At 62.6% G+C, this 56773-nt stretch carries 51 protein-coding genes and 1 pseudogene (1 of these 52 cut by a window edge); 20 read left to right on the forward strand and 32 right to left on the reverse strand.

The window, feature by feature from the left end; all coding sequences use genetic code 11:
* From JMY28_RS06000 to JMY28_RS06030, 7 genes are all read left to right on the forward strand, one after another.
* Positions 1 to 593 carry the 3' portion of a pyridoxal phosphate-dependent aminotransferase gene (locus JMY28_RS06000; RefSeq protein WP_268960620.1) on the forward strand. The gene continues 568 nt to the left of window position 1, outside the view, so the window shows 593 of its 1161 coding nt (coding positions 569-1161); the start codon falls outside the window, past its left edge; its stop codon occupies positions 591 to 593.
* A gap of 91 nt (positions 594 to 684) precedes the next feature.
* A complete protein-coding gene (locus JMY28_RS06005) occupies positions 685 to 1752 on the forward strand; it encodes a porin (RefSeq protein ID WP_201694966.1) in 1068 nt (355 codons plus the stop codon).
* A 35-nt stretch (positions 1753 to 1787) separates the two neighbouring features.
* Positions 1788 to 2927: an aminotransferase class V-fold PLP-dependent enzyme gene (locus tag JMY28_RS06010; RefSeq protein ID WP_201694967.1), complete on the forward strand. Its 1140-nt coding sequence runs from the start codon at positions 1788 to 1790 to the stop codon at positions 2925 to 2927.
* Positions 2928 to 2964: 37 nt separating this feature from the next.
* Positions 2965 to 4368 carry an amino acid permease gene (locus tag JMY28_RS06015; protein WP_201694968.1) on the forward strand — a complete coding sequence of 468 codons (1404 nt, stop codon included), beginning with the start codon at positions 2965 to 2967 and terminating at the stop codon, positions 4366 to 4368.
* Between the two features lie 135 nt (positions 4369 to 4503).
* Positions 4504 to 6705, forward strand: coding sequence for a thiamine pyrophosphate-dependent enzyme (locus tag JMY28_RS06020; RefSeq protein WP_201694969.1), 2202 nt, complete (start codon positions 4504 to 4506; stop codon positions 6703 to 6705).
* Between the two features lie 17 nt (positions 6706 to 6722).
* Positions 6723 to 8228: an indolepyruvate oxidoreductase subunit beta family protein gene (locus JMY28_RS06025; RefSeq protein ID WP_201694970.1), complete on the forward strand. Its 1506-nt coding sequence runs from the start codon at positions 6723 to 6725 to the stop codon at positions 8226 to 8228.
* A 49-nt stretch (positions 8229 to 8277) separates the two neighbouring features.
* Positions 8278 to 8715 (forward strand): acyl-CoA thioesterase, encoded by a 438-nt coding sequence (locus JMY28_RS06030; protein WP_201694971.1) that lies wholly within the window; start codon positions 8278 to 8280, stop codon positions 8713 to 8715.
* 51 nt (positions 8716 to 8766) lie between these two features.
* Here JMY28_RS06030 and JMY28_RS06035 read toward each other — a convergent pair whose 3' ends face one another.
* Complete coding sequence (locus JMY28_RS06035; RefSeq protein WP_236596720.1) at positions 8767 to 9231, reverse strand: MarR family winged helix-turn-helix transcriptional regulator; 465 nt, start codon at positions 9229 to 9231, stop codon at positions 8767 to 8769.
* A gap of 308 nt (positions 9232 to 9539) precedes the next feature.
* Here JMY28_RS06035 and JMY28_RS06040 point away from each other — a divergent pair, with 308 nt between their 5' ends.
* A complete protein-coding gene (locus tag JMY28_RS06040; protein ID WP_201694973.1) occupies positions 9540 to 10322 on the forward strand; it encodes a cyclase family protein in 783 nt (260 codons plus the stop codon).
* 125 nt (positions 10323 to 10447) lie between these two features.
* Here JMY28_RS06040 and JMY28_RS06045 read toward each other — a convergent pair whose 3' ends face one another.
* The 10 genes from JMY28_RS06045 to atzF all read right to left on the reverse strand — a co-directional run bounded on the left by JMY28_RS06045 (position 10448) and on the right by atzF (position 20483).
* Positions 10448 to 10702 carry a DUF4148 domain-containing protein gene (locus JMY28_RS06045; protein ID WP_201694974.1) on the reverse strand — a complete coding sequence of 85 codons (255 nt, stop codon included), beginning with the start codon at positions 10700 to 10702 and terminating at the stop codon, positions 10448 to 10450.
* 380 nt (positions 10703 to 11082) lie between these two features.
* Positions 11083 to 11820: a GntR family transcriptional regulator gene (locus tag JMY28_RS06050; protein WP_201694975.1), complete on the reverse strand. Its 738-nt coding sequence runs from the start codon at positions 11818 to 11820 to the stop codon at positions 11083 to 11085.
* Between the two features lie 57 nt (positions 11821 to 11877).
* Positions 11878 to 12306 carry an oxalurate catabolism protein HpxZ gene (gene hpxZ / locus JMY28_RS06055; RefSeq protein WP_201695206.1) on the reverse strand — a complete coding sequence of 143 codons (429 nt, stop codon included), beginning with the start codon at positions 12304 to 12306 and terminating at the stop codon, positions 11878 to 11880.
* 2 nt (positions 12307 to 12308) lie between these two features.
* A complete protein-coding gene (locus JMY28_RS06060; protein WP_201694976.1) occupies positions 12309 to 12971 on the reverse strand; it encodes a cysteine hydrolase family protein in 663 nt (220 codons plus the stop codon).
* A gap of 44 nt (positions 12972 to 13015) precedes the next feature.
* Positions 13016 to 14629: an ABC transporter ATP-binding protein gene (locus JMY28_RS06065; RefSeq protein ID WP_201694977.1), complete on the reverse strand. Its 1614-nt coding sequence runs from the start codon at positions 14627 to 14629 to the stop codon at positions 13016 to 13018.
* Positions 14630 to 14631: 2 nt separating this feature from the next.
* The gene (biuH, locus tag JMY28_RS06070) at positions 14632 to 15324 is read right to left on the reverse strand and encodes a biuret amidohydrolase (RefSeq protein WP_201694978.1); all 693 of its coding nucleotides are present in this window, start codon (positions 15322 to 15324) and stop codon (positions 14632 to 14634) included.
* Between the two features lie 72 nt (positions 15325 to 15396).
* Positions 15397 to 16323: an ABC transporter permease gene (locus tag JMY28_RS06075; RefSeq protein ID WP_201694979.1), complete on the reverse strand. Its 927-nt coding sequence runs from the start codon at positions 16321 to 16323 to the stop codon at positions 15397 to 15399.
* Positions 16316 to 17470, reverse strand: coding sequence for an ABC transporter permease (locus JMY28_RS06080; RefSeq protein WP_201694980.1), 1155 nt, complete (start codon positions 17468 to 17470; stop codon positions 16316 to 16318). The genes JMY28_RS06075 and JMY28_RS06080 overlap by 8 nt, the downstream gene beginning before the upstream one ends.
* A gap of 30 nt (positions 17471 to 17500) precedes the next feature.
* Positions 17501 to 18598 (reverse strand): BMP family ABC transporter substrate-binding protein, encoded by a 1098-nt coding sequence (locus tag JMY28_RS06085; RefSeq protein WP_201694981.1) that lies wholly within the window; start codon positions 18596 to 18598, stop codon positions 17501 to 17503.
* 46 nt (positions 18599 to 18644) lie between these two features.
* Positions 18645 to 20483: an allophanate hydrolase gene (gene atzF / locus JMY28_RS06090; RefSeq protein ID WP_201694982.1), complete on the reverse strand. Its 1839-nt coding sequence runs from the start codon at positions 20481 to 20483 to the stop codon at positions 18645 to 18647.
* Positions 20484 to 21125: 642 nt separating this feature from the next.
* Here atzF and JMY28_RS06095 point away from each other — a divergent pair.
* Together JMY28_RS06095 and JMY28_RS06100 are read left to right on the forward strand one after the other, a co-directional pair.
* Positions 21126 to 22421: an MFS transporter gene (locus JMY28_RS06095; RefSeq protein ID WP_201694983.1), complete on the forward strand. Its 1296-nt coding sequence runs from the start codon at positions 21126 to 21128 to the stop codon at positions 22419 to 22421.
* Positions 22422 to 22452: 31 nt separating this feature from the next.
* Complete coding sequence (locus JMY28_RS06100) at positions 22453 to 23286, forward strand: amidohydrolase family protein (protein ID WP_201694984.1); 834 nt, start codon at positions 22453 to 22455, stop codon at positions 23284 to 23286.
* A 35-nt stretch (positions 23287 to 23321) separates the two neighbouring features.
* Here JMY28_RS06100 and JMY28_RS06105 read toward each other — a convergent pair whose 3' ends face one another.
* Positions 23322 to 24515 carry a pyridoxal phosphate-dependent aminotransferase gene (locus JMY28_RS06105; RefSeq protein WP_201694985.1) on the reverse strand — a complete coding sequence of 398 codons (1194 nt, stop codon included), beginning with the start codon at positions 24513 to 24515 and terminating at the stop codon, positions 23322 to 23324.
* Here JMY28_RS06105 and JMY28_RS06110 point away from each other — a divergent pair.
* From JMY28_RS06110 to JMY28_RS06120, 3 genes are read left to right on the forward strand one after another with little or no spacing between them, the layout of a single operon-like run.
* Complete coding sequence (locus JMY28_RS06110; RefSeq protein WP_201694986.1) at positions 24514 to 24684, forward strand: hypothetical protein; 171 nt, start codon at positions 24514 to 24516, stop codon at positions 24682 to 24684. The two genes, JMY28_RS06105 and JMY28_RS06110, sit on opposite strands and share 2 nt — an antisense overlap.
* Before the next feature lie 27 nt (positions 24685 to 24711).
* Positions 24712 to 25194 carry an Lrp/AsnC family transcriptional regulator gene (locus JMY28_RS06115; RefSeq protein ID WP_201694987.1) on the forward strand — a complete coding sequence of 161 codons (483 nt, stop codon included), beginning with the start codon at positions 24712 to 24714 and terminating at the stop codon, positions 25192 to 25194.
* Between the two features lie 20 nt (positions 25195 to 25214).
* A complete protein-coding gene (locus JMY28_RS06120) occupies positions 25215 to 26636 on the forward strand; it encodes a M20 family metallopeptidase (protein WP_201694988.1) in 1422 nt (473 codons plus the stop codon).
* Here the strand turns inward: JMY28_RS06120 and JMY28_RS06125 are convergent.
* The 4 genes from JMY28_RS06125 to JMY28_RS06140 all read right to left on the reverse strand — a co-directional run bounded on the left by JMY28_RS06125 (position 26621) and on the right by JMY28_RS06140 (position 30604).
* Positions 26621 to 27568 (reverse strand): LysR family transcriptional regulator, encoded by a 948-nt coding sequence (locus JMY28_RS06125; RefSeq protein ID WP_201695207.1) that lies wholly within the window; start codon positions 27566 to 27568, stop codon positions 26621 to 26623. The two genes, JMY28_RS06120 and JMY28_RS06125, sit on opposite strands and share 16 nt — an antisense overlap.
* Positions 27569 to 27747: 179 nt before the next feature.
* Positions 27748 to 28884 (reverse strand): branched-chain amino acid ABC transporter substrate-binding protein, encoded by a 1137-nt coding sequence (locus JMY28_RS06130; protein ID WP_201694989.1) that lies wholly within the window; start codon positions 28882 to 28884, stop codon positions 27748 to 27750.
* Positions 28885 to 28987: 103 nt separating this feature from the next.
* Positions 28988 to 29779: a 2-keto-4-pentenoate hydratase gene (locus JMY28_RS06135; RefSeq protein WP_201694990.1), complete on the reverse strand. Its 792-nt coding sequence runs from the start codon at positions 29777 to 29779 to the stop codon at positions 28988 to 28990.
* Between the two features lie 48 nt (positions 29780 to 29827).
* On the reverse strand, positions 29828 to 30604 hold the full coding sequence (locus JMY28_RS06140; RefSeq protein ID WP_201694991.1) for an SDR family oxidoreductase: 777 nt from the start codon (positions 30602 to 30604) through the stop codon (positions 29828 to 29830).
* Between the two features lie 230 nt (positions 30605 to 30834).
* Between JMY28_RS06140 and JMY28_RS06145 the strand changes: the two genes are divergently transcribed.
* Positions 30835 to 31317, forward strand: a complete 483-nt coding sequence (locus tag JMY28_RS06145) for an Lrp/AsnC family transcriptional regulator (RefSeq protein ID WP_201694992.1) — start codon at positions 30835 to 30837, stop codon at positions 31315 to 31317.
* Positions 31318 to 31456: 139 nt separating this feature from the next.
* Here the strand turns inward: JMY28_RS06145 and JMY28_RS06150 are convergent, their stop codons facing one another.
* On the reverse strand, positions 31457 to 32164 hold the full coding sequence (locus JMY28_RS06150) for a dihydrofolate reductase family protein (RefSeq protein ID WP_201694993.1): 708 nt from the start codon (positions 32162 to 32164) through the stop codon (positions 31457 to 31459).
* 342 nt (positions 32165 to 32506) lie between these two features.
* Positions 32507 to 33010 (reverse strand): DinB family protein, encoded by a 504-nt coding sequence (locus JMY28_RS06155; protein ID WP_201694994.1) that lies wholly within the window; start codon positions 33008 to 33010, stop codon positions 32507 to 32509.
* Between the two features lie 123 nt (positions 33011 to 33133).
* On the opposite strand from JMY28_RS06155, the gene JMY28_RS06160 reads away from it, so the two are divergent.
* The 5 genes from JMY28_RS06160 to JMY28_RS06180 all read left to right on the forward strand — a co-directional run bounded on the left by JMY28_RS06160 (position 33134) and on the right by JMY28_RS06180 (position 40703).
* The gene (locus JMY28_RS06160; RefSeq protein ID WP_201694995.1) at positions 33134 to 33760 is read left to right on the forward strand and encodes a TetR/AcrR family transcriptional regulator; all 627 of its coding nucleotides are present in this window, start codon (positions 33134 to 33136) and stop codon (positions 33758 to 33760) included.
* An 881-nt stretch (positions 33761 to 34641) separates the two neighbouring features.
* A complete protein-coding gene (locus tag JMY28_RS06165) occupies positions 34642 to 36774 on the forward strand; it encodes a type I secretion system permease/ATPase (RefSeq protein WP_201694996.1) in 2133 nt (710 codons plus the stop codon).
* Positions 36775 to 36776: 2 nt separating this feature from the next.
* Positions 36777 to 38198 (forward strand): HlyD family type I secretion periplasmic adaptor subunit, encoded by a 1422-nt coding sequence (locus JMY28_RS06170; RefSeq protein ID WP_201694997.1) that lies wholly within the window; start codon positions 36777 to 36779, stop codon positions 38196 to 38198.
* A complete protein-coding gene (locus tag JMY28_RS06175) occupies positions 38188 to 39609 on the forward strand; it encodes a TolC family protein (RefSeq protein ID WP_236596722.1) in 1422 nt (473 codons plus the stop codon). Before JMY28_RS06170 ends, JMY28_RS06175 begins: the two co-directional genes overlap by 11 nt.
* A gap of 143 nt (positions 39610 to 39752) precedes the next feature.
* The gene (locus tag JMY28_RS06180) at positions 39753 to 40703 is read left to right on the forward strand and encodes a hypothetical protein (RefSeq protein ID WP_201694998.1); all 951 of its coding nucleotides are present in this window, start codon (positions 39753 to 39755) and stop codon (positions 40701 to 40703) included.
* A gap of 167 nt (positions 40704 to 40870) precedes the next feature.
* On the opposite strand, the gene JMY28_RS06185 is transcribed toward JMY28_RS06180, so the two are convergent.
* The 13 genes and pseudogenes from JMY28_RS06185 to JMY28_RS06245 all read right to left on the reverse strand — a co-directional run bounded on the left by JMY28_RS06185 (position 40871) and on the right by JMY28_RS06245 (position 54004).
* Positions 40871 to 41800 carry a glycosyltransferase family 4 protein gene (locus tag JMY28_RS06185; protein WP_201694999.1) on the reverse strand — a complete coding sequence of 310 codons (930 nt, stop codon included), beginning with the start codon at positions 41798 to 41800 and terminating at the stop codon, positions 40871 to 40873.
* On the reverse strand, positions 41790 to 42590 hold the full coding sequence (locus tag JMY28_RS06190) for a hypothetical protein (RefSeq protein WP_201695000.1): 801 nt from the start codon (positions 42588 to 42590) through the stop codon (positions 41790 to 41792). Before JMY28_RS06190 ends, JMY28_RS06185 begins: the two co-directional genes overlap by 11 nt.
* 145 nt (positions 42591 to 42735) lie before the next feature.
* A pseudogene (locus JMY28_RS39500) lies at positions 42736 to 42855 on the reverse strand (integrase core domain-containing protein); the annotation flags it as partial.
* A 679-nt stretch (positions 42856 to 43534) separates the two neighbouring features.
* Entirely contained in the window at positions 43535 to 44464 is a 930-nt protein-coding gene (locus JMY28_RS06200) for an HpcH/HpaI aldolase/citrate lyase family protein (protein ID WP_201695001.1), read from the reverse strand.
* Positions 44461 to 45648: a CaiB/BaiF CoA transferase family protein gene (locus JMY28_RS06205; protein ID WP_201695002.1), complete on the reverse strand. Its 1188-nt coding sequence runs from the start codon at positions 45646 to 45648 to the stop codon at positions 44461 to 44463. The genes JMY28_RS06200 and JMY28_RS06205 overlap by 4 nt, the downstream gene beginning before the upstream one ends.
* An 85-nt stretch (positions 45649 to 45733) precedes the next feature.
* Positions 45734 to 47494 (reverse strand): L-lactate permease, encoded by a 1761-nt coding sequence (locus JMY28_RS06210; RefSeq protein WP_201695003.1) that lies wholly within the window; start codon positions 47492 to 47494, stop codon positions 45734 to 45736.
* A 113-nt stretch (positions 47495 to 47607) separates the two neighbouring features.
* Positions 47608 to 48570: a LysR substrate-binding domain-containing protein gene (locus tag JMY28_RS06215; RefSeq protein ID WP_201695004.1), complete on the reverse strand. Its 963-nt coding sequence runs from the start codon at positions 48568 to 48570 to the stop codon at positions 47608 to 47610.
* Positions 48571 to 48710: 140 nt separating this feature from the next.
* A complete protein-coding gene (locus JMY28_RS06220) occupies positions 48711 to 49526 on the reverse strand; it encodes an IclR family transcriptional regulator (protein WP_201695005.1) in 816 nt (271 codons plus the stop codon).
* Positions 49527 to 49580: 54 nt separating this feature from the next.
* Complete coding sequence (locus JMY28_RS06225; protein ID WP_201695006.1) at positions 49581 to 50309, reverse strand: SDR family NAD(P)-dependent oxidoreductase; 729 nt, start codon at positions 50307 to 50309, stop codon at positions 49581 to 49583.
* 27 nt (positions 50310 to 50336) lie between these two features.
* A complete protein-coding gene (locus JMY28_RS06230; protein WP_201695007.1) occupies positions 50337 to 51638 on the reverse strand; it encodes an MFS transporter in 1302 nt (433 codons plus the stop codon).
* Between the two features lie 57 nt (positions 51639 to 51695).
* Complete coding sequence (locus JMY28_RS06235) at positions 51696 to 52433, reverse strand: SDR family NAD(P)-dependent oxidoreductase (protein ID WP_201695008.1); 738 nt, start codon at positions 52431 to 52433, stop codon at positions 51696 to 51698.
* On the reverse strand, positions 52430 to 52951 hold the full coding sequence (locus tag JMY28_RS06240) for a 2,4'-dihydroxyacetophenone dioxygenase family protein (RefSeq protein ID WP_201695009.1): 522 nt from the start codon (positions 52949 to 52951) through the stop codon (positions 52430 to 52432). Before JMY28_RS06240 ends, JMY28_RS06235 begins: the two co-directional genes overlap by 4 nt.
* A 117-nt stretch (positions 52952 to 53068) precedes the next feature.
* On the reverse strand, positions 53069 to 54004 hold the full coding sequence (locus JMY28_RS06245; RefSeq protein ID WP_201695010.1) for a LysR family transcriptional regulator: 936 nt from the start codon (positions 54002 to 54004) through the stop codon (positions 53069 to 53071).
* A 174-nt stretch (positions 54005 to 54178) separates the two neighbouring features.
* Here JMY28_RS06245 and JMY28_RS06250 point away from each other — a divergent pair, with 174 nt between their 5' ends.
* On the forward strand, positions 54179 to 55318 hold the full coding sequence (locus JMY28_RS06250) for an iron-containing alcohol dehydrogenase (RefSeq protein ID WP_201695011.1): 1140 nt from the start codon (positions 54179 to 54181) through the stop codon (positions 55316 to 55318).
* 254 nt (positions 55319 to 55572) lie between these two features.
* On the opposite strand, the gene JMY28_RS06255 is transcribed toward JMY28_RS06250, so the two are convergent.
* A complete protein-coding gene (locus JMY28_RS06255; protein WP_201695012.1) occupies positions 55573 to 56352 on the reverse strand; it encodes an alpha/beta hydrolase family protein in 780 nt (259 codons plus the stop codon).
* Between the last annotated feature and the right edge of the window lie 421 nt (positions 56353 to 56773).

The following is a 56773-nucleotide window of genomic DNA, read 5'->3' on the forward strand; positions in this document are numbered from 1 at the left end:
CGCGTTCGCGAGGAATCGCGATCCTGGCCGACGAGGTGTACCAGCGCATCGTCTATGACCGCCCGTATGCGCCTTCGCTGCTGGAAATCGCGTCTCCGGATGACCCGGTTTTCGTGATCAACAGCTTTTCCAAAGCGTGGCTCATGACCGGCTGGCGCATGGGCTGGCTCGTGTACCCGCGCTCGATGCTCGACACATTCGAGAAACTAATTCAGTTCAACACGAGCGGAGGTCAGGCGTTCCTGCAGGCGGGGGCGGCAGCGGCCCTCAACGAGGGCGAGGCCGTCGTCGAAGCGTTCGTGTCGCGCTGCCGCGGCGGAAGGCAGATCGCACTCGATCGTCTGCACACTTTCGAAGGGCTGCACGTGGTGCCGGCCAGCGCTTCGTTCTATCTCATGTTCAGTATCGACGGAGTCACCGACACGCTCGAGTTTTGTCGGCGCGCGGTGCACGAAGCCGGCGTAGGGCTTGCGCCGGGCATCGCATTCGGCAGGGAGTCGGCGCACCAGATCCGGCTGTGCTACGCGCGCAGCGACGCCAGCCTGATCGAAGCCCTGGACCGACTTGATCCGCTGTTGCGCAACAGGCACTAGACCAGCCCGCGCAACCGGAATTTTGCCGCATTCACGTTCGGCGATCGCCGCCGGGCAGTTTCCCACCCAAAGAAGAGAGAAAGCTCTAATCATGCAACGCAAACTCCACGCCGCGATAGCCACTCTGGGGATCGGATTGACGGGCACGGCCTTCGCGCAAAGCTCCGTTACGCTGTACGGCATCGTCGACCAGAGCATTCGGTTCACGAACAATTCGAATGCGGCGAACGACAACCAGGTGCAGTTGACCAACGGCGCGATTACCAATAGCCGCTGGGGTTTGAAGGGAGAGGAGGACCTGGGTGGTGGAATGAAGGCGGTGTTCCGTCTCGAAAGCGGTTTCGATCCGCAAACCGGCGAACTCAACAGCGGACGGCTGTTCGGCCGCTACGCCTACGTGGGCCTGTCGAGCAAACTTGGCACCTTCACCCTTGGCCGGCAGGGAACGGAGGCGTTCAACTTCTTCGGTGACTTCGATCCGCTGACCGTCGGCAATTACACGGCGAACTCGTGGCCCTTCTTCATGACGGTCGGCCGGATCGACAGCGCCGCGACCTACGCGGGTCAGTTCGGCGGGCTGCATCTTGGCGCGACCTACGGGTTCGGTCAGCAACCGGGCAGCCTCAGCAAGAACTCGTCCTGGAGCGTGCGCGCCTCATACGACCTCGGTCCGGCGAGCTTCGGCGGCACGTATCAGGAAACGCGCGATCTCAGCAACAACATCCAGCGCATGTGGGGTCTCGGCGCGAAGTATGCCGCCGGCCCGGCCACGTTGTTCGCCGGGTACATGGGCGGCCAGGACGGCACGGGATTCGTCGATGAATCGCTCAACGATCCGAGCCGCACCGTTGCCACCGGCTCGTTCTCTGCCAACCAGCGTCGCGACATGACGCTCTATACGGGCGCAACTTATCAGGCCACGCCAGCGCTGGCGCTCACGGGCGCGTTCTACTACGACGACATGCATAACCTCAACGGTTTCGCCGGCAACAACGGCGAGCGGTATACCGGCGTGCTGCTGGCCGAGTATTCGCTGTCGAAGGCCACGCAGGTCTACGGAACCGTCGACTACAACCACGTCTCGGGCGGCGCATATACCGAACTGCCGGGCAAGAACAACCAGACTGGTGTAGCGGTTGGCATCCGCCACATGTTCTGACGCGAATCTCTAGTCACACTGAAAGGAACCCATACATGACTCATCCCGCCGATTCCGATCGCTCAGGGTGGCTGCTTTACCACTCGGTCGGCATGTTTCCGGGGCAGGAGGACGCGGTTCGCGCTGCGCTCGACGCCTTTGCGTCCAGCTGGTGCCGCCCCGACCTCAAACGATGGGACTACGGTCTCGAAGCTCGCCGTCAGGTGCTCGATCAATGGGCCACGCTGGTCAACGCTCCGCAACACGCCGTTTTTGCTTCGGAGAACGTCACTGACGCGTTCGCGCGCTTTGTCGGCGCGCTCGGTCGCGGACGTCTGGCTGGCCGTCGCGTGCTGATCGCCGGGGACTGCTTCCCGAGCCTGCACTACATGCTGCGCGGACTCGAGCCCGTGCTCGGCTTCACGCTCGATACGGTCCCGCTCGCGCCGGGCGCCGCCTACGTGACCGACGACGAATTCATCGCCCATTGGCAGGAAGACGTGGCGCTCGCGATCATCACCTGGGTTACGTCGACCTCTTCGAAGCGCGCGGATGTTGCGCGGCTCGCTGCCCACGGCCGCGCGCAGGGCAGCCTGATTGCGGTCGATATCACGCAGGGCGCGGGCATTCTCGATTTCGACGTCACGCAGCCAGCCGTAGATTTTGTCGCCACCACGACGCTCAAATGGCTGTGCGGCGCGCCGGGCACCGGGCTCGCGTATCTCGACCCGAAGCTCATCGACAGCGATATGAAGCCGCTCGTGCAAGGCTGGTTCAGCCAGCCCGATCCCTTCAATTGGGATCTCACGCGCTTCTCACTGGCTCCTGACGCGCGGCGCTTCGACGGCGGCACGCCATCGTTCTTGCCGTTCGTCGCGTCGAGCCCTGGACTCGCGTGGCGACTCTCGCCTGCGGCGGTCGGTATGCGTGAACACAACCTTGCGCTGTCGCGCGGGCTGATTGCGCTCGCCGACGCAAAGGGATACCGCGTGCGCTCGCCGCGCGACGACGCACAGCGCGGTGGCAGCGTGATGGCGGATCTGCCCGCTCACGTCGATCCGCAGGAGCTGGAGGGCGTCCTGGCGAAGCACGGGGTCCTGGTCGATACGCGAGGCAGTACCGTGCGCATGTCACCGGGCATGCTGACCACGCGTGGCGTGCTCGATACTTTGGCGACGTTGCTCCCAGAAGTCTGATCCGCTTGCGAAATGCAAATATCAAGGAAATAACGACATGGAAGAGACAAACATTACCGCGCGCGAAAAGGGCTTGCACAAAGCCTTGACGCAGCGGCAGATCACGATGATCGGCATCGGGGGCGCAATTGGCACGGGCCTGTTCATGGGCAGCGGCATCGCGATCGGTTACGCGGGTCCTGGGGTGCTCATCAGCTACGCGATCGCCGCGCTGATCGCCGTGATCATGGTGTTCAGCCTGGCGGAGATGGCCGTGGCGCACCCGACCGCCGGTTCGTTCGGCACGTACGCGGAGATGTACCTGAGCCGCGGGGTTGGCTTCGTCGTGCGCTACACGTACTGGATCATCGAAGTGGTCGCTGTCGGCGGCGAAGCGATCGCCGTTGGCGTCTATATGGGCCTCTGGTTCCCGGGCATCCCCGTGTGGATGTGGTCCATAGCGTTCGGCATCGCGCTGGTCTATATCAACTGCCGGTCGGTGACCAACTTCGGCTCGTTCGAGTACTGGTTTGCGTTGATCAAGGTGGTGGCGATTCTCGGCTTCATCGTGGTCGGGCTCGCGCACGTGTTTGGTATCGGAACGGGAACGCCCGCAGTTGGCCTGCACAACCTGACCGGCTTGCCGGGTGGCTTCATGCCGCATGGCTTCAGCGGCGTGTGGATGGGCGTGCTGATGGCGATCTTCTCGTTCTACGGCGTGGAGATCGTGGCCGTGACCTCGGGCGAAGCGCAAGATCCGTCGCGCGCCATTCCGCATGCCCTGCGCTCGATGGTGCTGCGCCTCACGCTCTTCTACATCCTCGCGCTCGGCATCATGGTCGCGTACCTTCCGTGGACCGAAGCCGGTGCGAAGGTGGTGCAGCAAAGCCCGTTCGTGAAGCTCTTCGCGCATGCAGGGATTGCGCACGCGGCAGGGCTGATGAACTTCGTGGTGATCACGGCGGCGCTCTCGAGCATGAACACCAACATCTACCTGTCCTCACGCACGTTGTTCTCGCTTGCGCGCGGCGGCTACGCACCGCGTTGGCTCGGCTCGCTGACTGCGAACGGCACGCCGCTCGTCGCCACGCTCATCTCGGGCGCCGGCATTCTGGCAGCGGCAGCGGTGTCTTTCTTCAGCCCGCTCGCGTACAACTATCTGTTCGGTATTGCCTTGTTCGGCGGCATCTTCGTGTGGATCGTGATCCTGGTTACGCATCTGCGCTTCCGTCGTGCATGGCGTGGTCGCAAGCTGCCGGTGCGCATGCCGCTGTTCCCGATCGCCCAGATCACCGGTATTGCATTGCTGAGTGCGATTCTGATCACGATGGGTCTGGATACCGAATTCTGGAACATCTCCTGGATCGTCGGCGTGCCCTGGCTGATCGTGGTTTCCGTCGTGTACCTCGTCTACCGCAAGCGGCTCGCGCAATCGGTGGTCGCTAACACCGCCAGCGCCTGAGCGTCATGAGGGCCGGGTTGTGCAACACGCACAACCCACTGGAAAGGGCCTGTCAACAGGCCCTTCCTCGCAGCGCGCATGCGGTGACATGGCTTCAAAGAACCGTGTCGGTTCGGATCACCCAAAAGGAACACCATGGCCGAGCGGTCATTTGTAGAGGAAGTGAAGAAGCTGCGCCTTCAGGCCGGCGACGTTTTCAGCGGCGAGGGAATTCTCGCCGTGACCAAGGCGCTGCTGGAGTCCGGCGTGGCGTATGTGGCCGGCTATCAGGGCGCGCCGATCTCGCATCTGATGGACGTGCTGGCCGATGCTCAGGATATCCTGAGCGATCACGGTATCCGTTTCGAGAACAGCGCGAGCGAGGCGACAGCCGCCGCGTCGCTGGCTGCTTCGGTGAACTATCCGCTGCGCGGCGCGGTGACGTTCAAGGCGACGGTCGGCACGAATGTCGCGTCGGACGCGCTTGCGAATCTCGCATCGGGCGGCGTGAAGGGCGGCGCGCTCATCATCGTCGGCGAAGACTACGGCGAAGGCTCATCGATCATGCAGGAACGCAGCCACGCATTTGCGATGAAGTCGCAGATCTGGCTGCTCGACCCGCGCCCGAACTTGCCATGCATCGTTCAGGCGGTGAAAGACGGCTTCGATCTGTCCGAGGCGAGCAACACGCCCGTCATGCTGCAACTGCGCATTCGCGCGTGCCATGTGCATGGGCAGTTCGTCGCGTCGGATAACCGCGTCTCGACTTTCTCGATCAAGGACGCACTCGAAAAGCCTGAGCGCGATGTCAACCGCATCGTGCTGCCGCCCGCAAGCTTTCTGCATGAGCAGGAGAAGGTCAAGCATCGCTGGCCGGCAGCCGTGAAGTTCATCGAAGAACGGCAGCTCAACGAATTTTTCTCTGCCGACGCCGCCGACATCGGGATCGCCGTGCAGGGCGGCAGCTACAACACGGTGCTGCGCGCGCTGGAACGTCTGGATCTCGCAGACGTCTATGGCGAATCGAAGATCCCGCTTTATGTCATGAACGTGGCCTATCCGCTCATCGACTCCGAGTGGCAGCGGTTTTGCGCAGGCAAGCGCGCCGTGCTCGTGATCGAAGAAGGGCAGCCGAACTTCGTCGAGCAAAACGCCGGTGCGATTCTTCGCCAGACGGATTGCACGGCGATGCTGCACGGCAAGGACATGTTGCCGCTTGCCGGCGAGTACAACACGGCCACTGTGTTGAAGGGACTGCGAACGTTTTTCGAGCGCTATGGCGTGCTCGCGCCCGAGCCGGCTGCGCCCGCCACGCGCAAGGTGATTCCGCTTGTGGCTGCACCGGCGGATCCGGTGCCTGCTGCGGATGCGCCATTGCCTGCCGCCGAGCAGGTTTCCCCGCTCGACGACAATGTGCACGCACGGCCTCCCGGATTCTGTACCGGTTGCCCGGAGCGGCCGATCTTCACGGCGATGAAGCTGGTCGAGCGCGAACTCGGACCGCGCCATGTGAGCGCCGATATCGGCTGCCATCTGTTTTCGATCCTGCCGCCGTTCAATCTCGGCAGCACGACAATGGGCTACGGTCTCGGTGGCGCGAGCGCCGCGGCACTGAACGTGCCAGGGGGCAAGCGAGCGATCTCGGTGATGGGCGACGGTGGGTTCTGGCACAACGGTTTGACGAGCGGAATCGCAAACTCCGTCTTCAACAAGAGCGACAATCTGACCGTTATCGTCGACAACAGCTATACGTCCGCAACGGGCGGCCAGGACATTCTCTCGTCGACGGCTCTGAATCCGACGCGCAGCACCGGGCACGAGATCGAACGTGCCGTGCGAGGCGTCGGGGTGAAGTGGGTCCGTACGATTCGTCGTACGTACGATCTGAAGTCGATGATGGCGAGCTTGAAAGAAGCGTTGACCACCGGCGAGAAAGGACCGAAGGTGCTGATCGCGCAAAGCGAGTGCATGCTTAACAAGCAGCGCCGTGAAAAGCCGAAGACGCGCGCAGCAATAGCCGCTGGCGAGCGCGTAGTGCGTGAGCGTTTTGGCGTCGACTCCGATACCTGCACGGGCGACCACTCGTGTATCCGCCTTTCGGGCTGTCCGTCGCTTTCGGTCAAGCCCAATCCCGACCCGCTGCGCACCGATCCTGTGGCGACGGTGCTCGATAGCTGCGTGGGCTGCGGGCTGTGTGGGGAAGTGTCCCATGCAGCCGTGCTGTGCCCGTCGTTCTATCGCGCGCAGATCGTCAGCAACCCGACCCGCATGGACCGGCTGCGCCAGCGTATCCGCGAAGGTCTGATCGGCTGGCTGCAGCGACGCGACGCCGCGCGTCGTGCCCGCTTTGCCTTTTGATAAGCAAGAGTTCAATCATGAAAGTCCAACCGATCAAGATCGCCATTCTCGCCATGGGCGGCGAGGGCGGCGGCGTGCTCGCCGACTGGATCGTCGACCTCGGCGAGCACAACGGCTACTACGCGCAGACCACGTCAGTGCCCGGCGTCGCGCAACGCACCGGCGCGACCATCTATTACGTCGAACTGTTCCCACGGGAAATCGCGGAGCGCGCCGGCCGCCAGCCGGTGCTCGCGCTGATGCCACTGCCCGGCGACGTCGACGTCGTGCTCGCCTCCGAACTGATGGAGGCCGGACGCGCGGTGCAGCGAGGTCTCGTAACGCCTGAGCGCACGACGCTCGTAGCTTCCACGCATCGCGTCTATTCGATTGCCGAGAAGACGGCAATGGGCGACGGCCTGGTGGATAGCGACGCGTTGATCGCGCATGCCGGCAAGGCGGCGAAGCGCTTCGTGCGCTTCGATATGGCTCGTGCGGCCGAAGCCTCCGGCAGTGTGATCAGCGCGGTGCTGTTCGGCGCACTGGCTGGCACGGGCGTGCTGCCGTTCAGCCGCGAGCAGTTCGAGGCGACCATCGAGCGTGGCGGCGTTGGCGTGAAGCCAAGCCTGAGCGCGTTCGGCATGGCGTTCGTGAAGGCGAACGATAGCGGACACCCTGCAGGCGAAGCCGAAGAATCCGCGACCGCCGGCATCGAAGCGAAGCCACGCAACGCAGAGGTGGTGGCGCTCGTCGAACGCGTTCGTACCCAGTTCCCCGCCGGGATGCAGCAACTCGCGATGGAGGGCGTGCGCCGCCTGATCGATTATCAGGACCCCGACTATGCAGGCCTCTATCTCGATCGCCTAGCCGACATGCAGCGCGCGCTCAAGCAGCAGGACGTCACACTCTTGCGCGAGACGGCGCGCCATCTGGCGCTGTGGATGTCGTATGAGGACACGATCCGCGTGGCCGACCTCAAGACGCGGGGCTCACGCTTCGAGCGGGTACGCGACGAAGTGCGCGCGAAAGCGGATCAACTTCTGGCGATCAATGAGTTCATGCATCCGCGTCTCGAGGAAATCTGCGAGACGCTGCCTGCCTCGATCGGTCGCTGGCTGATGCGTCCGCACTGGGTGCATCGCCTCGTGCGTCGCGTCACGCGCTCGGGCCGGGTGGTGACCACCAGTTCGCTGCGCGGGTACGTGATGCTTTATGCGGTATCGCGCATGCGGCGCTGGCGGCGCGTCACGCTGCGCTATCAGATGGAAAACGCGCGCATCGAACAGTGGCTGCGGCAGGTGCTCGACACGGCACAGCGCAACCCGGCGCTTGCCGTTGAGGTGGCGCAATGTCAGCGGCTCGTCAAGGGCTACAGCGACACGCACGCACGCGGGTTGGCGAACTATGAAAAGGTGATGGCCGCCGTGGTCCGTGCGGGCGCGTTGCTGGCGCCCGCCACGCTGCGTGAGCTGCGCGAGGCGGCGCTAGCCGACGAGCACGGGAAAAAGCTTCAGGCGGCACTCGCGCGGCACGCGTTGGCCTGAGCGAGGCGCAGACAAATCGGTACAGCGAATCATCATGCAGGCATGCAATATGAGCAACGTTTCATTCAGACGCCGGCACAAGATCCACTTTTCCGAGTGCGATCCTGCTGGCATCGTCTTCTACCCGCAATACTTCGTGCTATTCAACGATCTGATCGAAACATGGATCGACGAGTTGCTGCCTTCGGGGTATCACGGCGTGATCGTGGAGCGCAGGATCGGCTTGCCGACCGTGCATCTGGAAGTCGATTTCAAGGCGGTCAGCCGCATGGGCGACCAGGTGTGGCTCTCGCTCGAAGTCGTGCGGAAGGGGGAGCGTTCGCTTACCCTCGCGTGGCAGTGTGCTGGCGTGGACGGCGACGTCCGGATGGTGGCGACGCAGGTCATCGTGACGACTTCGCTCGACACGCATCGGTCGGTTGTTATTCCGGAGGACCTGCGTGCAGCGATCGAACGCGAAGGTTCCGGCGCGAGGGTGCCTGTTTGACGATTGCAGTGCGGAGAATACCGGGCAGCGGCTGCTGGACCAGTCTGGCGCTCAAACTTCCGTACGATGCAACTCGATCAACAGCCGCAGGGTTGCTCTCAGTTCCTCGGCTCTTTGCTTGCCGAGGGGCGCGAGGACGTGCTCTTCGTGTGCCCTGGCTTGTTCGATCAACGCCGAAACGAGATGCTGCCCTTGCGGCGTGATGCGAACGAGCGTCACGCGCCGGTCGGTCTCGTGGGGCAGGCGTTCGACGTATTCCTGCGCCTCGAGGCGGTCCAGCAACCGCGTGACCGTGGGTTGTTTGGTGACGGAGACTTGCGCCAGGCGGCCAATGCTGATGGGCTTGCCGTCGGAAAGGGTGGACAGAACCCGCCAGTCGGAGATCTCGAACCCGTTGGCCTGCACGATAGCGTGAAATTCGCCGGAGATGAGTTGACTGACCTGTGCGAGCAGCGCTGGCGTGTAGTCCTCAACAAAAGCCCGTGCCGGGGACGCGGTCGAACGTTTGGTATGCACAGCTGAAGTGGCCTGAGATGGAGAGAAGGAATGGCAACCATAGCACGGAAAGTCATCTCGACGAGAGACAGAACGGCTCACGGATGACAGGCGCCAACACATGTGCGATACCCGCAGCGGCCCAGTCGGGTTAAGTACGATTCTGGATCGGATTCGGCGGTCCGGAAAACGTGATGAATGCGCGGGAGTAAGTTTTTTTAGAGTTGGCACTACGATATTTTTGTCAGCAGCATCAGCAATACGCAAGCTACGGCGGCTTTGCCGAAGCCAATGACGGTTGTCCACAAATCACGGAGACGACAGGTAATATGACGACGATTCTCAATCAACTCACTCGCGAACTTACCCTCGGCGGGATTCGTACGGTCGATCTGACGCATACGCTTTCGCCTGATTTTCCCGCCTTGCAGTTGCCGCCTGAATTCGGGCAAGTATGGTCGTTCAAAATGGAACAGATCAGTCGCTACGACGAGAAGGGTCCCGGTTGGTACTGGAACAATTTCTCTTGTGGCGAACACACCGGAACGCACTTTGATGCTCCGGTCCATTGGGTTACCGGCAAGGATCACGCACACAACTCAGTCGATACGATTGACGTGAAGAATTTCATTGCGCCGGCAGTCGTGATTGACGCCAGCACGGAAGTGGCGGCCAATCCCGACTGGCTACTCACGAAGGCATTCCTGGAACAGTGGGAGTCGCGGCACGGCCAGATACCTGCATCCGCATGGGTGTTGTTCCGCACCGATTGGTCCAAACGTACGGATCCTGCGGAGTTCGTCAACTTTCGGGAGGATGGCGCGCATACGCCGGGGCCGACGCAAGAGGCAGTGGAGTGGCTAATTCACGAGCGGAACGTGCACGGCTTTGGCGTTGAAACGATCAACACGGACGCTGGCCAGTCCTATGCCTGGCCGGTCCCATACCCGTGCCATACGCTGATGCACGGCGCCAATCGTTACGGGTTGCAGTGCCTGAATAATCTCGACGAATTGCCGCCAACTGGCGCGATGATTCTGGCCGCACCTTTGAAGATACAGGGCGGCTCCGGGAGTCCACTTCGCGTAATCGCGCTGGTACCCGGCCGTTGAGCGTCTGGGAGAAGAATCTGTGTGGTGGGCGACGCGGCCGGGCAAGGCAGCGTCGCATCACGAAGGACGAGTGTTGCAGGCGAGGGCGCTTGCAGGGTATCGCACGAAGCGTTTATTTGTTCCCGCTACTGCTGACCAGGCGAATTCGCTCGCCGTTCCGCCACGATTCGTCCCGCTTCCTGGGCGTTGGCGGGGTAGTGCTCGAAGTTGATGGGCGGTTTGAATCCTGCGGCGCGCCAGGCGACAAGGTCAGACTGGACGTCCGCGCGAGCCAGGGGTGCCGACTGATATTGCGACGCCAGGGATGTTTGTGCATTCGCGGAAATGACTCCCGCCATGCCAAGCAGAACGCCCAGCACGCACCGGGTTTCGATCTTCATGACGTGTCCTCCGAAAAGGGGCGGCACAGTCACATTCTAGTCGCTACCGGGCGACTCGCCAGGGGTATTGCGCGAGGCGTTTCACCTGACAATTAGTGAGGCGAACGGCAAGCATTGTTGAAGCCTCGTCATGCTGCTGCGTCGCTCGCTTATGAGCACGGGGTGGAAGGATGGGAGCGAACCTGGTCAAGTGGCCGTTTATTGGGCGAAGCCGCCGCCTGAATGTCACGGCAACGCGTTGGACGAAGTTTCCTTTGTGGCCGCATGCGACGAACAACGTCAGGAACAGATGGCAAGCGAGGACAGTGGGCACGATAGTGAATGCCTTGGGGCGCACGGGTCAGTCCCGTAAGCGACATCGTCAGACACGCAGCGCAGAACTAGCCTATGAACGGCAACTTCTCATCGCGCGCAGTCGCGAGCATCGACAGGGTGATCTTTCTCACTTCCAGCTTGCTTTGCGTAATGTGAGCGCGCAGCAGGATGCTCGCTTCGGCAAACTTCCCGCGATCGATGAGGTTGAGCATCGTCGAATGCTCGTCGTAAGTCGCGCTCGTGCGATGCGCCTTGAGAAAATCGAGCCGTCGCACGATACGGATGCGTTCGGTCACCTCGTTGTGCACGCGCAGCATTTCGTCGTTGCCGGCAGCGCTCACGAGGCCGCGATGAAAACCCTCGTCCAGAACGAACATCGCGGCCGGATCGCTTTGGCGCTCGCCTTCCTCGACGCACCACACGGCCCGCAGTTCGTCCATGGCGTTGTGAGGGACCGCGGAGAGCCGCTCGATCGCCGCCAGCTCGAGTACGATACGCAAGTCGTAGAGCTGGTCGAGCCGGTTGAAGTCGATATCGCAAACTTTCCAGCCGCGCCGGAACCCCACCTCGAGATACCCTTCGCGCAGCAGGCGGAACAGCGCGTCGCGCACCGGTGTGCGCGACACGCCGTAATGCTGGGCGATGTCGTTTTCGGAGAAGCGGTCGCCAGGAAACAGGCGAAAGTTGAAGATGTCCTGCTTGATCAGCTGATACACCTGTTCTGCAAGCGGATTCGCGCTATAGACCACCTTCGCGCCAGTTGCTGTGGAGGCCTCCGCGGCCGCTTCGGGCAAGTCGTTCATGAGTCGGGTGTAGAAAACGTCGAAAGTTTTGCGGTGCGGCCGTGTGACGCCGGGCGACTAAGGCCGGTTCGTTATTATCCGCGCCTGGATGGGCTCGATGAGGCTGACGTGCGCCGCCACGATCATCCAGCCGCCGAAAGCATCGTCCGGCTTGAGCAGCCGCGCCCAGGTCTGCATCTGGCGGCCTGTCAATGGCGTGGCGTCGCTCGTGAACTCGGTGCTTACCGTCGCATAGTCCGCGCCGAACGTCGTCACAACGGTGCGATGCAGGCGTCTTGAGCGCGGCACGGCCACACAGGTCTCCCGCCAGCGGCGGATCGCTTCGCCGCCATGCTGGATTTCGGCGATGCCATAGCGCACCGTCTCGGGCGCGTCCCAGAACAGCGCGTTCATCGTCTCGATGTCGTTGTCGACGAGCGCGCGCTCGTAAGCCTCGAAAGCCGCCGCCACCTGCGCGACGACCTCGGCACGGTTCACTTCCAGCATCATCAGTGCGCCTCCAGCAGGGCGTCGAGCGGCGCGGTCCAGCCGATGATACCGCCCTGCGAATGAATCATCGCAATCGTGGCCTCGCGAAACGCGGGGATGTAGCTCGCCGTCGCATCCTCGATCAGCAAGCACTCATAGCCTCGATCGTTGGCTTCGCGCATTGAGGTTTGTACACAGACCTCCGTTGTCACGCCCGCGAACACGAGGTGCGTGATGTCTCGCATCGCCAGCTCCTCGCCAAGGCGCGTGGCGTAGAAAGCGCCTTTGCCGGGTTTGTCGATGACGAGTTCGCCGTCGAGTGGCCTCAGCGAATCGATGATCGCATTGCCGGGTTCGCCGCGAATCAGGATGCGGCCCATCGGCCCTTCGTCGCCGATACGCGCATTCGGCGTGCCGCGCAGAAGTTTGGCGGGTGGGCAATCGGAAAGATCAGGTGCGTGCGATTCACGCGTGTGCACGACCTGCCAGCCCGCTGAACGTGCGTGGGCGAGCAGCCGCGCGACCGTTGGCACGATGCCGGAAAGCAGCGACACGTCGTTGCCGAGCGCCTCGCCAAAGCCACCCGGCTCGATGAAGTCGCGTTGCATGTCGATGATGACGAGTGCCGTGTGACGCGCATCGAATGTGAACGGCGCGGGCTTCGCGCGGACGATGGTTGTCATCGCTGTCCTTCTCCCTTTGTGTTGAGCGTGGTTCGAGTGTCCGCTCAGGCGCTGGCGTGCAGCACGACCGGCTCGGCCGCCTGCGGCTTGCCTTCATCACCGTGACCTGCCATGTGACGCCCGAGCACCACGCGGTCCGCAACGCCTGCCGCCGTCTCATACACGAGGCGGCCTTCGGCCATCACGACGATACGGTCAGCGAGTTCCAGGAGTTCGTCGAGGTCTTCGCTCACGAGCAGGACAGCCGCGCCGGCATCGCGCGCAGCGAGAATACGGGCATGAATATCGGCCACAGAGGCAAAGTCGAGTCCGAAGACCGGATTCGCGACGATCAGGACGTTCACTTCCTGACCGAGTTCGCGTGCGAGTACGGCGCGCTGTACATTGCCGCCGGAAAGCGTGCCGATGGCACGCTCGGGCAGCGGCGGCCGCACGTTGAATTCGGCGATCAACCGTTCGGCGCGTGCGCGCATGGCGCGACGGTCAAGCCACCATCCCCAGCGCCGCAGCGGTGCGCGATCGAAATCGCGAAGTGCCATGTTCTCCGCCACGCTCATCCCCGCGACGCAGGCATTGCGCAGCGGCTCCTCCGGAAGGGCGAACACCCTCAGGCGGGTCATGGCTTCGCGCGTCGCGGCATAGGGCGCGCCCTCTACGCGCATCTCACCCGACTCGACCTTGCGCTGGCCAACGAGCGCTTCGATCAGTTCCTTCTGCCCGTTGCCGGAGACGCCTGCGAGCCCGAGAATTTCTCCCGCCCGGATCGAGATCGAAGCTTCCCGTACGGCGGCGTGCCCGCGGTCGTCAACGACCGAAAGGCACGACAGCGCGAGCCGTACCGGGGCGTCAGGTGAGGGAGTCAGGCGCGCGGGCCGCGCCTCGCCAGCGTCTTCGGCGACACCCTCACGCGCTTCGAGGGTCGCGTCGCTGCCCATCATCCAGGCGGCCAGCTGGTCGCGGTCGGTGTCGGCAACGGCGCAGGTAGCGACGAAGCGCCCCTTGCGAAGCACGGTCACGTTGTCCGCATAAGCCATCACCTCGCGGAACTTGTGCGTGATCATCAATACCGTGAGGTCGCCACGCGAGGCAAGCGTGCGCATCAGGCCGAGCACTTCGTCGGCTTCCTGAGGGGTGAGCACCGACGTCGGCTCATCGAGGATCAGGAAGCGTTGTTCCAGATACAGCTGCTTGAGGATTTCGAGTTTCTGTTTTTCTCCGGCAGCGAGAGACGACACCGGCGCGCCAGGATCGAGGCGAAACGGCATGCGCCGCATGAACGCTTCGAGCGCGGTGCGCTCCGCCGCCCAGTCGCTCCTCCAGGGCAACTTGCCGCGCGCAAGGACCAGGTTCTCTTCGACGGTCAGCCCGGCCGCCAGTGTGAAGTGCTGGTAGACCATGCCGATGCCGAGCGCCTGGGCATCGCGCGGAGACGCAATATGCACTTCGCGCCCGTCGGCCAGGATCGCGCCGTGATCGAGCACGCCATAGCCCACGAGCCCTTTCACGAGCGTGCTCTTGCCCGCGCCGTTTTCCCCCAGCAGGGCGTGGACGGTTCCGGGCGCCACCTTGATCGTGACGTCGTCGAGTGCGCGGAACGCACCGAATGACTTGCTTGCGCCGATCACCTCGACGCCGAGCGCTTGCGTCGCGGTAGCCATGATCAGCGCTCCAGGGCGGCGACGAGCGCCGCCGACCCGGAGACCGTGCCGAACACGCCGCCCTGCATCAGGACCATGTTGAGCGCAGCGTCGTGATTGCCCTTGTCGGTCGCACCGCAGCAGTCTGCGAGGAGGGTGCATTCGAAACCGCGGTCATTCGCCTCGCGCATGGTCGTGTGGACGCACACGTCGGTCGTGATGCCGGTGAGCACGAGGTTGGCAATGCCGCGCGTGTGCAGGATCAGCTCGAGGTCCGTCGCGCAGAACGAGCCCTTGCCGGGCTTGTCGATGATGATTTCGCCGGGCAGCGGCGCCAGCTCGTCGATGATCTCCCAGCCCGGTTCGCCGCGCACGAGAATGCGCCCGCATGGTCCGATGTCGCCGATGCCGACGCCATTCGTGCCCGCCTGGCGGCTGCGCCAGCGCTTGTTGGCGGGCAGGTCGGACAGGTCCGGGCGATGCCCTTCGCGCGTGTGGATGATCGTGAAGCCGAGTTCGCGCATGAGGCCCAATACCCGCTTGATCGGCTCGATCGGGGCGCGGGTGAGCGAGAGGTCGTAGCCCATCTTGTCGACATAACCGCCGTAGCCGCAGAAGTCGGTCTGCATGTCGATGATGACGAGCGCCGTGTTGTCTGGGCGCAGGTCGCCGTTGTAGGGCCAAGGGTAAGGGCGGGCTTCGATGTAGCGAGTCATGGTGATTCTCCGTGCGTGTGCATGAGGCGCGCACGCGATTCTGGATTCGGTCAGTCGTGCGGGTGTCCGCGCCTAGCGCGTGAGGCTCAGTTCGCCCGGTGCGCCCGCCAGCGTGCGGTCCGGGCGGCAGTTGACGATCATGAGCGCGAGCGTCAGCACGTAAGGCGCGGCGTTGAAGAGGTAGTAGCCGCTCGTCACGCCGATTGCCTGGAGGGCGGGCCCGAGCGCGCCGGCGGCGCCGAACAGCAGCGCAGCCCAGAGACAGCGCAGCGGCTGCCAGCGCGCGAAGATCACGAGCGCGACGGCCATGAGGCCCTGTCCGCTCGACAGTCCCTCGTTCCAGCTGCCGGGATAGACGAGCGAGAGATAGGCGCCGCCCACGCCCGCAAAGAGGCCGCCCACCGCCGTAGCGAGGACGCGCACGCGCGTGACCGGGTAGCCCATGGCGCGGGCGCTCTCGGCGTTCTCGCCCACGAGTCGCAGCGTCATGCCCCAGCGCATCGAGCGCAGGCCCCACTGCAGGGCGACGGCAAGCACGACGCCAATCACGAAGAGCAGGTTGATGTGCAGCGCGTTGTGTACCTGCGGCGAGGTAGCCCACGCGCCGAGGTCGATCGAGGGGAGCATCGGCGCCTGCGGCTCGATGAACGGCTTGCCGAGATAGAACGCGAGGCCGGTGCCGAACAGCATGAGCGCGATGCCGAATGCGATGTCGGAAACACGCGGCAGCGAGCAGACGAGACCGTGCAGGCAGCCGAGCACGAGACCGGCCGCCGCCGCCGCGAGCACGCCGATCCACGGCGACCCGGAGAGATACGAGCCCGCGTACCCGCACATGGCGCCGCAGACGAGAATCCCTTCGAGGCCGAGATTCACGCGTCCGCCTTTCTCGGTCAGGCACTCGCCGAGGCTCACGAACAGATAGGGCGTGCTTACGCGGATGGCTCCCGCGAATAGCGAAAGCAGCAGCACCGCAGCGGGAGAGTGAAAGTCAGACATGGTGTGTACGCTCCAGCGAAACGGAAGAGGCGTCGAGCGCGGCGGCCTGCAGCTTCACGCGCCAGGCAGCGAGGCGAGGAGCAAGCGCCTCCCAGGCGAGCAGATTTGCGAAAAGCAGGCCCTGCAGCACGAGCGTGGCGGCGTCGGGCAGGTCGAGGCGGCGTTGCAGCAGACTGCCGCTCGCCTCGATGCCGCCGACCATCAGCGCGCAGACGATCACGGCGAACGGATTCTGGCGCGCCGCGAACGCGACCAGGATGCCTGCGTAGCCGTAGCCCGAAAGCAGCGATGCATTCGCGCTGCCTTGTACGGCCGCCACTTCGAACATCCCGGCAAGTCCTGCCGATGCGCCGCCGAGCGCGCAGGCGGCGAGCGCGAGCCCGCCCACAGGCAGACCCACGAGGCGCGCCGCTCGCACGTTGCCGCCCGTTACGCGCATCGCAAAGCCCAGTGTGCTGTGACGCACGAGCACCCAGGCGGCGAGACACGCGAGCGCGCCCCAGAAAAGCCCCCAGTGCACGTCGAGACCCGGCAGCGAGCCGATGGCGACGGCGTCGGGGATGGGCAGCGTCGACGGCTTGTTGAGGCTCGCGGGATCGCGCAGCGGCCCTTCGACCAGAAACTTGAAAACGGCGATGGCGATATACGACATCAGCAGGCTGCTGATGGTCTCATTGACGCCGCGCCATTGACGCATCGCGCCCACCGCACTGATCCACAGGCCGCCCGCGAGCATGCCGGCGATGGCCATCAAGGGCGTGGCAATGAGCCAGGGCGTCGCGTGCGGCAGGCATTGCGGCACGACGGCCGCTGCGAGCCCGCCGAGCGCGAGCGCACCTTCACCGCCGATCACGATCAGGCCGACCTGGGCGGGCAGCGCGACGCACAGTGCAGTCAGCATGAGCGGCGCGGCGCGCAGCAAGGTGTTCTGCCATGCGAACGACGAGCCGAAAGCGCCCTGGACAATGAGGCCCAGGGCCTCGACGGCGGGCTGCCCCTGGACGAGCAGGAACGCGCCGAACAGCACCAGCGTGGCTGCGATGGCGCATAGCGTCGGCAACGCGGGCAATACGGCAAGGAGCAGGCGCGCAACGCCTGCGGGCAGTCTTCGCGGCCGCCCGTGAACAGGCGAAAGGGAAATGGACATCACAACTCCTGGTGAGGACGCAAGCGTTCCTCAGATCTGGCCAACCACACCGGCAACCAGATAGTTCATGCTCTCGAGCGCGATATCGGTTTGCGCGTAGCTCGTGCCGGACGCAATGGCGCTGCCGCCCTTGTTGTCCTTCATCGGCCCCTTGAAGATCACGTAGTCGCCCGCGACCATCTTCGCCTTGACGCCGTCGGCATTGGAACGGGCATCCGGGGTCACCTTCGCGCCATAGGGCGACATCTTCACGAAGCCTTCGCGCAGGCCGCCACGAAGGATGTTGGGCTGCGGCTTGCCTGCCTGCGCGTTGGCGACGAGCAGCTTGTAGGGCGTTGCCCAGTCCCATTCGGCGCCGGTCAGATAGCCCTTCGGCGCGAGCGCCGCCTGGCTTGCGTGGTAACCGCAGCTCATGGCGCCGCGTTTCTCGGCCGTCTCGATCACGACTTTCGGCCCATCCACGTGGCACGTGAGGACATCGCAACCCTGATCGACGAGGCTGTTTGCGGCTTCCGCCTCCTTCACCGGCATCGACCAGTCGCCCGTGAAGATCACATGCGTGGTGATCGACGGATCGACCGATTGCGCGCCCAGCGTGAACGAGTTGATGTTGCGCAGGACCTGCGGAATCGGCTTGGCCGCGACGAAGCCGAGCTTCTTCGTTTTGCTCGCGTGGCCCGCCACGACGCCGCTCAGGTACTGGCATTCATCGATGTAGCCAAAGTAGCTCGAGATGTTGGCCGGGTTGCCGCTCTTCCAGAGACCGCCGCAGTGTGCGAAGCGAACCTTCGGGTATTTGGCGGCCATCTTCAGCACATGCGGATCGAAATAGCCGAACGAGGTCGCGAAGATCAGCGTCGCGCCGTCCTGTTCGATCATCGCCTCCATCGTCTTTTGCGCAGCGACGGTTTCGGGCACGTTCTCTTCCTCAACGACCTTCACGTTCGGCAGCTTCTTGATGACGGCTGCCGCCTGCGCCTGGGCCTGGTTGTAGCCGTAGTCACCGCGCGAGCCGACGTAGATCACGCCGACCGTGAGCGGTTCGGCACCGAAGGCGAGGTCGAACGGGAACGCGCTGCCGAGGGCGAGGGCGCCGGCGCCCTTGAGAAAATCGCGTCGGTTGGTCATGGCTGGACTCCTCATGAATTCGATTCGTTAAATTTAGGCATGCGTATTAAACTGGATCTTGTGCTTCAACCGCGGTGGCGAGCCATGCGCGCCAGCCGCCGAACCCGGTGATGTCGCGTGCGCCACTTCCTGGCTCGACAGCCGCGGGCTCGCAGATGAAGCCCTTGACCGTCAACCCGTCGGTCGTCTGCACGCTGCCAATCCCAAGCGGCGCCGGCACCCGCGCAACAAAGGCGCCGAAGCTGCGCAGCGGCACTTCCCAGAGTTCGATTTCGATGGGCTGGCCTGCTTCGTTCGGCGTACGCACCAGCGCGGGTTTGGCCGGTATCGTGCCCGCGAGCGCATAGAGCCGGTACTGCGACGAGGTGTGGGTTGTCTGGACGAACCGCGCGCCAGCCTCGAGCAGTTGCCAGCAGAGAGGCTGCCCGCGCAGATGCGCACCGACCACGGCGAGCGTCACCGTCGGCTCCTCGAAGGGCAGCGGTCTCGCGGCGATGCTGGCGTCATCGTCGGATGTTGCGTGGGCCATGAAGAGCGCCTGGATCTGGGCACCGAGTACGGCGAGCCGCTGGTCAGCCCCCGCCGGTGCGATCAGCGTCACCCCTGCGGGCAGACCGTCCGCCCGGCGCACACCGGGCACGGCGAGCGCGCACAGATCGAGCAGATTCACGAAGTTGGTGTACACGCCAAGCTGGCTGTTCGCGCCAATCGGGTCCGCGCGCACGTCATCGAAGCTCGGATGGGTGGGTGTGGTCGGCACGATGAGGACATCGATCTCCTCGAACATCGCTTCGACTTCCCGGCGTAACGCGGCGAGTGCGTACTGGCCGTTGAACGCATCGACGGCGCTGTAGCCGTCGGCTTTGGCAATGACCGCGGCGACAACGGGATCGATATCGGCGCGATGGGCCTCGAAGAACGAACCGAGCGCCGCCCGCCGCTCTGCCACCCATGGACCGTCGTAGAGGAGAGCCGCGGTGCGCTGCATGGGTTCGAACGGCACGCGTACCGGCGTCAGTTCAAGGCGCGTGGCAATCGTGTCGAGCGTGGCAGCAAAGGCCTGCTGCGCCTGCGTGTCTCCGAAGAATGTCAACGGCTCCGGCACGGCGAGGCGCAGCGCTGCATGGGTCAGCCCAAGTGACGGCACGCGGCGCGCATAGCCATCCTCTCCGTCGTACTTCGCCATCTGCAACAGGACTTCCCAGGCGTCGCCGGCGTCGTGCGCGAAGATCGATATGCAGTCGAGGCTCCGGCATGCCGGAACCACGCCGCGCTTGCTCACGAGGCCCGGCGTTGGCTTGAGACCCACGAGTTCGTTGAACCCGGCGGGAACACGCCCCGAACCCGCGGTGTCCGTGCCAAGTGAAAACGCAACGAGCCCCGCTGCAACCGCGACCGCCGAACCCGAACTCGATCCACCGGAGATGTATGCATCGGATTCGAACTGGCGCACGGCGCCGTAGGGCGAGCGCGTGCCGACGAGGCCTGTGGCGAACTGGTCGAGATTTGTCTTGCCGACGAGGATGGCGCCCGCATCGAGCAGTCGCCTGACTGCAAAAGCCGATGTGCGGGGCGTGTATGCGAAGGCGTCGCAGGCAGCAGTCGTCGGCATACCGGCGACGTCGATGTTGTCCTTCACGGCGAACGGGACGCCAAAGAGCGGCATCCGCTCGAACACAGCTGCGCCGAGGCGTGCGCACGCTTCTTCGAGCGCGGCAACGCGGCTGGCGAGGTCGGCCTCGCTCGCACGCGACAACCAGACTTCCGGGCGACTGGAGGCCGCGATACGGGCGAGCAACGTCTCGACGACCTGGCGAGGCGTCGTGCTTTTACGGGCATAGGAGTCGAGCAGGGCACGAACTCTGAAACGGGTGTCTTTAGACATGAGTCCAATCTTGAATACAAGTTTGGACTCAAGCTAGCAGCAACTGTGCCATCAACCCGATTGTTGCCTGAGATGCTTGCAGGACAAGGGGCTCAGGCGGTGTGGATGCCGGGCAGGGTGCGTGCCCTGATCCAGCCCTGATCCGGAATGGGTCGCAAATGTGGCCACGCTGGTGCACGCATCCCGCACATCGTGCAGGAGCTTGCAAAGTGCCTTCAGTGACCGCTGGGGTCACTGCGTCGGGAAACGGGCGCCCCCTGGCTGAAGCGCGAACATTGATGGGCTGGCCCGTTCGCCGAAATCGAAACGCTTAACGGTGATTGTCGTCAGCTTGCGGCCGAGGGCATCAGGCAATCGTCGGCCGAGGCTGAGAGGAAACGCACGAGCGGTTGAACAAGACGAGGTCCGTGCCGCGCAGGATCGTCACCGTTCAATTGCGAAGTTGTCTCGCGGTTCTCGTTTGCATCGGAACTGGATGCACCGGTTCGCAATGAAGCCCGATTGCCAATTTGGCAATGCTTCCAACCAAACTCGGCAATTGTCACAGGAGAATTGGCTTCCTAGAATCGGGCAAACTCCTGCACTGTCCCGTTTCTGGAGACACGTTGCGCAGGCTGGGAGTCAAACGACAACAGGATTCTCATGCAAACAGTGACGATGCGTCGCGAGGTCGCAAGCAACAAACACGAAGCATCCCGAGGCGCCGTGGTCGCGGCCGTTATCGGCAATGCGCTCGAGTTTTACGACTTTACGGTCTACGCGTTCTTTGCCGCGATCATCGGTAGAGCGTTCTTTCCCTCCGATAGCCCCTTGGGCGCCTTATTGCTTTCGGTCGCAGCATTTGGGGTGGGTTTTCTGGCTCGCCCGCTAGGGGGTATTGTCATTGGGCGCTATGCGGATCGGGTGGGTCGGAAGCCGGCCATGCTCCTGACGCTAGCGCTGATGGCGGTTGGGATGGCGATCATTGCGCTTGCCCCGCCTTACGCATCAATCGGTGTGGCGGCGCCGTGCCTGATCGTGCTCGCCCGGCTCATCCAGGGTTTCGCGTGGGGCGGAGAGGCCGGCCCCACCACGTCCTTTCTGGTCGAAAGCGCGCCCGAAGGGAAGCGAGCGCGTTACGCAAGCTGGCAGGTGGTCAGTCAAGGACTGGCCGTGCTCGCGGCGGGCACAATCGGCGTTCTGGCTTCCGCGTCATTGTCTGCCGAACGCATGGAGGCGTGGGGCTGGCGCATTCCCTTCGCGCTCGGACTAGCGGTGATTCCGGTCGGTCTGATCTTGCGCCGTAATATGCACGAGACAGGCGCTCCCGCAGAAACAGCATCGACTTTCGCTGCCGCGACCGCATCGATGCAGGGACGCTATCTGAAGTGCGTGACGCTTGCCACGTTGATCATTATTCCGAGCACTGTGACGGTCTATGTCAACAACTACATGACCAGTTATGCGTTGACGCTCCTGCACTTTCCCATGACGATGTCCATTGCCGTCACCATGATGGTTGGCGCATGTATGGTCGTCGCTGCGTTGACAGGCGGCGTTCTCGCGGACAGGTTCGGACGCAAGGTAGTGATGATCGTGCCGTGCACGTTGCTGATGCTGGTTGCGTATCCTGCATTCGTTGTGCTTAACAGTTGGCATTCGCTCACCACGCTGTTCGCCGTGCCGGCGGTGCTCGCGTTGCTGACTGGGTCGCACGCCGCGGCCGTGATCACCATCATCCCCGAGACTTTTCCGAAGGCGCTGCGAAGCACCGGTCTCTCGATCAGCTATGCGATTGCGGCAACGATATTCGGCGGTAGCACGCAATTCGTCGTGACCTGGTTGCTGCGTGTCACCGGCAACCCGCTTTCGCCGGCTTTCTACATCATTGGTGCCTGCGCATTGGGGTTGCTCGGCATGGCACTGTTGAGCGAAACGCGTGACGCGACGCTCGAATAGCCGAATTCAGATTGAGATATTGAGGACATTGATGCTGATTGACGCGCACCACCATCTGTGGCGTATCGCTCGGAATGACTACGGCTGGCTCACCCCCGACACCGGCTTTCTCTACCGCGATTACGAACCGTCGGATGTCAAGCCAATACTCGATGCGCACGGAATCGAACGTGCTGTCGTGATACAGGCGGCACCGACTCTGGCGGAGACGGACTTTCTGTTGTCGCTCTCGGAAAAGCACCCGTATCTCGGTGCGGTAGTCGGGTGGGTGGATTTTGCGGACAGGGACACGCCAGAGCAACTCGACCGGTTGTCCAGGCATCCACGGTTTCGTGGCGTGCGGCCGATGATTCAGGATATTCCCGAAGACGACTGGATGTTGCGCACGCAATTGAATGAAACGTTCGTTGCGCTCACGGAGCGAGACTTGAGCTTCGATGCACTGATTCAGCCGCGTCATCTGCGCTCGTTGATCGAACTGGTGGGGCGGCATCCGTCACTGCGGATCGTGATTAATCATTGCGGGAAACCCGAGGTTCGTGACTGGCAAGCGGGCGACGCGAATTTCAATGCGTGGCAGGCTGGCATGACCGAACTGGCGCGTCATCCGAATGTCTTTTGCAAACTCTCCGCGTTGCCTACGCGGTCTGCGCCCAACTGGACGACCGCGACGTTCGCCGCCTATGTCGACGTGCTGATGACGGCGTTCGGTGAGGCCCGGCTGATGTGGGCGAGCGACTGGCCGATTCTCGAACGAAATGGCCGCTACGCGGACTGGTTTCGGGTTGCACGTCAGCTCGTGCCCGAATCGGCGCACGCGAGCGTTTTTGGCGGCACGGCGCAAACGTTCTATCGAATCGTTTAACAACGCGGCGGCGAACCGTCGCGTTGCTAATGTGTTCAGCGGCGTTTGTCGAGATAACGGGTCAACCGGTCCACGCCCGCTTCGATGCGCTCCGGCGTACTCGCATAGCACCAGCGGAGAAAGCCTTCGCCTTCTGGACCGAACGCGGCACCCGGCGCAAGTCCGAGCCCTGCGTCAGAGACCAGCTGCTTGCAGAACGCGAGACTGTCCGTTACGCCATCGACGCGAAAGAACGTGTACATCGCACCGGGTGACGGCGCGGCAAGCTGGACGCCAGGGACTTCGACCAAACGCGCCGCGAGAAGGTCGCGCGATTGTTTGAGCCGGGCCACGGTGCGCGCGATTACCGGCTCGCCGTGTTCGAGCGCATGAAGCGCGGCGTTCTGCAGGAAGCCCGGCGTGCAGGTCGTGCTGAATTCGATGAGCTTGCCGATTTCCTGCAGGAGCGGCGGTGGCACGACGATCCAGCCGATGCGCCAGCCGGTCATCAGCCACGCCTTGGAGAATGAATTGCAGCTGATTACGCGGTCGCTTGCGTCAGCCAGATCGAGGAACGAGGGGGCGCACTGCGTGTTGTCGTAGTAGTAGCGCTCGTAGACGTCATCGGTGACGATCCAGATCCCGTGTTTGCGGCAATGCTCGAGTACGGCGCGCTGGGCTTGAGTGCTCATGACCCAGCCGCTCGGATTGTTCGGCGAATTGACGAGCAGTGCACGGGTTCCGGGACGTAGCGCATCGAGCAGGGCATCGAGGTCGAGTTGCCAACCGTCTGCGGAAAAGCGTAGCGACACGGTTTCCACATGGGCGCCGAGAACTTTGGGCATCTCGACGAGGTTCGGCCAAAGCGGGGTGACTGCGACGACACGCTCGCCTGGATTGACGATTGCCTGCATCGCAAGCATCAGTGCTGTCGTGCCGGAACTCGTGACGGCGACCTGGTCGACGTCGAACGGCGCGTTCGGCCGATGCAGTTTGCTGATGTACGCGGCGATGGCTTCGCGCAACGTCGGCAGACCGAGGGTCTGGACGTAGAAGGTGTCGCCCGCGGCGAGTCGCTGTGCGGCGACTGCGCGCACGTCGGAGGGAGTGGGCTCGTCGGGTTCGCCAAACCAGAATGGCAACACGTCGGTGCGGCCCATGCCGGCATTCGCGACTTCGCGGATTTTTGAGGAGCGGAGTGCTTGCACGGCACTGCGCGCGTGCAGAGAAAAGAATGAGGTCGTCGACATGGCGGAGTATCAGGAACGGTGTGCGTTGAACGGCTGCAGGGCTTGTTTGATGGGATTGATGTACGGCATCGTCAATGGACTTAGGGTTGAAGGAGGTCTTAACGATACCGTCCGCAGCGAGGCGAATTTTGCCGAAGTGCGAGGGAAAAATGGCATGCGTGCGCAATGAACAGAGCGTGATAAACGGAAACGTGAAATGAATGAAGCAGATGTCAGGATTGACCGGGCAGACAGCCTGATTCTCAATGCCTTGCGTAGCGACGGGCGGTTATCGAGCCAGGAACTTGCCGAACGCGTTTCGTTGACCGCGTCTCCGTGCTGGCGGCGCGTCAAGCGCCTCGAGGAAGCCGGCGTGATCCGCGGCTATCACGCAGATATCGACCCGAGGCGGCTGGGCTACCACGTCATGGCGTTCGCGCAGGTGGCACTGGAAAAGAAGGACGCGGCGCACATTCGTGCGTTTGAAGATGCCGTAAGAGCGAGTCCCGAAATACTCGCCTGTCACTGCATTAGCGGTCGCTACGATCACCAGCTGACGGTGATCGCAAGAACGCTCGACAGCTTTGGCGATTTCATCCGACTCAAGATTGGCACCTTACCGAACGTCCAGGAAATTCATACTTCACTCGTCCTCAAGGAAGTGAAGGCGCTGGCTCACGCGGCGATCGAGATCGCCTGATCATTGACTGGAGAGACTGCATGACCCGTAACACCGCAATCGAGTTTGCTGAACGCTATTTCGACGATGGGCGTTTTCTCGAGGACCTTGGGCGCCGCGTCGGCTGTCGCACGCAAAGCCAGCATCCTGAAAGCGCATCGACTCTGCGGGCCTACCTGACTGACGAAATGGAACCTGCGCTGCGCAAGCTAGGCTTTGTCAACGCCCTGCATGACAATCCGGTTGCAAATGGGCCGCCTTTCCTGGTCGCGCGACGCGTTGAAAATCCGGCGTTGCCGACGGTGCTGGTCTACGGCCACGGCGATGTGGTGCGCGGCCAGGAGGAGCAGTGGACACAAGGGGCGGGCCCCTGGCAGGTCGCCATTGAGGAGGACCATTGGTACGGGCGCGGCAGTGCGGACAACAAAGGGCAGCATACGGTCAATCTCGGCGCACTTGGCGCGGTTATCGACGCGCGTGTCGCAGCGGGGCAGCCGCTCGGCTTTAACGTGACCGTTCTGATGGAAATGGGTGAGGAAGTCGGGTCACCTGGACTGAACGAACTCTGCGCGGCATTGACGGATGAATTGCGCGCTGACGTGTTGATTGCGTCCGACGGCCCGCGCATCGGAGCGGCACGGCCGACGATATTTCTCGGCTCCCGTGGCGCGGCGAACTTCGAATTGTCCGTGACAGCGCGTGCAAAGGCTTATCACTCCGGTAACTGGGGCGGTTTGCTGAGCAATCCTGCGGTTCGTCTTGCACACGCGCTGGCGAGTATCGTCGACGAAAAAGGGCGGCTGCGGGTCGAGGGTCTGCGCGCCCCGGCGATCGACGCACCCGTGGCTGCGGCCATTGCTGAACTCGAAGTCGGTATGGATCAGGGCGACCCGGTCATCGATACCGAATGGGGAGAGCCCGGGCTCACCCCAGCCGAACGTGTGTTTGGCAGCAATACGCTTGAGGTGCTGGCGATGGTGGCAGGCAATCCGGCGCATCCGGTCGGCGCGATTCCGGCCACTTCGCGCGCGTTCTGCCAGCTCCGCTTCGTCGTGGGAACCGATATCGCGCGCCTCGAAGCGCATCTTCGCGCGCATCTCGATCAGTGCGGTTTTCGCGACGTTGAAATCGGCGTGACTCTGGTTGCACCGGCGACCCGCCTTGCGCCCGATCATCCGTGGGTGACTTGGGCCGTGCGCTCAATCGCGCAAACAACGGATAAGAAAGTAGCCATCCTGCCTAACCTGGGCGGCACCATTCCGAACGACGCTTTCGCCGATGTGCTCGGTCTGCCGACCATCTGGATTCCGCATTCCTATCCGGGCTGTGCACAACACGCGCCGAACGAACATATGCTCGGGACGGTCGCTCGCGAAGCGTTGCAATTGATGGCGGGGCTCTTCTGGGATCTTGGTGAGATTGGCACAGCGAAGCGGCCTGCCGCCTGTCAATCGCGCGTCTGACGCGGTGTACGCGTCTCGCGTGCCATGCCCGGCACGCGCTTGAGTTCCGCAATCAGAAAGTCGGCGAACTCGCGAACGGCGACGGGCAGTATGCGTCCCGTCATCGTCTGGACCTCGACGCGGCGTTGGTGCACTTTTCCCGCCAGCGGCACCGCGACGAGCGCGTCGTTTTGCTGCTTGCCTCGAACCGTTAGCGCGCCGGAGAAGGTGATGGCGCCCGACAGTTGCGCGTACCGGTAGAGCGCCTGGCTATTATTGGTCACAAAAACCGGCGCGAGTGCGATGCCCTCCGCACCCGCCGCGACATCGATCAGCGTGCGAATCGTTGTTCCAGGCTCGGACAACAGGAGTTCGTGTTCGGCGATTTCCGCGAGTGACAGTTGCCGGCGCTTTGCCAGCGGATGATCGCTACGCATCAGCGCAAACACGGGTGCGCGGCAAGCATGCATGATGTGGACGCCGGTCTGAACCGTGAGGCTGAAAGTGAGCGCGAGATCCGCGTCGCCGGTACGCACAAGCTGGGTTGCGTCGGCGGGGCGGGTGACCGCCAATTCGAAGTGCACGCGCGGATTGATCTGCCTGAACAGATGAATCAGGGAAGGCAGGAAGTCAGTTGCAAAGCCTTCGGAGCACGCGAGCTTCACGACACTGGCAAGCGAATTCTGCGCACTGTCGATGTCGTGCACGATCTGTTCTGCTTCGAGCAAACTTCTGCGCGCGTAGCCAAGGAGCGCCTCGCCGGCGCTACTCAAAGTCATTCCACGCGACTGACGATCGAACAGCTGGGCATTGACCTCATATTCGAGTTTGGCAATCTGACGGCTAATGGCCGACGTAGCAACATGCAGCCGTACGGAGGCTTCGGCGATCGACCCGCTATTCGCCACTTCGACGAAGTAGCGCAACGCGGTTGAATGAAGGATATGCGCCATGGACGGAGAGGTTTGGCGAGCAGGTTGTGTTGCCAGAAGAACATCACAGGGTTTGAAGCTATCCGTTGCGGCTTCGCGATTCAACCTTCGGATCGGCGGCAATCAGATCGCGCGATGAGGCTAGCACGAACGCCTCCTCACCACGCTTCTTGGCCTGGGTGTCAATCACCCGGCAGCCTTCACCTGGACACGACTGTCTCCTGTACTTCCCATTTGCCACCGCGAACCTGATAGATGGTCGTAGCCGCAGCCTTCAAGGCCCCCGTCTTGTCGAACTCGATCGGGCCGGACACGCCCGCGTAGCTGAGCGTGCGCAGTTTCGGCAGATAGTCGGACGGATTCGATGAGTTGGCTTCCTGCATCGCCTTGATCACCACCCAGGTCGCGTCGTATCCCAGGGGCGCATAGACCTGCATGTTCGAGTTGAAAGTCTTCTTGTACTTGTTCTCGAACTCCGGTCCGCGCGGCATCCTTGAGACAGGCAGCCCATAGTCGAGGCCTTCGACGCCCTCGGCGCTGGCACCTGCGATCTGGATGAAATCCTCGGAAACGGTGCCACCGCCACCCATCAACCGAGTCGTCATGCCGAGCAGCTTCATCTTCTTCGCGATGCCTGCGATCTGCGGACCCAGTCCAGAAAAGAACAAGAGATCTGCATTGACACTCTTGATGTGCGTTAGCTGCGCACTGAAGTCCATGGATTTATCGCTCGTGTACTGCTGGTCGACAATGGTGCCGTGCGCGGCGAGCACTGCCTTGCGAAACTCCTGGGCGGCGCCCTGACCAAAGGCCGTCTGATCGTCCATGATCGCGATCCGCCTGGCCTTGAGGTTGGTAACGGCATACGTGCCGGCACTGCCGGCGGTTTGTGCATCGGTCGGCACGACGCTGAAAACCGTATTGAAGCCTTGCTTCGTGATCATCGTATTCGAAGCAGCAGGGGTAATCATTGGAATGCCGGCACTGGCATAGATTTTCGATGCCGGGATGGTCGTACCGGAATTCACATGTCCGATCACGGCGCTCACGCCCTCGTCGACCAGTCGTTGCGCGACCTGCACGCCTGTGCGCGGGTCGCCCTGGTCATCCATGTATTCGGGAGCGAATTGCACGACCTTGCCGCCAAGCGTGATCTTTTGGGCGTTGGCTTCCTCGATGGCGATCCTGACGCCGTTTTCCATGTCCTTGCCATAACTGGCACCCGACCCGGTCAACGGGCCCACTACCCCGATCCTGATGGTGGACTGGGCAAAAGCCGACGTGCTTGCTGCCGCAAAGCACAAGGCTGTCACGACGGCCAATTGATTCAGTTTCATTGTGTCTCCTCCTTCGAACCTTAATCGATGAAAAGCGGCGAATAACCGGTAATGGAACGTCGAGCGCGGTCCTTATGAATCATGCGTGGAGCACGCAGACTTCTCACGTCCCTTCTTGCGCGCAGTTCACGCCGTTTGTTCCCAAGCCGTCCACTTCGTAGTGCCAGACTTCACCTTCGACAGGAAAGCGGGTGCGCACCACGCTTCCGGTCATGACGATCTCACCCGCACGGAGATGCGATCCTCTGGACGCAAGCTCCTCGGCCAGCCATGCGACGGACGCGAGCACGTGCCGATAATCGACGGCGCCGGTCTCTGTCTGCGGGTCTTGCGAGAACACGCGCCCCTGTCGAACGGAAAATTCGCCAGGCAGCGGTTGCCAGTCTGCCAACACCACGCCCGCATTCCAGGCGTTGTCGGCGATCAGCGAGCCGGCATCGAGTGTGCTGTATTCAGCATGGCGGTCGTCCACCAATTCGAGTGCGGGGCAGATCGCCGCGGTGCATGCTGCGATATCCGCCGTCGACAAGGGCGTGCCGTTGGGCACGATATCGCTGCCGAGCTTGACTGCGATTTCGAATTCCAGACCCAGGTGGACGTATCGCTTCAGATCGACACGCGTTCCGCTCCGATAAACCTGGTCACTCAGGATGCGCCCGAAGACTGGTTTGTCTATGCCGCACATTGTTTGCATGGCGGTAGAAGTGAGCCCGATCTTGTAACCGGCGACGTCGGCATTTCGTGCCTTTCGGAGCAGGGCCACCAATTCGTCCTGCACGTCGTAAGCCGCTGCGGTGTCGAGTACCTTGCCTGCCGACCGAAGCGTGCTGAAGTGCGCGCGCGTCGTATGTTGCTCAAAGAGCGCTTGTGCGAGTTGCTGTTTCGTCAAATTCATGGAGATGTCGAGATCATCGATCAGGTTAAATGCGATTCGGGCCCGATGCTAGAACGTGCCGGGATACAGGCCGCCATCGAGCAGGATGTTCTGCGCGGTCATATAGCCCGCGCTCCTGCTGCAAAGAAACGCACACACGTCGCCAAACTCGGACGGACTGCCGAAACGCTGCGCGGGAATGGTGAGGCGCTTTTGCTCGGAGACAGACGCATTTTCTCCAGCCTGACTGTCCCAGCTCTCGAACATCGAGCGGAGTCGGTCCGTCAGGAAGTAGCCTGGCAGGAGATTGTTGATGGTGACGCCGCGTGCGATCACCTCGCGCGCCACGGTCGCCACATACCCGGTCAGGCCAAGGCGCGCCGCCGTCGAAAGTCCCAGCAGGGCCTGCGGCTGTTTGACCGTGACCGAGGTGATATTGACGATGCGGCCATGGCGCTGTTCCAGCATGGCTGGCAGAAACGCCTTGATCAGAAAAATTCCACTGAGCATGTTGGCTTCCAGCGCCGCGATCCAGTCCTCGTGCGACCAGTCGACATACTGACCCGGTGGCGGGCCACCAGCGTTATTGATAAGGATGTCGACATTTTCTGTCTGCCCGACGATCAACGCCCGACCCGCTTCGGTCGAAACATCTGCGGCAACCACCTCCACCTGAGCCCCGCTGCATTCGCGCAGCTGCTTGCCGGCGGCGACCAGCTCCGTCTCGTTGCGCGCAATCAGGGTGACCCGCGCACCCTCACGCGCGAGCGCTTCGGCGCAGGCGTAACCGAGTCCTTTACTCGCTCCGCAGACGACTGCGTGCTGATTTTTCAAGCCAAGATCCATGCAACGCTCTCCTGAGTAAACCCGATCATCGACCCGATCGACGTGCCAGACATTCACTGTGCAGATCGATGCTGCTCGTCGTGTGGGCGTGGCAGCGGGCGTGTTTTGACATCACTCGATGGTTTTTTGTAAGCAAACTATACGCGTCATGGACAGAAATTGTTTGGCGGAAATTGCCGAAAAAGCTGTTTTGGTTAAAATGAATGTTTCGCTAGCAGGAAAAATTTGAAATGAACAATGCAGAGCATGAGGTGGATCGAATCGACCTGCAGATTCTGAAAGCGCTGCAGCTCGACGCGCGGCTGTCGAGCGCCGAATTAGCCGATCGCGTCGACCTGACGACATCGCCGTGCTGGCGGCGGGTCAAGCGTCTCGAGCAGGAGGGGATCATTTGCGGGTATCACGCTGACGTGGATATGAAGAAGTTGGGCTTCCACGTGACGGCGTATGTCTACGTATCGCTCGACAAAAAAGATGAGAAGCATGTCAAGGCATTCGAAGATGCCGTGATCACGAGTCCGCAGATCATTGCCTGCAGTTGCATTTCGGGCCGATATGACCACCAGCTCACCGTGGTCGCACGCACGCTCGACGAATTCGGCGAATTTGCACGCCATCAGATTGGCGCGCTGCCGAATGTCAAGGAGGTCTATTCCGCCTTTGTCCTGAAGGAAGTCAAATCGCGGAGACAGGCACTCGTTGACCTGACGTAGGAGGGTGAGTCGAATACGCCAGGTATCGGGTTCATTGGGAAATACATCATGAGGCATGGGCCACGGCAGCTGTCCTTCCCAGCCGCAAAGCGAATGAGTGACCGACCGCAGGCCGAATCTTTTTTGACGACACGTGCGGTCAGGCTGCGGATTCGACGTTATAACGCACCCATACACTGCCGCCGTCGAGCGTCTCAACCGATTTGAATGCGAGCGATCGACCGTAGCCGGGATTCCCCGCTTCGGGGCCTTCAAAGATCGTCTGGATGCCGCGCACGCCGTCGATCCCCGGACAAATCAACACACTCAATTCGTCGATCAGGCCTGCCTTTAGAAAAGCCGCGTTGATGCCGGCGCCCCCTTCGAGAAGCAGTGTCTTGATACCCAGCGTTTCGCCCAGTGCGTCGACACCGGCTTCCAGGTCATGTCCATCTTTTCCCGCGAACACGTACGACACGCCGCTTTGCCGCAACTCGGCGAGGTAGGCGTCCGATACGTGCTCGCCAAGTACCGCGGCAATTTGATCGTCACCCACGGTGGGGCGCGCGTAATGAAGCTTGCCATCGGGGTCGAGCCCGACCGCGAAGGTGGGTTTGCGATCGGGATTGAGCCATGCGCTGCGCGCGCCGATATCGCCTGTTGCGATCGACGCGCCACGCTCGTCTTTCACGATTTCGGCCATCGTCACGCGGCCGACGAGCCAGCCCTCGCCACCGAGACTTGCCGCTACGTTTTCGTATTGCGTCACGAAATGGCGCCGGTCGAAACCGTGCGGCATCGAATAGCGGCTCGGATGAAGTTTGCCGTCGATCGAGGACATCATGTGGCAGATGATTCGGGGGCGCATGGCTGGCTCCTGGTTCTCTCGCAACGGTTTCCGGGGAATCAAACTGAGTCATTCGAATTGCAATTCCCGTGCCTGGCGCATGCCGGGTGGGCACGCAAAAGCACCGCTTCAGTGGGAGACATTGCCAGTCTTGCGCGGAATGTCCTGACAACAGCTTCCTTGTCCACCGCGCCCATCCGAACGTATTGGGGTGATATCAACCCGCTAGCTGATCCTCCGATGTGAGCGGTCGAAAACTGAATCGCTGGCTCATCCATGTCAACGGTAGTGGCGCGCCCCCGAAGCCCTAACACCAGATTTGCCGGGTCACATAATTGTCGCGACTGGGTGCCCGCCCACGCGTCATCCTCGCCCTCTCATCGACGCCTCCGCTTCATGCAACCAGGTCGTGAAGCCATCTCTCGCCGGTGAAACGGCGTTGAGCAGCATAAGGGCGCTGACCTGGCCGCGGTGGCCGGTGCCGTGGTTGATGACGTGCATGAGCATTTCCTCCCGGGACATGCGACCCGGCGCACCATCGGTGAACACGAAATCGATCCGTTCCGCCAGGGCGTCGCGATCGAGTCCACACACGTACTTGATGTATTCCTGATCGGACCTCCTGATGTCTGCAGCCAGATCGTCCAGCGTTGGCAACTCGCTCAGGTTGGCCGACGTATAGGGATGAGCCTTTCGCTGCAGATGCGCGGCGAAGATCCGGTCGACGACATAGCTATGGCTCAGGGCCTTGATGGCCAGTCGGGTAAGGGTGAGTCGACGCCAAGCCCCAAGCCTGGCCAGCGCGGTCAGCAGTTCGTCATTCGCCCAGGCCTTGTATCGAAACAGATGTTGCAAGGTGTCGTGCATGTCGTGACTTCCCAAGAGTTTTGCGCGTCGCGCACGTTGCGCAAGGTACTGCCTTGCATTGCCATGTGGCGTAATGTACGAGCTATCATTCGCTTTTTATACTCGCGTTGACGGCGTGGAAAAATGGCACGCAGACCGCTCATAAAACCCAGGAAGATCGCCACTCAGCGGCGATCTCGCGCGACGGTCGACGCGCTGGTTGAAGCGACTGCTCGCATTCTCGTCAAGGAAGGCTTCGACAAGGCGAGCACCAACCGCATCGCAGCGGTGGCGGGAGTGAGCGTTGGTTCGCTCTACCAATATTTCCCCAGCAAGGAGGCACTCGTTGCCGCCGTCATCGAGCGCCACCAGCAGGAGATCATGCAGATGGTCCGGCGCGAGTTGGCCGGGGTTTTGACGGAATCGGTCGAGAAGGCGGTGCACAAACTCGTCACGGTCGCGGTTAAGGCTCACCGTGTCGATCCCAAGCTACATCGCGTACTCGCGGAGCAGATTCCGCGCGTGGGCAAGCTCGAGAAGCTGGAAACGTTCAACCGTGAGAACTTTGCCCTGTTCAGCACTTATCTGGAGATGCACCGCGACGAACTGCGTATCGACGACCTGGGACTCGCATCGTTTGTATGCGTGACGGCCATAGAGGCGTTGACGCACAACGCTGTGCTGCACTATTCCAGGATGCTTTCGGATGAAACGATGGAGGCGCTCGTCGAGGAAGCGGCGCGCCTCGTGACCGGATATCTGAAGAGATGAGGACCTGTCGCACTGCGCCACTAGCGGTACGGAGGCGGGGGCCGGGAATCGTACACAGCGCCCCGTTGCCTCGCCGCGGTCGAGCGTAGCGGCTCCGTCGCGAACGGCCGGTTCGGAGGAACCGAGTCCGCGCCGCGAATGACCGAAAGTGGCTGAACCGGGAAGTAGGAGGTCGACCATTTGAGTTTCGGAGGCGCCGCAACTCTGAACTTCCGTAGACGTTTAGGTTTATTCGATGCCTGCCATCGGCCGCAGGAATGTGCATGCCTCCGCGCTGTCGGCAGGAGTCGAATAAGCCCGACGGAGGAAACCGCGGAGTGCCCCAATGCGGCTGGAGGTTTCGCGGCTACGGCGATTGATAGGCCGGGATCTTCGGTGGTGCCGGATGCGGCACCGTCAGGCGGTGTGACGGGCCAGCAAATGCACTGCTGACGATGCGGGACGATTGATTGCGGCTGGCCTCGTCATTCTCGTGCCTATCTGGCGGCCGCACCCGGCGCCTGCTTAATTCGAATTGCCGCCACAGCCACTATCGATACACATTTCGCACGATGCAGTCGGACTACCTCCGACAGAAACATCTTGCGGAGGGCTTTCGACGTCCAGGCAGTCTTGATCTATATCGAGTCTGCAGCAAAGCAACAAGATTTTTCTGCTTTTCTCCGTCAGATCCGGCTTTTAAATAAATTAGGGATCGATTATTCTCGCGGCGCTGTTTGGCAATGGCTTAAGCGACACCTGTGTTTCAGGTACAGGTGAGTAGGGACTCTGCTGTTGTTCTGCCAACGGTCGTCGATCGCTCCGTCCTGTGCGCGAGTCGTGTACTTGCCGGCAACCTGGCGTGACTATTTGATTTTGTTATGTGTTTGTTTGATAGCTGAATGAATAATAATCAGGATAGCGAAATACGTAAGGTGCAAGATGCTGGCTTGATCGCTCTCGTCACCATCGCGCGATTTCATAACATTGCCGCCGATGCCGCGCAACTGAAACACGCAGCAGCTGTCACCACGAAGCTGTTCACCGACAAGGATCTCGTACTCGCGGCGCGCACTATTGGCCTCAAGGCGCGCGCGGTGCCACTGCGCCAGGAGAAGCTGCAAACCACGCCTCTACCCGCGCTCGTGCTCGACCGCGACGGCAAGCACTTCATCCTCGCCAAGACCGACGGTAAGACCGCACTAATTCTTGAAGCCGGCGCGCCCGCGCCCGTCATCAAGCCGCTCGACGAGATTATCGAGCGTGGCGCGGGCCAGATGCTGCTGTTCGCATCGCGTGCCTCGCTTGCGGGCGAACTCGCGCGCTTCGACTTTTCGTGGTTCATTCCCGCGATCGTGCGCTACCGCCGGCTGTTGCTCGAAACGCTGGGCGTGTCGCTTGTGCTGCAACTCTTCGGCCTCGTTTCGCCTTTGATGTTTCAGGTCGTGATGGACAAGGTGCTCGTCAATCGCACCTATTCAACGCTCAACGTCGTTTGCGTCGCCTTGCTGATTGCCTCGGTATTCGAAGTATTGCTCACGGGCCTGCGCAACTATGTGTTCGCGCACACCACGAACCGCATCGACGTCGAACTCGGCGCGCGCCTGTTTCGCCATCTCATCGCGCTGCCGCTGAATTATTTCGGCGCGCGCCGCGTGGGCGACACGGTCGCGCGCGTGCGCGAACTCGAGAACATCCGAAATTTCCTCACGGGCCAGGCGCTGACCGCCGTTATCGACATTGCGTTTTCGTTCGTGTTTATCGGCGTGATGTGTATTTATAGCGGTTGGCTCACGCTGCTCGTGGTGGGGTCGCTGCCGGTGTATGGCATTGTCTCCGCGCTGCTCGTGCCCGCGTTTCGTGCACGTCTGAACGAGAAGTTCGCGCGCGGCGCGGACAGCCAGTCGTTTCTCGTCGAGTCGGTGTCGGGCGTGGAAACGGTCAAGGCGATGGCCGTCGAGCCCCAATTTATCCGCCGATGGGAAACGCAGCTCGCGGCCTACGTGAGTGCAGGTTTTCGCGTGAACCAGCTCGGCAATGTGGGGCAGCAACTGATCCAGCTTGTTGGCAAGCTCGTCACGTTGGGCACGCTGTTCATCGGCGCGCGGCTCGTGATCGACGGGCGGCTCAGCGTGGGCGAACTCGTCGCGTTCAATATGATGTCGCAGCGCGTGAGCACGCCCGTGCTGCGCCTCGCGCAACTGTGGCAGGACTTCCAGCAGACGGGCATTTCCATGCAGCGTCTAGGCGACATCCTCAACACGCGCACTGAGATTCCGCAGACGCGCCAGGCGCTGCCGCCCATTCGCGGCGACGTGCAGTTCGAGAACATCCGCTTCCGCTATCGCCCGGATGGTCCCGCGGTGCTCGAAGGCGTTACGCTCAACATTCGCGCGGGCCAGGTGATCGGCATCGTCGGACGTTCGGGCTCGGGCAAGAGCACGCTTACGAAACTGCTGCAACGGCTCTACATTCCCGAGCAAGGCGCGGTGCGCATCGACGGCCAGGATCTCGCGCTCGCCGATCCCGCTTGGCTGCGCCGGCAGATTGGCGTGGTACTGCAGGAGAACCTGCTGTTCAACCGCTCCGTGCGCGAGAACATCGCGCTGACCGATCCGGGCGCACCCACCGAGGCCGTGATCCAGGCTGCGAAGCTCGCGGGCGCGCACGGCTTCATCTGCGAATTGCCCGAAGGCTACGACACGGTGGTCGGCGAGCACGGCAGCAACCTCTCGGGCGGCCAGCGCCAGCGCCTCGCGATTGCGCGCGCGCTGCTCACGAATCCGCGCATCCTGATCTTCGACGAAGCCACGAGCGCACTCGACTTCGAGACCGAACGCATCATTCGCGAGAACATGAAGTCGATCTGCGCGAACCGTACGGTCATCATCATCGCGCACCGGCTCTCCGCCGTGCGTCACGCGAACCGCATTTTCGCGATGGATCACGGCAAGATCATCGAACATGGCGATCACGAAAGCCTGCTCAATCACGGCGGCTACTACGCGCACCTCGTATCCATTCAGGATGCCTGAACATGCAATCGATGAAATTTCTGGCGTTCACTGACCTGGTGAAACGCTACGCGGCGGTATGGCGCGAGGTCTGGCAGATCCGCGCGCACCTTGAACATCCCACGCGCGACGCCGAGCAGCTCGCGTTTCTGCCCGCCGAACTCGAACTTGTCGAAACGCCGGTGCATCCTGCGCCGCGCTGGACGATGCGAATACTCGTCGCGCTGACGGTACTCGGATTGCAGGTCGGATTGTTAGGGCGACTTGATATTGTGGTGACGGCCAGCGGCCAGTTCATCCCGAACGCGCGCGTGAAGACGGTGCAGCCCCCGATTACGGGTGTCGTGCGGGAAATCCGCGTGAAGGATGGCCAGCGCGTGGCAGCGGGCGATCTGCTGATGAAGCTCGACACCACGCAGGCCGCCGCCGATGCCGACAAGGCGCACATGTCGCGGCTCGATGCGGAACTCGCGGTGGCGCGCGCGAACGCGCTGCTCGCCGCGCAGCAGGCCGCGCGCGCACCGGTAGTGGCGAAAGTCGACGATGCGCCGGACGCGCGCATGCAGGACGCGCAGCGTCACGCCGAAGGCACGTGGTTCGAATATCGCGATCAATACAAGAGCGAGAAGGCCGAACTGGCGAAGCGCGAGGCGCAACTGGCGAGCACGCGCGCGGAGATCGCCAAGCTCGTGCAGACCGCGCCGCTCGCGCGCCAGCAGGCGGACGCGTATCACGCGCTGGTGGCGGACAAATACGTGTCTCGCAACGATTACCTCGACAAGGAACAGTCCGCGCTCGACAAGGAGCACGAACTCGCCGCGCAACGCGCGCACGCGAGCGAACTCGCGGCGGGCATTGCGGAGCAGCGCGCGCAGGTGGACGCCGCGGCGTCGAAGTTCCGGCGCAACCAGCTCGACGAACTGGAGAAGGCCACGCAGGCCGCCACGCAGAACCGCGACGACGAAACCAAGGCCACGACGCGCCAGGCGCTCATGAGCCTCACGGCGCCTGTGGCTGGCACGGTGGAGCAGCTCGCGGTGCATACGCTGGGCGGCGTGGTGATGACTGCGCAGGCGCTCATGGAGATCGTGCCCGACGATGCGCTCGAAGTGGAGGCGCGGCTGCAAAACAAGGACGTGGGCTTCGTGCAGGTCGGCCAGCGCGCGGCCGTGAAGATCGAGGCGTTTCCATATACGCGTTACGGGTATCTGGATGGCACCATCGTCGCCGTATCGAACGACGCCGTGCAGGACAAGAAGCTCGGGCTCACGTTCCCGGTGCGCATCCGTCTCACGACGAACCGCATTCATATCGACAACCGATGGATCACGCTCACGCCCGGAATGACGGTGACGGCCGATATCGCCACAGGGAAACGCAGCGTGATCGGCTATTTCCTCGATCCGCTGATGCGTACGGCACGGGAGGGCATGCGTGAACGCTAACCGGACATTCATCGCGTTCGCGAGCCTCGCGGCAATCAGCATGAGCGCGCACGCGTTCGATCCGCTGCGTGCGGAGCAGGGCATCGCCGCGACGGCGGGTGGTTCGATCGTGCCGGTCTGCGCGTTCGACGCGGCGCCAGGCACTCCGTTGACGCTCGCAGAGGCGGTCGGGCGCACGCTGTGCAGCAACCCAAAGACGCGCGCCGCGTGGGCCGACGTGAAAGCGCAGGCCGCGGGGGTGGGCGTGGCGCGCGCGGCGTATCTGCCGCGGATCTCAGCGAACTGGCAGGGCGTGCGCGAAAGCTCGGTGATCGACATCGAGAATCATCCCGCGCTCAGCGAGGACATCAACGCGCTCACGCGCACGGCGGGCGTGAGCCTGAACTGGCTGCTCTACGACTTCGGCGGCCGCGAGGCCGCGCTGAAGAACGCCAACGCGCTGCTCGACTCGGTGCGCGCCACACAGGATGCCACGCTGCAGGGTTCGTTCGCGCAGGCTGCCAAGGATTACTACGCAACGCAGACGGCTATCGGCGAGTTGCAGGCCGCGCGCGAGGTCGAGGCGATGACGCGCCAGAGCATGCAGGCCGCGCAGACGCGCGCGGACAAGGGCGTGGCGCCCATCACCGACTCGCTGCAGGCGCAGACTCAGCACGAGCAGGCCGTGTTCAGCCTGACCAAGGCCGAAAGCGACGCGCAGACCGCGCTCGGCACGCTCGCGGCCGACATGAATCTCGCGCCCGACGTGCCGCTCGATGTGCCTGCGGTGACGGATACGGTGCGCATCGATCGCGCGTTCAGCGAGTCGGTGGCGGAGATGATCCGCGACGTGCAGGCGTCGCATCCCTCGGTGCGGGCGGCGCAGGCGCAGTACGAGGCGGCGGTGGCGAAGGTGAGCCAGGCACGCGCGCAGGGTTTGCCGAGCATCAGCCTCGTGGCGAAGTACAGCCGCAACAACCAGCCGCAGAGCATGGGGTTGGGACTCGCGACATATTCGTCGATGGGACACGACGCGTACATCGGCGTCCAGGTGAGCATTCCGCTGTTCGAGGGCTTCGGGAGCAATTACCGGATTGATCAGGCGAAGGCGCAGGCGGAGCAACAGGAAGACGCGGTGGAAGACGCGAAGCGGCAGGTCGCGCTCGGCGTGTGGAGCAGCTACCAGACGCTCATCGGCGCGACGAAGAACGCGGAGAACAGTGCGATTCTGCTCGCCATCGCGACGCGTTCGTGGGATGTGGCAAAGCATCGGTACGACTCGGGCGTGGGAAGCGTCCTGGAACTGCTGAACACACAGGCGGCGCTGGCAAATGCGAAGCAGCGCAGGGTGCAGGCGCTTGCTGACTGGGATAACGCAAGGGTGGATCTGGCGGGGAAGTTAGGGGTGTTGGGGCAGGAAAATTATAAGTAACTACCTCGTAACGTTTGCTCCAATCTACACCAGAGAGGATTAAGTTCATAAAAAGTTTTTGAAAATCTGTCAATAAATCAGATTTTCTTAATCGTGATTTGTAAATTACAAATCATATTTTAAACTTGTAACCAGGAATTAAAATGGGAAAGCAATTCTTCGATGTGCTTAATCCGAATACTGCGTACACTCAAGATAATTCGATCTTCGATGTGGAAAGCGGCGCATCCTTGAACCTGCACGGTTCAGGAAATTTTGTCATCATGGAGAGTGGCGCGACAGGTGGCACGATCTACGGCAGTAATAACACTATCTCTGGCGCACAGGTCGATGGCGTATACGAAGATGTGTTCGGCTCAAACAATACGGTAGAACTCGGAAACTCCAGCTGGGTGAATGATCGCGGTACGGGCGATAATATCACGGTGGGTTCGTCGAGCCGGGTCTATGACTTCGGCAGTGGTAACACCTTTACCCTTGGGCGGAACTCTAGTTATGGCCCTGACATGCTCGGTCAAACGCGCAACGCGACGATCTATGCGACGCTCGGCGGTGCTGGTATGACACTTGGAAATGGCGACACAGCATACGCGGAGCAAGATTCCGTAACAGTTGCAATGAACTCCTCCGTCACAATCAACGGTAGCGATAACCAGGTCAACTGCTGGTACATGGTGAATTCAATCGTTAATCAGGCGGAGACGGTCAATGTCGACGGGAATAACAACGCGATTTCCGCGAATGGGAATGACACGATCATCCTGAACGGGAAAGGCAACTCTGTTGCGTTCAGTGTGAATTCGGGCAGCGAGCTTATTCAGTCCGCGGACGGCTACTGGGTTAAAGAGGATAGCAACGGTGTCGTGACCTATTCAGGTTCCTCCTTTAGTGTCCAGAATGGAACGGCGAAAATTGGTCTCGGAAGCTGTAATGTGGTGACAGTCTCAGACTACTATGGACAGCCGGCTGGCAATGTGAGCCAGCTGGCTTCGATGATGGCTTCCTATGGTGGCGGGGCTGCGTCCGGGAACTCGGGAACTCTCGCAATGCAGCAGCCGAACGTCGAATCCATGTTGGCTGTGACGCATAACTGACAAGAGGTATTGTCTAGCTAGGGAAGTTTGGTAGTTATTTGCGCTGACGGAGATTATCCTCCGTCAGTTGCCTATAGCTGTTCAAACTTCGCGGCTTGCGATTGTATGAGGTTCTGGGCGCATAGTCTCACCGCGATGCGTAGGGTGATTTGCGCGATGGGGTTGTGTTACACCAGATGGTATAGATATTGTTTCCACTCCTCAGCGCGTCGATCCCATGAGTAAAACGTGTTGAAGTATTCAACTTGTTGCGCGCGTGAACTATCGTCCTCGGCGCGACGTAACCTGATCGTTCGGATGGAGTCATCGAGCGCAGCGGAAAAGCGTCTTGCGTGAATCGGTCGATCTTCTGAAAACGGATAAAGATGCGCGAAATTCGCGGTGGTTTCCGGCAGTGCACCATACGAGGGGCAGACCATGAGGCACCCAGCAGCCATCGCCTCTATAGCTGCGACGCAACTTGTTTCAGGTTCGATGCAAGGATACGCGAAAATGTCGCACTCACTTAACGCGAGTCTGACTCTATCGTTAGATTGCGCACCATGAAAATGGATACGAGGATGTGCTACACAACGAGCAAAGAGAGAACGGTATGGCTCATCCCGTTCCACCCAACCATATAGGCGAAAACTTGAGAACACATCGAGTTCGATATCTGGATGAATTGTCGCCAGATACTCGAAAACCGGCACGAGGATTTCCAGACCGCGATTCGGTGCACTGTGATAAATCAAACGGATCCGTTGCGCGCGTCTTGGCAGATAGGGACCAAACGGCGTAATGGCGTTTTGCAGGACCCGCATTTCACCATAAGGCACACCGGGAATCAGGTGGTAAAGTAATGCTTGGTAGTGCGATACGCAGACAATTCCAGCAAACAACGTGCGATTGGCTGCCTGTTCAAGAAAGCTCGATTCTTCCCTGCACGGCTTATCGTGGAGCCAGAGAATGCGCTTACGCGCAGGGTCGAGTGTTCTCACGCGCGAGGCGATAATCTGAAATTTATGCAGCAAATCAGGATTGAGTCGAGCATGGAGCGATTCCAGCATCAATTCCGTGCCGCCACGCGACTGCTTGCTAATTTCGTTAGTCTCCATCTTTAGATTTCCCGCCTATGGCCGTCTGGGGACTAACCGTGAGCGCAGCCGAGAAGTCGCCATACCACGTATAAATGCCCTGATGCGACAACTTCGATTGCGTATCGACGAACACGCGGCCGCCAATGTCGCGCCAGCGGCGGCAGAACGCGTAGTCTTCCGAGAGATATCGTCCCGTGGTCGGTTCGACCATGACGTCGAAGAATCGATAGCAGAATTCGCGCAAAGGAGAATCAGGTGGGCCGTCCGGCACATATTTCAGCTTCGGCAGATTTGCCAGCATCGCTTCGATGACGTTGCGCCGGATGCACATAAAGCCGGTGGGTGCTTCGCTGACCTCCAGAAAGCCGTCTTCATCGATATTGGACGCGACGCCGTCATGCGCGTTGACGGGATAACGCAGATAGCGCTGGTGGAAAGTTTCACGAGTGAGGCCTGCTGGCAATTGAGACGGCCAGTCGAAGCGCTTGACCGGATATGCGCCGGCCACCACATCGCGATCGGCCAGCAAGAGGCGGAAGACTTGATCCACGGTAAAGCCTATATCGGCGTCGATCCAGAAGAGATGCGTCAGGCTGGGGTCCAACAGGAATTCTGCGACCGCCTCGTTGCGCGCGCGTGTAATCAAGCTTTCACCTGATGCGATACGCACGACGCCAGGCATTCCCGATTGCCACAAGCCGTTATTGAGGGCGAGCAGACTTTGAGCAAAATTCGCCGCGACGTTGCCGGAGTGGCATGGCGTCATGAAGAAGGGCTTCATCGTCGCGAGAGCGGTAGATTCGAGCATAAGAGGCGCGTGAATAAATAAGCGGGATGTGATTTGTTCGAGGCACCGATTATCCACCTCGGACTCTATGTGATGAGCTAAGACCAGTCCCAATTCTCCGTAGTCAAAATCGCGGGCAGAGGTGGCCACGCCTGAGGTAATCCAACTACCGATTCGGATACAGGCAGCGTTGCGAGGTATGCCCATCGGGCGTCTGAGCCGCCAGGCCCGAGTGAGGACGGTTTCGGTTGTACAGCTCAATGTATTGGTCAATGGAGCGTCGGAGCGTGGCCGGCCGAAACGTAGGCTCTCAAGTAGGCCTATCTCTTCGTACTTGATGCTGTGCCACACGCGCTCGACTAATGCGTTGTCGCGCTAGGCGCCTTTGCCGTCCATCGACAGCCGAATGCCTCGGCCCAGCACGTCGGTGAAATTCCCTAGGGCGCTCGGACGTATTGAGATGACGGCGATCGAAGTGAGCTGTGGTGGCCCCTCTGCATCGGCGCCTCGACAACGCAAATACTTGGCGTACACCGTCAGCAGATGGCTTGTAGAGCATCCCTATCGCGGAAGCTATGCGGGTCGACGACGTCGACTGACCGCTTGTGGTTGAACCCGGAAGCGGGCAGTCGACACCCGGGTTTCTGGGGCGCAGGGATCTCGAACTTCCGTAGACGTAAAGGGTTAATCGACGCCTGCCCTCATTCACATGGCTGCGAGCGTGCTGCGGCGCGCGCGGGCTAGCTTATCGTCGGCCCGACTGCATCGGTCAGAAGTCAGCACCCGTACGGGTCTTTCAGCTCACGCCCACCGAGGGTCATAGTGTCGCTTCAACGTCGCCGCTTTGCCTGCCTCGCGTAGGCCGACGCCCGACGACATTGTCGCTGCACCGCTTCGATTGCGACGTTGTGTATCGGATAGCAGATCTGCCTGCGACCCACGCAGCAGCACGCGACTAGAGACAGCTACGCCGCCGCCATCGCGAGGACACGCTGGGCCATGCGCACGTTGGCGAAGTCCACGAGTTTACCGTCAAGCGAAACCGCCGCGAGACCCGCCACCTGAGCGGTTTCGAGCGCCTCGATCGTGCGGCGCGCGTCGTGCACTTCGGCGGGCGTAGGGCTGAAAGCCTCGCACGTCGGCGCGATCTGGTCGGGGTGAATGACCTGCTTGCCGTCGTAGCCCATTGCCGCCGCCTTGAGTGCCCAGGCGCGCGTGAGCACGGGATCGCGAAACGCGCCGCATGGTCCGTCGATCGCGCGCAGCCCGAACGCGCGCGCGGCCACCAGCAGACGCATCATCGGATAGGTCCAGAGATCGAGCGCCGTCGTCGCATAGCTGCTCGCGTCGTTCCTGAGCGTGAGGGCGTAGCCGGGATGCGTGCCGCCGATATCGACGTTGCGCGCGCCTATCGAGGCGGAGAAGTCGCCCACGCCAAAGTGCAGCGCGACGAGTTGCGCGCTCGATGCGGCGATGTCGTCGACATGGACGATCCCGCGCGCCGTTTCGATCAGCGCTTCGATCGCGACCGGTCGATGCGCTGGCGGCCGCGCACGTAGCAGGCGCTCGACGTCGTGCACCATCGCAATGCTTTCGACCTTTGGCACGAGCAGCGCGTCGAGTCGCGCCGCGTCGCGCACGAGGGCATCCACCTCGTGCTCGGCCACGCCGTCCGCGCGTGTGTTGATGCGCACAGACACCCATTTCGAACCCCAGTCGAGTTCGTTGAGCGCCTGCACGGCGCAGGTCAAGGCTTCGTGCTTCTTGTCGAGTGGGACCGCATCTTCGAGATCGATGAACACCGCGTCCGCCGCGCTCGCCGCCGCCGATTGCAGCATCTTGAGCCGATGCCCGGGCACCGCAAGCACGGTGCGGGTGATACGCGGGGCGCTCATGCTTCGCTCCGCTGCACGGTTTCGCGCTCGGCGGCGAGTTCGGCGAGTTCCGCGAGAATTGCCCCGGTATGCTGGCCTACGGCGGGCACTGGCCCCATGACGGGTTCCACGCCCGCAATCGTCACGGCAGGCATGAACATGTCCATCGCGCCGCGCTCCGTCTCCACGCTGCGGTAGCGCTGGCGCTCCACGAGCTGCGGATGATCGAGCAGCGCTTCGACGTCGTTCATCTTGGCGTTGGCAATCGCCGCGCGGTCAAGGCGCGCGAGGACTTCGTCGCTCGTCCACGCGGCAAAGCGTTCGGTGATGACGCGCTCCAGCGCGTCGCGGTTGGCAACGCGCAACGAATTCGTCACGTAGCGAGCATCGGTGGCGATTGCCGCATCACCGAGCGCCACCGAGCAGAAGCTCTGCCACTCGCGTTCATTCTGGACACCGAAGAAAACCGTTTTGCCGTCGCCGGTCGCGAACGGTCCGTATGGCGCGATCGTCGCGTGGCGCGCGCCGCTGCGCGGCACCGGCTCGCCGCGTCCGCGCGTGTAGTAGGCGGGGTAGCTCATCCACTCGGTCATGGCGTCGAAGAGCGACACCTCGAAGGCCATGCCGCATCCCGTGCGTGCGCGCTGATGCAGGCCCATGAGGATGCCGTTGAGCGTGTACATACCGGTGGCGATGTCGGCGATCGCGAGGCCGCATTTGGACGGCGTTTCGGGCGTGCCGTTGATCGAGAGAAAGCCCGTTTCGCATTGAACGAGCAGGTCGTAGGCTTTCTTGTCGCTGTACGGGCCGCCGCTGCCGTAGCCCGATATGTCGCATGCGACGAGACGCGGAAAGCGGGCGACGAGCGACTTCGCGTCGAGCCCCTGGCGCTTCGCGGCGCCGGGCGCGAGGTTCTGGATGAACACGTCGGCGCGCGCGAGCAGCGATTCGAGCGTTTCCTGGCCCTGTTCGTCCTTGATGTCGAGCGCGAGGCTCTCTTTCGAGCGATTGGTCCAGACGAACTGGCTCGACAGGCCGTCCATGGCGGTGTCGTAGCCGCGTGCGAAGTCGCCCGTGCCGGGGCGCTCGATCTTGATGACACGCGCGCCCCAGTCGGCCAGATGGCGGGTGGCGAGGGGCGCGGCGATGGCCTGTTCGATCGAGACGACGGTGATGTCGGCGAGCGGAAGTGCGGAGTTTTGCATGACGTCAGGAGTTCCTTGCTGGCTTGTTTGCGGCGCGACCCACGCTCGGGTGCGTGGAGGCCGCGCGAACCTGGTTACGGCAGGGTTACGGCACCATCCAGCCGAGCAGCGGCGTGGATTGCGCCCATACGAGCAGGCTGAGCGCGGCGATCATCAGTACGGTCCAGCCTGCGACGCGCCGGAACAGCTGGCCTTCGCGGCCGACCATGCCCACCGCGACCGCGCCGACGGCGAGGTTCTGCGGGGAGATCGCCTTGCCCACCACGCCGCCGGAGGTGTTGGCGGCCGTGAGCAGGATGTCCGAGAGGCCGGTATGGTGCGCGGTGGTGAGCTGCAGCATGCCGAACAGCGCGTTGGCCGAGGTATCGGAGCCGGTGAGCGCGGTGGCGAACCAGCCGAGCACTGGCGAGACCGGCGCGAACGCCGTGCCTGCGCGCGCGGCCCAGATGCCAAGCGTCACGATCTGCCCGGAGAGATTCATGATGTATGCGACGCCCACCACGCAGCAAACGGTGAACACGGCCCAGCGCAGCTCGTGCAGGTTTTTCACGTAGGTGCGCGCGGCCGTGCGGGCGTCGAGCTTGAGGAGCGGCACGGACAGCGCGCCCGCGATCAGCACGATCGAGCCCGCTGAAAGCAGCCATTCGAACTTGGCGGTGACGGCCGAGACCGGCGCCCCCTTCGGATCGACGACATGCAGGCCGGGCCACGCGAATGTCGAGGTCAAGGCGCCCATGGCGTGCGCGATGAAACCGATCTGCGTCGCGGCGACGACAAGAATCACGGCCGCATACGGTGCGAGCGCGCGCAGGATTTCGGCGCGGGAATCGCGCGGGGTATCGGCGAACGCGGCACGCGCCCGGGCGTCTTGCTGAGGGTTGCGCTCGAAGGCTGCGCCGCCGCCCGTCATCGGCATGGCGAGGGCTGCGCCTTGCAGGCCCGCGCCATGGCCGCCGTTGTTCGTAGCCGCTGCGCCACGCGCACCGCTCTGGGCGAGCACGCCTTGCGGCGCGTTCAGATCGGCGCGCAGCACGGCGGGCGCCCATGCGCGAAGGAACGCAATCGATGCGCCCGCGCAGACCAGCGCAGCGACGATATCGACGAGCTCGACGGGCAGCAGCATCGAACCGGCGAACTGCGCGAATGCGAACGCGAGTCCAGCGACGGCGGCGAGCGGCCAGACTTCCTTGAGGCCGCGGCGACCGTCGAGGATGAACACGAGCATGAGCGGAATGAACAGCGACAGCAGCGGCGCCTGACGTCCGACCATCACGCTGATGTCGTGCACCGGCAGGTGCGTGATCTTGGCGAGGACCGTGATGGGCAGTCCCAGCGCGCCAAACGCGACCGGGCTCGTGTCGGCGATCAGGCAGACGGTGGCGGCCTTGATCGGCTCGACGCCAAGCGAGATCAGCAGCACGGCGCAGATCGCGACGGGCGCGCCCCCGCCCGCGAGCGCTTCGAGCAGCGCGCCGAAGCAGAAGGCGATCAGCACCGCCTGCACGCGCTGATCGGGACTGACGTGAGCGAGCGTCCGGCGCAGGACGTCGGCGTGCCCGCTCTCCTGCGTGAGCTTGAACAGCCAGATCGCGTTGATGCCGATCCAGATGATGGGGAAAAAGCCGATCGCCGCGCCTTCCAGCGCACCGCTCACGACCTGGCCGCCCGGCATGCCGTAGGCGAACACGGCGACGATCATCGAGACCACGAGCGAGGCGAGCGCGGCCCAGCGCGCGGGCAGGCGCAGCACGCCGAGCAGCACGAACAGGGTAAGCAGGGGCAGGGCCGCGAACGCGGCGGAGGCCGCGATGGAATGCGCGACGGGGTCGAATATTTGCGTGTACACGTGTCTCCTTCGAACGTCTCGCGGACGTTTTTCTATCGATTCGAAAGAGACAGACTAGCCGCCTGAGCGCGCGGCGTGAAATACCGATTGCGGCTAGTGGGTATAGGCCGCGCCTATATCGACCGCTCTTTGCGCTTGCCGCGCGACTGGCTTGACACGCTGGGCGGGCGCAGCACGCCGGCCCACACGCCGGTTTCCACCAGCTCGCCGACGAGCTGCTCGACGACTTTCTGGATCGCAAGCGAGGCGGAGCTCGTGGGCAGCGCGTTGGGTACGCACAGCGCGACCGCCCGCACGATTTCCGGCTCGACGAGGCGGTGGATCAAATGCTGATCGGCGGTGCGCCCGAAGGCGTCGGACGAGACGATGGTGACGCCGCCGCCCTGGCGCGCGATGGCGAGCATGGTCGGCAGCGAATCGATGTCGGCGACGACTTCGGGCTCGATGCCCGCGCGCGCGAACGCCCGCTCGATCAGCAGCCGCAATCCGTTGGCCGCGCCGGGCAGCACGAGCGGCACGCCCGCGAGACGGCGCAGCGGCACGTCCTCGCCCGCACCGATGCCCTCGATTTCGCCGAACACGTACAGGTTTTCCTCGAAAAGCGGATGCACGGCAATGCCGCGCGTCTCGGCCTCGCGAAAGAGAATCGCCATGTCGAGGCGGCCGTTGGCGAGCAACTCGGCAAGGTAGCCGCTCATCCCCTCGACGATGTGCAGGCGAATGCCCGGATAGTGACGGCGCACATACTCGTAGAGCGGCAGCGCGAACACGACGGCGACGCTGGTGGGCAGACCGATCGCCACCTGGCCCGATTCGGTGCCGTGCACGCGCACGGCGAGGGGGATCTGCTCGATCTGACGCAGCACGTCACGCGCGCGCAGATAGAGCGCGCGGCCGGCTTCGGTGGGCTGGACGCCCTGGTGGCTGCGCAGCAGCAACTGGCTCTTGAGTTCGCTTTCGAGGCTGGCGACCTGCTGGCTCAGCGAGGGCTGCGCGACGCACAGCCGCTCGGCGGCTTTGGAGAGACTCCCGCAGTCGACAATGGCAACGAAGTACTTGAGTTGGCGGATATCCATAGGCGTAGCTTATCGCAAGCCATGCGCCTGCTATTGCTCGCGAGGTGGATTCGCGGACTTCGGGCAGGCGAAATATCCCAGCGACACCCGACGAGCGACGCGTGGAAGAGGCGAAGCAGGCGAGCCCAACAGTTGTTGCGCTAACGCGCGCAAACCGGGCCAAGGCGCGCGGCAATCGTGCGGCACGCGGCGAGCAGCGGCTCGATGTAGCTGCGTTGCGCGTCCTCCTGGCGGCGAAACATCGGCATGCTGACGCTCACGCAGCCCACTGCCTGGCCATCGGCGCCGAGAATCGCCGCGCCGTAACACCAGATCGATTGCTCGTTTTCTTCGCGGTCTTCCGCATAACCGCGTTGCGCCGTGAGTTCGATTTCGTCGCGGATCGCGCCGAGGTCGGTCATCGTATGCTCGGTGAAACGTACGCGCGGCGCCTGCGCGAGCAGTGGCTCGCGCTCGGCAGGCGTGAGCGTGGCGAGCCAGGCTTTGCCGACCGAACTCGACGTGATCGCCACGCGCGTGCCGATACGCGAGGCCATGCGCACCGCGTGCGGACTTTCGAGCTTTTCGATGTACACCATTGCGCCGTCGCTGGGCACGGCGAGGTGCACCGTTTCCGAGGTGGTGTTGCGCAGTTCCATGAGGGCGTCGACGGCGGCGATGCGCAGGTCGGAGCGCTCCCAGCTGCGGCCCGCGAGATTCACGAGACGCGGCCCGAGTGCGAACGTATTGCCGCCGCCCACGGCCGCGACGAGCCCTTCGGCCTGCAGCGCGGCGACGATGCGATGCACGGTCGGGCGCGGATAGCCGCTCGCCGCCACGAGCTTCGCGATGTTCGGCGGCGTGCTGGCGTCGGCAATGAGTTGAAGCACGGCGATGAACTTCGAAAAAGCGGCCGTGCCGGCAACGCCCTTGGCGTCGCCGGGTTGGGAGGAGGCGGGGGAATCAGTGGTCGACATCGGAAAACGTGCGGGCACCATGTGTGGCGCCATTATGCCCGCAATTCCAGGGGGTCAGGCGCACAGATAGCCGCCGTCCACGGGCACGATCGCGCCCGTCATGAACGAAGCGGCGGGCGAGCAAAGAAACGCGGCGACGTTCGCAACTTCCTCGGGCTGCCCCCAGCGTTTCATCGGCGTGCGCTCGAGTATGCCCTGCGAGCGCCCATCGTCGTCCTGCAGCGCCTGGGTGAGGGGCGTGGCGATCCAGCCGGGCGCGAGCGCATTGACGCGGATGTTGTCGGGCGCATAGGCAATGGCGAGCGAGCGCGTGAGCTGCGCCACGCCGCCCTTGCTGGCGCTATAGGCCGGCACGAGGCCGCCACCGAAAAAGCTCAGCATGGAGGCCGTATTGACGATGCAGCCAGACGACGCCTTGAGCAACGCTCGCGCACTCGTACACACACGCATGGTGCCGTTGAGATTGATGTCGAGCACGCGCTCGAACGCTTCGATCTGGTGCTCTTCGCCGCGGCTGATCACGCCCGCGCAGTTCACGACGATATCGAGCCGCTCGAAGCCATCAATCAGTTGCGCCACGTCTTCGGTGGAACGTACGTCGAGCGAGGCGCGCTGCACGCCCGCATCGAGTGCGTCGGGCGTACCGGCGGGAGGCGGCAGGCCGGCGGCCGTTGTGCGCGCGCCGAGTTGCGCGAGCCGGTTGGCGATAGCCGCGCCGATGCCGGAGTGTCCGCCGGTCACGAGCGCGACCTTGCCCGCGAGAAAGTTGTCCTTGAATGTCATGATGCGTAGTGCGAATGAATGGGTGAATCAGGTGGGTTGGGTCGCGGCCGCCTCGCGCTCGCCTTCAGGCGCGACTTCCCTGACGACGAAGAGGTAGACGAACGCGGCGGCGAACGCGACGGCTGCGCTAATGAGCAGGGCGTTCACGAACGAATGCGTCTGGTCGACCACGATGCCGGTGATGACCGGCGCGAACGAGCCGCCCAGATAGCCGCCGAAGTTCTGCATGCTGCCAAGCGACGCCACGAGATGGCGAGGGGCCGCCACGCTCACGAGCGCCCAGGCCGCCCCGCTCGACATGTTCACGAAGAACATCGCAACGGAAACATAGGTAATGGCGAGCGCGGTGCTCGGCGTGTAGGCGGCGGGTACGGTGAAGGCCGCGGCGCCGATCAGGCCGACACACAGCGGCCACTTGCGACTGCGGATGGGCGCCATGCCGCGCTTGAGCAGGTAATCGGAAATAAAGCCGCTGCTGGCCATGCCGATCGTGCCGAATACATAGGGAATGGCGACGAGCCAGCCCGTATGCGCGATGGAGATATGACGCTCCTTCTCCAGATAGCCCGGCAGCCAGGTGAGATAGAGCCACACCATGTAGATCACGCCCATGAAGCCGAAGATCATGCCCCACGTGTTGCGCTGCTTGAGCAGCATGCCCCACTCGGCGAAGCTCAGTGAACTCTTTTTCGGGGCTTCGGTTGCGCCGTCTTCGAGCCAGGCCGTTTCTTCAGCCGTGAGCGTGATCTGATCGCGGTTGCGATAGACCATATACCAGCCGACCGCGACGAGCACGCCCAGCACGCCCATGATGATGAACATCGGACGCCAGCCGAATGCGAGCATCAGCACCGTGAGCAGCGGCGGCGCGATCATCGGCGCAATGGTCGACGAGGAAACGAATGTACCCGTTGGCGCGCCGCGTTCGCGCACGGCGAACCACTCGTGAATGACTTTGGCGCCCGCCGGAAAGAGCGGCGCTTCGGCGATGCCCAGCACCACGCGCGCTGCCAGAAAATGATTGAGCGTCTGGATGAATCCGCCCGTGACCTGCGCAAGCGACCACACCAGCATGCCAAGCCCGAGCATCACCCGCGAGCCGAAACGGTCGAGCATCGCGCCCACCGGCAATTGCGCGAACGCATAAGCGAGCGAGAACGCCGAAAGCAGCAAGCCCATTTGCGAAGCGCTCAGATGCAGTTCCTCCGCCACCGAATGATTGGCGATGGAAAGCGTGCTGCGGTCCAGATAGTTGACGATGCCCGCTATTGTCAGAAAGGCGACGGCTATTGTCTGTATGCGTTTGAGCCGTTGCGGTTTTTTGGTCATGGCGTGTCTCCTTTTGGCTGTTATCGTGTGTGTGTCTTGGATCGGGCGGTTCGTGTACTAATACGTCGCGCGGCCGCCGGAAAGATCGAATATCGCGCCGGTGCTGAACGTGCAGGAATCCGAACAAAGCCATAGCGCGAGATCGGCGACCTCATCGACGGTGCCCAGACGCCCGAGTGGGCTCTTGTCGATCATCGTCTGCACGTGGGCGGCCGACATCTGTGCGAGCAGCGGCGTTTGCACGGCAGCGGGCGCAATGCCATTGACGAGAATGCCCGTTTGCGCGAGCTCCTTGCCAAGCGATTTGGTGAGCGCGATCACGCCGGCCTTCGCCGCGCTGTAGGCGGATGCGTTCGGCGTGCCTTCCTTGCCCGCGAGCGACGCCACATTGACGATGCGCCCCGTACCGGCGCGGCGCATGGCGGGAACGACGTACCGGCAAACGTGATAGGTGCCGACCAGGTTGACGTCGACAATGCGTTGCCATTCGGCGGGATCGTAGGCGTCGAGGGGAACGGTCGAGCCGGCGAAGCCCGCGTTGTTCACGAGGTAGTCGATGCGCCCGAATTCCGCGAGCGTCGCGGCCAGTGCCGCTTCGATCGTCTCCGCTCGCGTGACGTCGGCCTCGATATGACGGGGTGCATCTTGCGTATCGAGCGAGCCGGGCACGCGGTCCCAGTTGACCGTGCGCGCGCCGCCGCGCGCAAACGCGTTGCAGATCGCGCGGCCTATGCCGCCCGCCGCGCCTGTCACGACGGCTACGCGCCCCGCGAAATCGTATTGGGCGCGGCTCATCGGATGAACTGGTCCACATAATCCTCGCCAAGACCCACCGCCGCGTAATGTTTGCGGCACATGTCGATCTTCGTGAACACATCTTCATAGCCCGTGTAGTTGCCCCACGGATCGCAATAGAACATCACGCCGTTCACCTGGAAGTAGGTGATCATTTCCTCGACGTCTTCCGGCACGTAGAGCGTGTGCGTTTCGCCGGGCGGCTCGAACACATAGCTGCCTTCGGTCGCTTCCCAGTCGTGCTCCAGATAGCGCCAGCGGCCCTTGAGCACCATGCCGTGAACGGCCTGCGGATGCCGGTGCCTGCTCAGGACACCTGACTTGCGGACGCGCAGCAAATTCATCCAGTAGCCCTGTGCCGTGTTCAGGCACAACGGGCGGAACCACACGTTCTCAGCCTGGGGCACCCACTCGCGCTCGTCGGCGGGAATGGCGTGGGGAATGACGATTTCCTGTTGCGCTTCCTTGGGGAACGGAAGCTGATACGGCGTCATGGGGGAATAGGTTTTATCCGTCATCAGTTGCTCTCATGCGTCCATAATATGGACATTAGGTCCACGATATGGTTCATTGTGCGGGAGGGATTTGATTTAGGTCAATGCCAGGGTTTCCCCCCGGGCTCGGTCGCCACGCACTCAGAATTCAATACCCTGCTTGTCGTACAGCGCTTCGATGAGCAGCCGCGCCGCGGGCGCGAGCGGTGCGCCTTTGCGCGTGACGAGTTCATAAGGTTCGCTGCGCGAAGCGAGGCGCAGCGGGAGGATGCAGGCCATTTCCTGGCTGGCGAAGAACTGCGCGACGTCGATCGAAACCAGCGCGACGAACGACGGATTACCCTGTAGCAACGCGAGCGTGGCGAACGCGGAGGTCGTTTCGAGCAGATGCATCGGAAAGCGGATTTCGGCCTCGCGAAACTCGCGTTCGAGCAACAGCCGCATCGGCATGTTCGCGCGGTAGACCACCCAGCGGTACTTCTCCATGTCCTTGAGCGCGAGCTTCTTCGCGCGGCGCAACGGATGCCGCACGTTGGCGATGACGGCGAGCGTTTCGTCCTGAAGCTTGACGCTCTCGTAGTGCTGCGGCGTCTGGCTGACCGTGGTGCGGCAGATCGCGAGATCGAGCCTGCCCGCGTCGATCTGGCTCAGGAGCGCCGAGCTCGTGTCTTCGACGATTTCAACCGACATTTCCGGATGCGCCGCGATCAACGTGGAAATCGCATCGGTTAGCAGCGGTACCGCACCCATGATGACGCCAACGGCCACGCGTCCGCCACGCCCGCGCGAGAGTCCAACCAACTCCTCGCGCAAATGCGTGAGATCGGTGTGAATCAAGCGCGCGTAGCGGATCGCGCAGTGTCCCGCTTCGGTGGGCTCGAGTCCGCGATTGGTGCGATTGAAGAGCGGCGTGCCAAACGTCGTTTCGATCTCCTGCAGCGCTTTGCTCGCACCTGGCTGCGTGAGCGCGACCTGTTGCGCGGCCTTTAGCAGCGAGCCGTGATCGCCCAGTGCGATCAAAAGCCGGAGCTGCTTCACATGGAGGCGGGAGATGATGGAATTGAGCGACGGGGTCATGGGGTTGAGGAAAAGTTATAGCCGTATCAAATCTTCTCAATTACCGCGTAATGGGCGTCTCCCTATACTGGCCCGAAACAATAGCACTATGCGGCTGAAATGCGGTAATCAAATTGCAGTCTCGAGCGATTGCTGCCGCAACGGTCGAATTCACTATAACTGAAGCTCAATCCTATGTCCCTCATCAACTACGTCACGCAGATTCAGTTCGATTTCGGCGCCATTCGCTTGCTCAAGGACGAATGCGAACGTGTGGGCATCAGCCGGCCTTTGATCGTCACGGACAAGGGAGTGCGTGCAGCGGGAATCATCGATAGCGTGATTGACGCTCTGGCAGGCGTTGCGCCCGCAACGATCTACGACGGCACCCCGCCCAATCCGAACGAGGCGGCGGTGCGCGAGGCCGTGGCGGCCTACCGCGCAGGCGAGTGCGACGGCGTCGTCGCAGTTGGCGGCGGTTCGGCAATCGACCTCGCAAAAGGCGTGGCCGTTTGCGCAACGCACGAAGGGCCATTGCAGCGTTTTGCCGTGATCGAAGGTGGGGCGGCAAACATCACGGCGAAGACGGCCCCGGTTATTGCCGTGCCGACGACGGCGGGCACCGGTAGCGAAGTGGGACGCGGCGCGATCCTGATTCTCGACGATGGGCGCAAGGTCGGCGTGATTTCGCCTTATGTCGTGCCCCGTGTGGCGATTTGCGATCCCGAACTCACGCTAGGCTTGCCGCCGGTTTTGACGGCGGCGACGGGCATGGACGCCATTGCCCATTGCATGGAGACCTTTCTCGCGCCCGCTTTCAATCCGCCCGCTGACGGTATTGCGCTGGACGGATTGTGGCGCGCGTGGCGTCATATCGAGCGCGCGACGCGCGATGGCGGCGACCGCGTGGCGCGCCTGAACATGATGAGCGCCTCGATGCAGGGCGCGCTGGCGTTCCAGAAGGGCTTGGGTTGCGTGCACAGCCTTAGCCATTCGCTCGGCGGATTCAATCCACGTTTGCATCATGGCACGCTCAACGCTATTTTCCTGCCGGCTGTACTGCGGTTCAACGAGCAAGCGCCTTCGGTGCGTGACGAAGGCAAGCTCAACCGTCTGGCGACGGCGATGGGGTTAGGCAGCGGCGCGGAAGTGGCGCCCGCTGTGCGCGCCATGACCGAACGGCTCGGCTTGCCGACGGGCCTCGCGCAGCTAGGCGTGAACGCTGAGATGTTCCCCGAGATCATCAAGGGCGCGCTCAAGGATCACAGCCACAAGACCAATCCGCGCGAGGCCTCCGCAGACGACTACCGCGCCATGCTCGAATCGTCGATGTAACGCGGCGCGGTTTCGGTGTGACGGCCGTTTTGCCCGCGTCGATCTGCCTCGCGGATAGCGTCGCGACGCAGTCACTCCGGCCCTTCGGCCGAACGCCACGGCAATGACGGCTTCGAAGGACGGATTCCGTCTAGGTGGCGTTTCGTGATTCGGTGTCTTCCCTGGCCGCACGCACGCATTGCCCTATGCGGGTAGTACGCCTGAGCCCGCACGCTAATGACCGTCCTTGGGACAGGCTCACGCAAATAACGGCGCTAAGCCCCCTCGGCGCCGTTCGCGCCGAGGTAGCGCTCGCTCCACACCGCAATCACGTTCGCCGCGTAGATGGCGTCGGGCTTGCGCGACAGAAGGTGGTCCGCCCCGGCCAGCGAGATGAAGCTCTTGGGATGCCGTGCGGCCCGGAAGATGTGGTTCGCGTTGACGATGCCGACCGTCGAGTCGTCGGGTGCATGCATGACCAACAGGGGGAGATTCATGCCGGTGATCTTCTCCGTCAGCCGCTGCTCGGCGACGTCCTCGAGGAACTGACGCTTGATCCGGAACGGCCGTCCCGACAACTGGACTTGCGCCTCGCCCTCGGCCTCGATTTGCGGCAGGTAGTCCTTAAAGAGCCCTGTCACATGCCCGGGGTCGCTCGGCGCCCCGATCGTGACGACGGCCTCGGCGCCTGTGACGTCCGACACCGCGGCGAGCACGGCGGCACCCCCCAGGCTGTGGCCGATCAGCAGCGCGGGCGCGCGGTGCGTCGCGCGCAGATGATCGGCTGCCGCGATCAGGTCGCGGCAGTTCGAGGAAAAGTTGGTGTTCGCGAATTCGCCTTCGCTTGCGCCAAGCCCCGTGAAATCGAACCGCAGCACGGCGATTCCGTGCTCGGTCAGCGCCTGGGCGATCCGGCTCGCTGCGAAAACGTCCTTCCCGCACGTGAAGCAATGGGCGAACAGGGCGAACGCGTGAGGCTCCGCGTCAGGCAACTCAAGCCGGCCGGAAAGCTGTTGTCCATCCGATCCTGGAAACGTGAATCGTTCGGTAGGCATTGCGGACCTCCACGGGTGGAATGCTTGGGGCCTGTTCCCCTAACGCTACGATTCTCTCTGGCGAACACTCCGAGCTCATCATTAGCGTGAACAGGCACTAGTTTAGGCGGCGTGAATTCGACGCCGTGCCGTTCGAGCCGTGCGTAGATGCTCCCGGTTTTAGGCAGCAGAACCGGCATCGTTGACTGTAGCCCAATTCCGCCGTACACCGAACCGCTATGTGAGAAACCGCTTAATGTCTCGCGCGGCATCCTCAAATGTGCCTCCGCCCGCAATCGTTTCGACGCAATGCCTACGGAGATAGGCCAATGGTACAACGTGCTCGCCCAATCCGCCGCCATTCGTCCCATAGCCAAAGCGCACGTTGTACTTCCCCGTGCAGGAAGTATTCGAAACATCGGAGGTGTGCGCATCAGGCGGC

It is taken from the genome of Paraburkholderia hiiakae, from assembly GCF_904848665.1.
GTDB classification, from domain to species: domain Bacteria; phylum Pseudomonadota; class Gammaproteobacteria; order Burkholderiales; family Burkholderiaceae; genus Paraburkholderia; species Paraburkholderia hiiakae.

Coding starts and splice junctions, on each gene's coding strand:
- JMY28_RS06205 (WP_201695002.1), bottom strand. CDS start 45,648: ATGCAAAACTCCGCACTTCCGCTCGCCGACATCACCGTCGTCTCGATC.
- JMY28_RS06185 (WP_201694999.1), bottom strand. CDS start 41,800: ATGGAGACTAACGAAATTAGCAAGCAGTCGCGTGGCGGCACGGAATTG.
- JMY28_RS06250 (WP_201695011.1), top strand. CDS start 54,179: ATGTCCCTCATCAACTACGTCACGCAGATTCAGTTCGATTTCGGCGCC.
- JMY28_RS06200 (WP_201695001.1), bottom strand. CDS start 44,464: ATGAGCGCCCCGCGTATCACCCGCACCGTGCTTGCGGTGCCCGGGCAT.
- JMY28_RS06075 (WP_201694979.1), bottom strand. CDS start 16,323: ATGTCTGACTTTCACTCTCCCGCTGCGGTGCTGCTGCTTTCGCTATTC.
- JMY28_RS06120 (WP_201694988.1), top strand. CDS start 25,215: ATGACCCGTAACACCGCAATCGAGTTTGCTGAACGCTATTTCGACGAT.
- JMY28_RS06155 (WP_201694994.1), bottom strand. CDS start 33,010: ATGCACGACACCTTGCAACATCTGTTTCGATACAAGGCCTGGGCGAAT.
- JMY28_RS06080 (WP_201694980.1), bottom strand. CDS start 17,470: ATGTCCATTTCCCTTTCGCCTGTTCACGGGCGGCCGCGAAGACTGCCC.
- JMY28_RS06225 (WP_201695006.1), bottom strand. CDS start 50,309: ATGACATTCAAGGACAACTTTCTCGCGGGCAAGGTCGCGCTCGTGACC.
- JMY28_RS06220 (WP_201695005.1), bottom strand. CDS start 49,526: ATGTCGACCACTGATTCCCCCGCCTCCTCCCAACCCGGCGACGCCAAG.
- JMY28_RS06105 (WP_201694985.1), bottom strand. CDS start 24,515: ATGTCGACGACCTCATTCTTTTCTCTGCACGCGCGCAGTGCCGTGCAA.
- JMY28_RS06015 (WP_201694968.1), top strand. CDS start 2,965: ATGGAAGAGACAAACATTACCGCGCGCGAAAAGGGCTTGCACAAAGCC.
- JMY28_RS06215 (WP_201695004.1), bottom strand. CDS start 48,570: ATGGATATCCGCCAACTCAAGTACTTCGTTGCCATTGTCGACTGCGGG.
- JMY28_RS06005 (WP_201694966.1), top strand. CDS start 685: ATGCAACGCAAACTCCACGCCGCGATAGCCACTCTGGGGATCGGATTG.
- JMY28_RS06010 (WP_201694967.1), top strand. CDS start 1,788: ATGACTCATCCCGCCGATTCCGATCGCTCAGGGTGGCTGCTTTACCAC.
- JMY28_RS06180 (WP_201694998.1), top strand. CDS start 39,753: ATGGGAAAGCAATTCTTCGATGTGCTTAATCCGAATACTGCGTACACT.
- JMY28_RS06065 (WP_201694977.1), bottom strand. CDS start 14,629: ATGGCTACCGCGACGCAAGCGCTCGGCGTCGAGGTGATCGGCGCAAGC.
- JMY28_RS06130 (WP_201694989.1), bottom strand. CDS start 28,884: ATGAAACTGAATCAATTGGCCGTCGTGACAGCCTTGTGCTTTGCGGCA.
- JMY28_RS06190 (WP_201695000.1), bottom strand. CDS start 42,590: ATGCTCGAATCTACCGCTCTCGCGACGATGAAGCCCTTCTTCATGACG.
- JMY28_RS06145 (WP_201694992.1), top strand. CDS start 30,835: ATGAACAATGCAGAGCATGAGGTGGATCGAATCGACCTGCAGATTCTG.
- atzF (WP_201694982.1), bottom strand. CDS start 20,483: ATGTCTAAAGACACCCGTTTCAGAGTTCGTGCCCTGCTCGACTCCTAT.
- JMY28_RS06030 (WP_201694971.1), top strand. CDS start 8,278: ATGAGCAACGTTTCATTCAGACGCCGGCACAAGATCCACTTTTCCGAG.
- JMY28_RS06165 (WP_201694996.1), top strand. CDS start 34,642: ATGAATAATAATCAGGATAGCGAAATACGTAAGGTGCAAGATGCTGGC.
- JMY28_RS06025 (WP_201694970.1), top strand. CDS start 6,723: ATGAAAGTCCAACCGATCAAGATCGCCATTCTCGCCATGGGCGGCGAG.
- JMY28_RS06060 (WP_201694976.1), bottom strand. CDS start 12,971: ATGACAACCATCGTCCGCGCGAAGCCCGCGCCGTTCACATTCGATGCG.
- JMY28_RS06125 (WP_201695207.1), bottom strand. CDS start 27,568: ATGGCGCATATCCTTCATTCAACCGCGTTGCGCTACTTCGTCGAAGTG.
- biuH (WP_201694978.1), bottom strand. CDS start 15,324: ATGACTCGCTACATCGAAGCCCGCCCTTACCCTTGGCCCTACAACGGC.
- JMY28_RS06240 (WP_201695009.1), bottom strand. CDS start 52,951: ATGACGGATAAAACCTATTCCCCCATGACGCCGTATCAGCTTCCGTTC.
- JMY28_RS06020 (WP_201694969.1), top strand. CDS start 4,504: ATGGCCGAGCGGTCATTTGTAGAGGAAGTGAAGAAGCTGCGCCTTCAG.
- JMY28_RS06160 (WP_201694995.1), top strand. CDS start 33,134: ATGGCACGCAGACCGCTCATAAAACCCAGGAAGATCGCCACTCAGCGG.
- JMY28_RS06230 (WP_201695007.1), bottom strand. CDS start 51,638: ATGACCAAAAAACCGCAACGGCTCAAACGCATACAGACAATAGCCGTC.
- JMY28_RS06170 (WP_201694997.1), top strand. CDS start 36,777: ATGCAATCGATGAAATTTCTGGCGTTCACTGACCTGGTGAAACGCTAC.
- JMY28_RS06245 (WP_201695010.1), bottom strand. CDS start 54,004: ATGACCCCGTCGCTCAATTCCATCATCTCCCGCCTCCATGTGAAGCAG.
- JMY28_RS06085 (WP_201694981.1), bottom strand. CDS start 18,598: ATGACCAACCGACGCGATTTTCTCAAGGGCGCCGGCGCCCTCGCCCTC.
- JMY28_RS06100 (WP_201694984.1), top strand. CDS start 22,453: ATGCTGATTGACGCGCACCACCATCTGTGGCGTATCGCTCGGAATGAC.
- JMY28_RS06115 (WP_201694987.1), top strand. CDS start 24,712: ATGAATGAAGCAGATGTCAGGATTGACCGGGCAGACAGCCTGATTCTC.
- hpxZ (WP_201695206.1), bottom strand. CDS start 12,306: ATGCTGGAAGTGAACCGTGCCGAGGTCGTCGCGCAGGTGGCGGCGGCT.
- JMY28_RS06050 (WP_201694975.1), bottom strand. CDS start 11,820: ATGAACGACTTGCCCGAAGCGGCCGCGGAGGCCTCCACAGCAACTGGC.
- JMY28_RS06045 (WP_201694974.1), bottom strand. CDS start 10,702: ATGAAGATCGAAACCCGGTGCGTGCTGGGCGTTCTGCTTGGCATGGCG.
- JMY28_RS06140 (WP_201694991.1), bottom strand. CDS start 30,604: ATGGATCTTGGCTTGAAAAATCAGCACGCAGTCGTCTGCGGAGCGAGT.
- JMY28_RS06150 (WP_201694993.1), bottom strand. CDS start 32,164: ATGCGCCCCCGAATCATCTGCCACATGATGTCCTCGATCGACGGCAAA.
- JMY28_RS06255 (WP_201695012.1), bottom strand. CDS start 56,352: ATGCCTACCGAACGATTCACGTTTCCAGGATCGGATGGACAACAGCTT.
- JMY28_RS06095 (WP_201694983.1), top strand. CDS start 21,126: ATGCAAACAGTGACGATGCGTCGCGAGGTCGCAAGCAACAAACACGAA.
- JMY28_RS06040 (WP_201694973.1), top strand. CDS start 9,540: ATGACGACGATTCTCAATCAACTCACTCGCGAACTTACCCTCGGCGGG.
- JMY28_RS06110 (WP_201694986.1), top strand. CDS start 24,514: ATGGCGGAGTATCAGGAACGGTGTGCGTTGAACGGCTGCAGGGCTTGT.
- JMY28_RS06135 (WP_201694990.1), bottom strand. CDS start 29,779: ATGAATTTGACGAAACAGCAACTCGCACAAGCGCTCTTTGAGCAACAT.
- JMY28_RS06235 (WP_201695008.1), bottom strand. CDS start 52,433: ATGAGCCGCGCCCAATACGATTTCGCGGGGCGCGTAGCCGTCGTGACA.